The 56,032-nt window shown below is 63.6% G+C and carries 54 protein-coding genes (1 of these 54 cut by a window edge); 28 read left to right on the top strand and 26 right to left on the bottom strand.

Annotation, left to right across the window (positions count from 1 at the left end):
* The 4 genes from LB543_RS25595 to LB543_RS25580 all read left to right on the top strand — a co-directional run.
* Positions 1-383, top strand: partial view of a PQQ-dependent sugar dehydrogenase gene (locus tag LB543_RS25595; RefSeq protein WP_224616141.1) — the 3' end only. It extends 964 nt beyond the left edge of the window; 383 of the gene's 1,347 nt are visible here — the last part of the coding sequence; its start codon lies off the left edge, out of view; its stop codon occupies positions 381-383.
* Between the two features lie 128 nt (positions 384-511).
* Positions 512-1,129: a LysE family translocator gene (locus LB543_RS25590; protein ID WP_224616140.1), complete on the top strand. Its 618-nt coding sequence runs from the start codon at positions 512-514 to the stop codon at positions 1,127-1,129.
* A gap of 176 nt (positions 1,130-1,305) precedes the next feature.
* The gene (gene cysK / locus LB543_RS25585) at positions 1,306-2,286 is read left to right on the top strand and encodes a cysteine synthase A (RefSeq protein WP_140765034.1); all 981 of its coding nucleotides are present in this window, start codon (positions 1,306-1,308) and stop codon (positions 2,284-2,286) included.
* Positions 2,287-2,627: 341 nt separating this feature from the next.
* On the top strand, positions 2,628-3,254 hold the full coding sequence (locus tag LB543_RS25580) for a glutathione S-transferase family protein (RefSeq protein ID WP_224616139.1): 627 nt from the start codon (positions 2,628-2,630) through the stop codon (positions 3,252-3,254).
* Between the two features lie 36 nt (positions 3,255-3,290).
* Here LB543_RS25580 and LB543_RS25575 read toward each other — a convergent pair whose 3' ends face one another.
* Together LB543_RS25575 and LB543_RS25570 are read right to left on the bottom strand one after the other, a co-directional pair.
* Positions 3,291-4,535 carry an RNA polymerase sigma factor gene (locus LB543_RS25575; protein ID WP_224616138.1) on the bottom strand — a complete coding sequence of 415 codons (1,245 nt, stop codon included), beginning with the start codon at positions 4,533-4,535 and terminating at the stop codon, positions 3,291-3,293.
* Between the two features lie 7 nt (positions 4,536-4,542).
* Positions 4,543-4,911, bottom strand: a complete 369-nt coding sequence (locus tag LB543_RS25570; RefSeq protein ID WP_027142565.1) for a YciI family protein — start codon at positions 4,909-4,911, stop codon at positions 4,543-4,545.
* 255 nt (positions 4,912-5,166) lie between these two features.
* Here LB543_RS25570 and LB543_RS25565 point away from each other — a divergent pair, with 255 nt between their 5' ends.
* The 3 genes from LB543_RS25565 (at position 5,167) to LB543_RS25555 (ending at position 8,758) form a co-directional block, all read left to right on the top strand.
* Positions 5,167-6,123: a TAXI family TRAP transporter solute-binding subunit gene (locus tag LB543_RS25565; RefSeq protein WP_224616137.1), complete on the top strand. Its 957-nt coding sequence runs from the start codon at positions 5,167-5,169 to the stop codon at positions 6,121-6,123.
* Positions 6,124-6,206: 83 nt separating this feature from the next.
* The gene (locus LB543_RS25560) at positions 6,207-8,378 is read left to right on the top strand and encodes a TRAP transporter permease (protein ID WP_224616136.1); all 2,172 of its coding nucleotides are present in this window, start codon (positions 6,207-6,209) and stop codon (positions 8,376-8,378) included.
* The gene (locus tag LB543_RS25555; RefSeq protein WP_224616135.1) at positions 8,375-8,758 is read left to right on the top strand and encodes a DUF1850 domain-containing protein; all 384 of its coding nucleotides are present in this window, start codon (positions 8,375-8,377) and stop codon (positions 8,756-8,758) included. The genes LB543_RS25560 and LB543_RS25555 overlap by 4 nt, the downstream gene beginning before the upstream one ends.
* A gap of 116 nt (positions 8,759-8,874) precedes the next feature.
* Here the strand turns inward: LB543_RS25555 and LB543_RS25550 are convergent, their stop codons facing one another.
* On the bottom strand, positions 8,875-9,363 hold the full coding sequence (locus tag LB543_RS25550) for a thiol-disulfide oxidoreductase DCC family protein (protein WP_224616134.1): 489 nt from the start codon (positions 9,361-9,363) through the stop codon (positions 8,875-8,877).
* Positions 9,364-9,543: 180 nt separating this feature from the next.
* Entirely contained in the window at positions 9,544-9,684 is a 141-nt protein-coding gene (locus LB543_RS25545) for a hypothetical protein (RefSeq protein ID WP_013892047.1), read from the bottom strand.
* Positions 9,685-10,063: 379 nt separating this feature from the next.
* Here LB543_RS25545 and LB543_RS25540 point away from each other — a divergent pair, with 379 nt between their 5' ends.
* The 3 genes from LB543_RS25540 (at position 10,064) to ligD (ending at position 14,077) form a co-directional block, all read left to right on the top strand.
* Positions 10,064-10,570, top strand: a complete 507-nt coding sequence (locus LB543_RS25540; protein WP_140765055.1) for a ferritin-like domain-containing protein — start codon at positions 10,064-10,066, stop codon at positions 10,568-10,570.
* A 105-nt stretch (positions 10,571-10,675) separates the two neighbouring features.
* On the top strand, positions 10,676-11,548 hold the full coding sequence (locus LB543_RS25535) for a Ku protein (protein WP_140812193.1): 873 nt from the start codon (positions 10,676-10,678) through the stop codon (positions 11,546-11,548).
* Between the two features lie 9 nt (positions 11,549-11,557).
* Positions 11,558-14,077, top strand: coding sequence for a DNA ligase D (gene ligD / locus LB543_RS25530; protein ID WP_224616133.1), 2,520 nt, complete (start codon positions 11,558-11,560; stop codon positions 14,075-14,077).
* Positions 14,078-14,298: 221 nt separating this feature from the next.
* On the opposite strand, the gene LB543_RS25525 is transcribed toward ligD, so the two are convergent.
* On the bottom strand, positions 14,299-14,973 hold the full coding sequence (locus tag LB543_RS25525; protein ID WP_224616132.1) for an ArsR/SmtB family transcription factor: 675 nt from the start codon (positions 14,971-14,973) through the stop codon (positions 14,299-14,301).
* 68 nt (positions 14,974-15,041) lie between these two features.
* On the opposite strand from LB543_RS25525, the gene LB543_RS25520 reads away from it, so the two are divergent.
* The 3 genes from LB543_RS25520 to LB543_RS25510 all read left to right on the top strand — a co-directional run bounded on the left by LB543_RS25520 (position 15,042) and on the right by LB543_RS25510 (position 16,024).
* Positions 15,042-15,257, top strand: coding sequence for a DUF1127 domain-containing protein (locus LB543_RS25520; RefSeq protein ID WP_140765063.1), 216 nt, complete (start codon positions 15,042-15,044; stop codon positions 15,255-15,257).
* A gap of 93 nt (positions 15,258-15,350) precedes the next feature.
* On the top strand, positions 15,351-15,683 hold the full coding sequence (locus LB543_RS25515) for an NIPSNAP family protein (RefSeq protein ID WP_140749876.1): 333 nt from the start codon (positions 15,351-15,353) through the stop codon (positions 15,681-15,683).
* The gene (locus LB543_RS25510) at positions 15,680-16,024 is read left to right on the top strand and encodes an antibiotic biosynthesis monooxygenase family protein (RefSeq protein ID WP_224616131.1); all 345 of its coding nucleotides are present in this window, start codon (positions 15,680-15,682) and stop codon (positions 16,022-16,024) included. Before LB543_RS25515 ends, LB543_RS25510 begins: the two co-directional genes overlap by 4 nt.
* Positions 16,025-16,243: 219 nt before the next feature.
* On the opposite strand, the gene mbfA is transcribed toward LB543_RS25510, so the two are convergent.
* Entirely contained in the window at positions 16,244-17,227 is a 984-nt protein-coding gene (gene mbfA / locus LB543_RS25505) for an iron exporter MbfA (protein ID WP_140812190.1), read from the bottom strand.
* Between the two features lie 172 nt (positions 17,228-17,399).
* Between mbfA and LB543_RS25500 the strand changes: the two genes are divergently transcribed.
* Both LB543_RS25500 and LB543_RS25495 read left to right on the top strand, forming a co-directional pair.
* A complete protein-coding gene (locus LB543_RS25500; protein ID WP_140812189.1) occupies positions 17,400-17,723 on the top strand; it encodes a hypothetical protein in 324 nt (107 codons plus the stop codon).
* 309 nt (positions 17,724-18,032) lie between these two features.
* Positions 18,033-19,007, top strand: coding sequence for a threonine/serine dehydratase (locus tag LB543_RS25495; protein WP_224616130.1), 975 nt, complete (start codon positions 18,033-18,035; stop codon positions 19,005-19,007).
* Positions 19,008-19,105: 98 nt separating this feature from the next.
* Here the strand turns inward: LB543_RS25495 and LB543_RS25490 are convergent, their stop codons facing one another.
* From LB543_RS25490 to LB543_RS25475, 4 genes are read right to left on the bottom strand one after another with little or no spacing between them, the layout of a single operon-like run.
* Positions 19,106-20,242: an ABC transporter permease gene (locus LB543_RS25490; protein WP_149908249.1), complete on the bottom strand. Its 1,137-nt coding sequence runs from the start codon at positions 20,240-20,242 to the stop codon at positions 19,106-19,108.
* Positions 20,239-21,159, bottom strand: a complete 921-nt coding sequence (locus LB543_RS25485) for an ABC transporter ATP-binding protein (protein ID WP_224595915.1) — start codon at positions 21,157-21,159, stop codon at positions 20,239-20,241. The genes LB543_RS25490 and LB543_RS25485 overlap by 4 nt, the downstream gene beginning before the upstream one ends.
* Complete coding sequence (locus tag LB543_RS25480; RefSeq protein WP_224616129.1) at positions 21,156-22,109, bottom strand: HlyD family secretion protein; 954 nt, start codon at positions 22,107-22,109, stop codon at positions 21,156-21,158. The genes LB543_RS25485 and LB543_RS25480 overlap by 4 nt, the downstream gene beginning before the upstream one ends.
* A complete protein-coding gene (locus LB543_RS25475; RefSeq protein ID WP_224616128.1) occupies positions 22,106-22,810 on the bottom strand; it encodes a CerR family C-terminal domain-containing protein in 705 nt (234 codons plus the stop codon). Before LB543_RS25475 ends, LB543_RS25480 begins: the two co-directional genes overlap by 4 nt.
* Positions 22,811-22,901: 91 nt before the next feature.
* Between LB543_RS25475 and LB543_RS25470 the strand changes: the two genes are divergently transcribed.
* The 3 genes from LB543_RS25470 to LB543_RS25460 all read left to right on the top strand — a co-directional run bounded on the left by LB543_RS25470 (position 22,902) and on the right by LB543_RS25460 (position 25,238).
* Positions 22,902-23,375 (top strand): CYTH domain-containing protein, encoded by a 474-nt coding sequence (locus LB543_RS25470; protein ID WP_224616127.1) that lies wholly within the window; start codon positions 22,902-22,904, stop codon positions 23,373-23,375.
* Complete coding sequence (locus LB543_RS25465; protein WP_224616126.1) at positions 23,372-24,313, top strand: CHAD domain-containing protein; 942 nt, start codon at positions 23,372-23,374, stop codon at positions 24,311-24,313. Before LB543_RS25470 ends, LB543_RS25465 begins: the two co-directional genes overlap by 4 nt.
* A gap of 97 nt (positions 24,314-24,410) precedes the next feature.
* Positions 24,411-25,238, top strand: coding sequence for a YiiX/YebB-like N1pC/P60 family cysteine hydrolase (locus tag LB543_RS25460; protein ID WP_224616125.1), 828 nt, complete (start codon positions 24,411-24,413; stop codon positions 25,236-25,238).
* Positions 25,239-25,315: 77 nt separating this feature from the next.
* Here the strand turns inward: LB543_RS25460 and LB543_RS25455 are convergent, their stop codons facing one another.
* Together LB543_RS25455 and LB543_RS25450 are read right to left on the bottom strand one after the other, a co-directional pair.
* Positions 25,316-26,692, bottom strand: coding sequence for an adenylate/guanylate cyclase domain-containing protein (locus LB543_RS25455; protein ID WP_224616124.1), 1,377 nt, complete (start codon positions 26,690-26,692; stop codon positions 25,316-25,318).
* Positions 26,693-26,803: 111 nt separating this feature from the next.
* Positions 26,804-27,604, bottom strand: a complete 801-nt coding sequence (locus tag LB543_RS25450) for a helix-turn-helix domain-containing protein (protein WP_224616123.1) — start codon at positions 27,602-27,604, stop codon at positions 26,804-26,806.
* Between the two features lie 113 nt (positions 27,605-27,717).
* On the opposite strand from LB543_RS25450, the gene LB543_RS25445 reads away from it, so the two are divergent.
* Both LB543_RS25445 and LB543_RS25440 read left to right on the top strand, forming a co-directional pair.
* Complete coding sequence (locus tag LB543_RS25445; protein ID WP_224616122.1) at positions 27,718-28,572, top strand: SMP-30/gluconolactonase/LRE family protein; 855 nt, start codon at positions 27,718-27,720, stop codon at positions 28,570-28,572.
* A gap of 129 nt (positions 28,573-28,701) precedes the next feature.
* On the top strand, positions 28,702-29,319 hold the full coding sequence (locus tag LB543_RS25440) for a DNA-3-methyladenine glycosylase (protein ID WP_140765207.1): 618 nt from the start codon (positions 28,702-28,704) through the stop codon (positions 29,317-29,319).
* Here the strand turns inward: LB543_RS25440 and LB543_RS25435 are convergent.
* From LB543_RS25435 to LB543_RS25420, 4 genes are all read right to left on the bottom strand, one after another.
* Positions 29,309-31,045, bottom strand: a complete 1,737-nt coding sequence (locus LB543_RS25435) for a SulP family inorganic anion transporter (protein ID WP_224616121.1) — start codon at positions 31,043-31,045, stop codon at positions 29,309-29,311. The genes LB543_RS25440 and LB543_RS25435 overlap by 11 nt on opposite strands.
* Positions 31,046-31,113: 68 nt before the next feature.
* Positions 31,114-31,392, bottom strand: coding sequence for a helix-turn-helix domain-containing protein (locus LB543_RS25430; protein WP_140765203.1), 279 nt, complete (start codon positions 31,390-31,392; stop codon positions 31,114-31,116).
* A gap of 284 nt (positions 31,393-31,676) precedes the next feature.
* On the bottom strand, positions 31,677-32,378 hold the full coding sequence (locus LB543_RS25425; RefSeq protein ID WP_140765201.1) for a phosphatase PAP2 family protein: 702 nt from the start codon (positions 32,376-32,378) through the stop codon (positions 31,677-31,679).
* Between the two features lie 24 nt (positions 32,379-32,402).
* Positions 32,403-32,741 (bottom strand): hypothetical protein, encoded by a 339-nt coding sequence (locus LB543_RS25420; protein ID WP_140765229.1) that lies wholly within the window; start codon positions 32,739-32,741, stop codon positions 32,403-32,405.
* Between the two features lie 168 nt (positions 32,742-32,909).
* Between LB543_RS25420 and LB543_RS25415 the strand changes: the two genes are divergently transcribed.
* Complete coding sequence (locus tag LB543_RS25415) at positions 32,910-34,301, top strand: sensor histidine kinase (protein WP_224616120.1); 1,392 nt, start codon at positions 32,910-32,912, stop codon at positions 34,299-34,301.
* Complete coding sequence (locus LB543_RS25410) at positions 34,298-34,960, top strand: response regulator (RefSeq protein ID WP_140765197.1); 663 nt, start codon at positions 34,298-34,300, stop codon at positions 34,958-34,960. The genes LB543_RS25415 and LB543_RS25410 overlap by 4 nt, the downstream gene beginning before the upstream one ends.
* A gap of 179 nt (positions 34,961-35,139) precedes the next feature.
* Here LB543_RS25410 and LB543_RS25405 read toward each other — a convergent pair whose 3' ends face one another.
* Positions 35,140-35,652 carry a hypothetical protein gene (locus LB543_RS25405; RefSeq protein WP_224616119.1) on the bottom strand — a complete coding sequence of 171 codons (513 nt, stop codon included), beginning with the start codon at positions 35,650-35,652 and terminating at the stop codon, positions 35,140-35,142.
* Positions 35,653-35,927: 275 nt separating this feature from the next.
* On the opposite strand from LB543_RS25405, the gene LB543_RS25400 reads away from it, so the two are divergent.
* Entirely contained in the window at positions 35,928-37,931 is a 2,004-nt protein-coding gene (locus tag LB543_RS25400) for a PhoX family protein (RefSeq protein ID WP_224616118.1), read from the top strand.
* 191 nt (positions 37,932-38,122) lie between these two features.
* On the opposite strand, the gene LB543_RS25395 is transcribed toward LB543_RS25400, so the two are convergent.
* Positions 38,123-39,307 carry a flavin-containing monooxygenase gene (locus LB543_RS25395; protein WP_224616117.1) on the bottom strand — a complete coding sequence of 395 codons (1,185 nt, stop codon included), beginning with the start codon at positions 39,305-39,307 and terminating at the stop codon, positions 38,123-38,125.
* A 435-nt stretch (positions 39,308-39,742) separates the two neighbouring features.
* On the opposite strand from LB543_RS25395, the gene LB543_RS25390 reads away from it, so the two are divergent.
* A complete protein-coding gene (locus LB543_RS25390) occupies positions 39,743-40,780 on the top strand; it encodes a phosphatidylglycerol lysyltransferase domain-containing protein (protein WP_224616116.1) in 1,038 nt (345 codons plus the stop codon).
* Between the two features lie 56 nt (positions 40,781-40,836).
* Here the strand turns inward: LB543_RS25390 and LB543_RS25385 are convergent, their stop codons facing one another.
* Entirely contained in the window at positions 40,837-41,598 is a 762-nt protein-coding gene (locus LB543_RS25385) for an ABC transporter permease (RefSeq protein WP_224595953.1), read from the bottom strand.
* 14 nt (positions 41,599-41,612) lie between these two features.
* The gene (locus LB543_RS25380; RefSeq protein WP_224616115.1) at positions 41,613-42,539 is read right to left on the bottom strand and encodes an ABC transporter ATP-binding protein; all 927 of its coding nucleotides are present in this window, start codon (positions 42,537-42,539) and stop codon (positions 41,613-41,615) included.
* 316 nt (positions 42,540-42,855) lie between these two features.
* Between LB543_RS25380 and LB543_RS25375 the strand changes: the two genes are divergently transcribed.
* Together LB543_RS25375 and LB543_RS25370 are read left to right on the top strand one after the other, a co-directional pair.
* The gene (locus LB543_RS25375; protein WP_224616114.1) at positions 42,856-44,217 is read left to right on the top strand and encodes a cytochrome ubiquinol oxidase subunit I; all 1,362 of its coding nucleotides are present in this window, start codon (positions 42,856-42,858) and stop codon (positions 44,215-44,217) included.
* Between the two features lie 283 nt (positions 44,218-44,500).
* Positions 44,501-45,505: a cytochrome d ubiquinol oxidase subunit II gene (locus tag LB543_RS25370; protein WP_140765183.1), complete on the top strand. Its 1,005-nt coding sequence runs from the start codon at positions 44,501-44,503 to the stop codon at positions 45,503-45,505.
* A gap of 226 nt (positions 45,506-45,731) precedes the next feature.
* Here LB543_RS25370 and msrA read toward each other — a convergent pair whose 3' ends face one another.
* The 5 genes from msrA to LB543_RS25345 form a co-directional block, all read right to left on the bottom strand.
* A complete protein-coding gene (gene msrA / locus LB543_RS25365) occupies positions 45,732-46,457 on the bottom strand; it encodes a peptide-methionine (S)-S-oxide reductase MsrA (RefSeq protein ID WP_224616113.1) in 726 nt (241 codons plus the stop codon).
* Between the two features lie 186 nt (positions 46,458-46,643).
* The gene (locus LB543_RS25360; protein WP_140813214.1) at positions 46,644-46,937 is read right to left on the bottom strand and encodes a hypothetical protein; all 294 of its coding nucleotides are present in this window, start codon (positions 46,935-46,937) and stop codon (positions 46,644-46,646) included.
* Positions 46,938-47,105: 168 nt separating this feature from the next.
* On the bottom strand, positions 47,106-47,810 hold the full coding sequence (locus LB543_RS25355; protein ID WP_224616112.1) for a DUF1223 domain-containing protein: 705 nt from the start codon (positions 47,808-47,810) through the stop codon (positions 47,106-47,108).
* Positions 47,811-48,084: 274 nt separating this feature from the next.
* On the bottom strand, positions 48,085-48,456 hold the full coding sequence (locus LB543_RS25350) for an endonuclease domain-containing protein (RefSeq protein WP_140765597.1): 372 nt from the start codon (positions 48,454-48,456) through the stop codon (positions 48,085-48,087).
* A 257-nt stretch (positions 48,457-48,713) separates the two neighbouring features.
* Positions 48,714-49,778 (bottom strand): TadE/TadG family type IV pilus assembly protein, encoded by a 1,065-nt coding sequence (locus tag LB543_RS25345; RefSeq protein ID WP_140813217.1) that lies wholly within the window; start codon positions 49,776-49,778, stop codon positions 48,714-48,716.
* 208 nt (positions 49,779-49,986) lie between these two features.
* On the opposite strand from LB543_RS25345, the gene lepA reads away from it, so the two are divergent.
* On the top strand, positions 49,987-51,792 hold the full coding sequence (gene lepA / locus LB543_RS25340) for a translation elongation factor 4 (protein WP_224616111.1): 1,806 nt from the start codon (positions 49,987-49,989) through the stop codon (positions 51,790-51,792).
* 76 nt (positions 51,793-51,868) lie between these two features.
* On the opposite strand, the gene LB543_RS33950 is transcribed toward lepA, so the two are convergent.
* Positions 51,869-54,652 (bottom strand): pentapeptide repeat-containing protein, encoded by a 2,784-nt coding sequence (locus LB543_RS33950; protein ID WP_263498827.1) that lies wholly within the window; start codon positions 54,650-54,652, stop codon positions 51,869-51,871.
* Positions 54,653-55,185: 533 nt separating this feature from the next.
* Between LB543_RS33950 and LB543_RS25325 the strand changes: the two genes are divergently transcribed.
* Positions 55,186-55,701 (top strand): hypothetical protein, encoded by a 516-nt coding sequence (locus LB543_RS25325; RefSeq protein WP_224616110.1) that lies wholly within the window; start codon positions 55,186-55,188, stop codon positions 55,699-55,701.
* Positions 55,702-56,032 lie beyond the last annotated feature (331 nt).

Raw genomic sequence — 56,032 nt, 5'->3', positions numbered from 1 at the left:
CGCGCCACAAGGGCGCGCGTCCCGACCTCGCCGGCAAGGCGACGACTCCAGACGTGCTGATGCAGGCGCATTCGGCGCCGCTCAACATCGCTTTCTACGACGGCAAAAGTTTTCCCGCCGAGTATCAAGGCGATGCCTTCGTGGCCCTGCACGGCTCGTGGAATCGCGGCAACAGGACCGGTTACAAGGTCGTTCGCCTTCTATTCAAGGACGGCAAGCCGACCGGCGAATACGAGGATTTCATGACCGGCTTCGTCGTCTCAAATGGCGAGGTCTGGGGCCGGCCGGTTGGCGTGGCGGTGGCCAAGGACGGGGCGCTGATCGTCACCGAGGACGGCAACGGCACGATCTGGCGCGTGACTTATAGTGACGGATGGTCCTGATCCGTCTATTGGCAGCCCTGGCCCCCCATCAGGTCTCACAGAGGTCTGGTGCAATCGAATCCAGTCCTCAGTAGATTCAATTCCATTTGAATATATGCGATGAAGCGCCCTCGTCCGAGACCACATCCATGACCCTCACCGGCTTTCTCGCGTACAGCGCCGCGCTCGGCGTCGCCGCCGCCATCCCGGGCCCCGGCATCACCGCGCTCGTCGCACGCGCGCTCGGCTCCGGCTTTCGCTCGTCGCTCGCCATGTCCTTCGGCCTGATGCTTGGCGATCTCATCTATCTGACCGCCGTGGTGCTGGGCCTGGCCTTCGTCGCGCAGGAGTTCGGCATGGTTTTCCTGGCGATCAAATGGGCCGGCGTCGCCTATCTCGCTTTCCTCGGCTGGCGCTTCTGGACCGCCGGCATCACGCCCGAAACCATCGAAGCCAGGAAGGGCAAGGGCGGCTTGCTGTCGAGCTTCATCGCCGGGTTGACCGTGACGCTCGGCAATCCAAAGACGATGATCTTCTACCTCGCCATCACGCCCACCATCGTCGACCTGAAGACGATCACGCTCGCCGACTACGGCATTCTCGTCGCGCTGACGGTCGTCGTGCTGTTCGTCGTGCTGGTGCCCTACCTGGCGCTGGCGGCCAAGGCGCGCTGGTTCCTGAAGTCGCCGCGCGCGCTCAAGGTGCTGAACCGCACTGCTGGTACCTTCATGGTTGGCGCCGCGGCGGCGATCGCTGCTCGTCAGTAGGCCTTTTGGCCAAACCATTCCCTGGCCCGGCTGTTTCGAGAAATGCTTTTCCGGGGGCCAGGCGTTTTCGGCACACGCCCCACTCGGATATTTTCGAGCCGCAGCCTATCTTGCGCGGCTGAAAGCCCTATTCTGTCGGCTACTGCCAATTGCCTGAAATCCAGGGAGCGAAACCAATGAACAAACCCGTCACTTCAGCCCGCGTGCCCGGCCGCGGCCGTATCTACGATTCCGTCACCGACACGATCGGCGATACGCCCCTGGTACGGCTCGACAAATTCGCCAAGGAGAAGGGCGTCGTCGCCAATCTGGTCGCCAAGCTCGAATTCTTCAATCCGATCGCCTCGGTCAAGGACCGCATCGGCGTGGCGATGATCGAGGCGCTGGAGGCAGCCGGCAAGATTACCCCCGGCAAGACCACGCTGATCGAACCGACATCCGGCAACACCGGCATCGCGCTTGCCTTCGCCGCCGCCGCCAAGGGCTACAAGCTGATCCTGACCATGCCGGAGACGATGTCGGTCGAGCGCCGCAAGATGCTGGCGCTGCTCGGCGCCGAGCTGGTGCTGACCGAAGGCCCGAAAGGCATGAAGGGCGCCATCGCCAAGGCCGACGAACTGGCCGCGACGATCCCCAACGCCATCATTCCGCAGCAGTTCGAAAACCCGGCCAATCCGGAAATCCACCGCAAGACGACAGCGGAGGAAATCTGGAACGATACGCAGGGCGAGATCGACATCTTCGTCGCCGGCATCGGCACTGGCGGCACCATCACCGGCGTCGGCCAGGTCTTGAAGAAGCGCAAGCCCGCGCTGCATGTCGTCGCCGTCGAGCCGGATGCCTCGCCGGTGCTGTCGGGCGGCCAGCCCGGCCCGCACAAGATCCAGGGCATCGGCGCCGGCTTCGCGCCAAAAATCCTCGACACCACGATCTATGACGAGATCGTCAAGGTCTCGAACGAGGATTCCGTCGCCAATGCGCGCCTCATCGCCCGCCTCGAAGGCGTGCCGGTCGGCATCTCGTCGGGCGCGGCCCTGCAGGCGGCAATCGTCGTCGGCTCGCGGCCCGAGAACAAAGGCAAGACCCTGGTGGTGGTGATCCCCGACTTCGCCGAGCGGTATTTGTCGACGATCCTGTTCGAGGGGCTGGGGGCTTAGGTTTTCGATACCCAGGAATAGCATGCGCCGGCGGGCCAGCGCCCCCCTCTGCCCTGCCGGGCATCTCCCCCTCGAGGGGGGAGATTGGCAATTTCAGCCCCGCGCCCGTTCTTCAGCGTCGAAAATTGGCGAAAGCATTCATGACATCCGATCTCCCCACAAGTGGGGGAGATGTCCGGCAGGACAGAGGGGGGCGCTGGCCCGCCAGCCTCACTGGTCCTGCACCGTGAGCCTGGCCCGCTGAAAAACTCCCCGTGGCCGCCGGCGCGCCGCTTGAGCCGACCCCTGCTTCCGGTTCATATCACCTCCGGTCCGCGAGAAGACGGCCGGAGGAGGATTCCATGTACAAGCTCTATACGCGTCCCGGCAGCGGCGGCTTCGTCGTCGAGGCGGCGCTGGCGCTGATCGATGTGTCTTTCGAACAGATCGACGTGCCGAAGAGCGAGGCGCCCGATCCGGCCTTTCTCGCCATCAGCCCGTTGAACCAGGTGCCGGTGCTGACCTTGCCGGACGGATGCTCGATCACCGAATCGGCGGCGATCTGCATCCTGCTCGCCGAACGCCACCCGCAGGCCGGCCTGGCGCCGGCGGTCGATGCGCCGGCCCGCGCGGAGTTCCTGCGCTGGATGGCTTTCATGTCCTCGGTGCTCTACCCGGCGGTGCTGCGGTTCTACTATGCCCATCGCTACACGGCGGATGCGGACGGTACGAAGGCGGTGAAACAGGCGGCGGTCGCCGAAATGGACCGCGGTTTTGCCGTCGTCGATGACGCCTTACATGGCCGCGACTGGCTTGTCGGCGATAAGATGTCGGTGGCCGACATCTATCTCGTCATGCTGGTGGCCTGGCATCCCGACATCGACAGAGCGCGGGCAGCCTGGCCCGATATCGAACGCCTGTGGGCGCGGTTGCGGGAGCATCCGCTCATGAAGACGCTCAACACGGCGCACGAGATGTGGCCGGCCTGAACGGACGGACCGAAAGGCCACCCGCGCTCCGGCACCTCACTGCACGAGCGCGGCGCGTTTTTCCTGCAGGAAGCGGCGCACCGCCGGATCGCGCTCGAGGCCGATCGCGCGGTCATAGGCTTCGACCGCCTGCGGTCCCTGGCCGAGCCTAGCCAGCAGGCCGGCACGCGCGGCCCAGTAGGGCTGGTAGTCATCGAGCCGCTTGTTGTCACCCAGCACGTAAAGAGCCGCCAACCCCGCCACCGCGCCCTCGGTCTCGGCGATAGCCACCGCGCGGTTGATCGCCACGACCGGCGACCCCGCGATCGAGAACAGCGCGTCGTAGAGCTCGCGGATCGCCATCCAGTCGGTGCGGCCGGTCAGCCGCCGAGCCGCATGGACGGACTGCACCGCCGCCTCCAGCTGGTAGCGGCCGATGACGCCCTTGGTCGCGGCGCCGCGAAGACATGCTTCGGCCTCGTCGACCAGGGCATGATCCCAGAGTGCATGATCCTGCTCGGCAAGCGGCACATAATCTCCGGCCGGGTCGCGCCGCGCCGCTCGCCGCGCCTCGGCGAACAGCATCAGCGACAGCAGGCCCAGTGCCTCCGGCTCGTCCGGCAGCAGCGAGGCCACCAGCCGGCCGAGCCAGATAGCTTCGGTGGCGAGGTTACGGCGCCGCGTCTCTGTACCGGCCGGGTCGGACCAGCCCTCGGCGAAAGCGGCGTAGATCGCCTCCAGCACCGCGTCCAGCCTTTCACCGAGTTCGGTCCGCTCCGGCACGCGGAACGGAATGCCGGTCTCGCGGATGCGGCTCTTGGCGCGCACCAGGCGCTGGCCCATCGTGGCCGGAGAGAGCAGGAAGGCGGAAGCGATCGTCGCGGCATCGAATCCAAGGATGGTCTGCAGGATCAGCGGCGCCCGCACGCCGGGTTCGATCGCCGGATGGGCGCAGGCGAACATCAGCCGCAATCGTTCGTCGGGCAGGTCCTCGTCGGTCATGCGCGCTTCCGCCTCCTCGGCAATCAGCTTGAGGTGGTCACGGCCGGCTTCGCTGGTCAGCCGCCGCCGCACCGCATCGACACGCCGCCGCCTGGCCACGGCGAGCAACCAGGCTTCCGGCTTTTCCGGCACGCCAGTGCGCGGCCAGCGTTCGAGCGCCGCCGCAAAGGCGTCGGCCAGCGCGTCCTCGGCGGCGGCCACGTCGCGCGTGCGCGCGGCGAGCCAGGCGACCAGCTTGCCATAGCTCTGCCGGGCGGCGGCCTCGGCGGCCGCCCGGGCGATCTCCGGGCGAGTGTCCATCACGCCGTCACTTCTTGGGCATATAGTCGGCCATTTCCCAGATCGGCCGCAGCTCGACCGTGCCGGTGCTGGCCGCCGGACAGCGCGCCGCCCAGTCGATGGCGGTGTCGATGTCGGCCGCCTCGATCATGTAGAAGCCGGCAAGCTGCTCCTTGGTGTCGGCATAGGGACCGTCGATCACGTTGGTCTTGCCGTCGGCGATCCGCACCGAGGTCGTCGCTTGGGTCGGACGCAGCCTTTCGCCGGCCAGCCACGCGCCGGACTTCTTCAACGCTTCGGTATAGGCGGCATAGGCCGCGCTCATCTGCTGGGCTTTCTCGACCGGCGTGTTCGCCAGCGCGGCTTCGTCGTTGTTGATCAAAAGCATGTATCGCATGGGTCTTCTCCCGTGGTTTGGAAGGCCGCTTCGTTGCGGGCCGAACGTATGTCGCGCGTCGGCGACCGATTTCGACAGCTTGCGGAAAAACTTTCGTCTCCGGCCGCGCCTTGTGCAAGCGGGCATGTGCTTCGCGACCTCTCAACCATTTGTCTAAAGCGTGGAATTGCGCGTTGGCATTTCTCTTCCGCTGTCTAAACTCGCCTCTGTTCGTGTCAGGGAGGTGATGCGGCCACCATTCAGGGAGGAGACCAGATGTTGAATTTCAGAACGAAAATCGTTGCTGCCGGCGCGATGGCGCTTTCACTTGGCCTTGGTGCGGCCTCAGCCAAGGCGCAGGAATTCATCAATGTGCTGACCGGCGGCACTTCGGGCGTCTACTATCCGCTCGGCGTGGCGCTGTCGGAAATCTATGGCAAGAATATCCCAGGCGTGCGCACCCAGGTGCAGGCGACCAAGGCCTCGGTCGAGAATTTGAACCTGCTGCAGCAGGGCAAGGGCGAGATCGCCTTTGCCCTCGGCGACTCTGTCAAGGCGGCGGCCGAGGGCGACAAGGAAGCGGGCTTCCCCAACAAGCTCGACAAATTGCGCGCGATCGCGGCCATCTATCCCAACTATGTGCAGATCGTCGCCAGCCAGGAGGCCGGCATCAAGTCCTTCGCCGACATCAAGGGCAAGAGCCTGTCGGTTGGCGCGCCGAAATCAGGAACCGAACTCAACGCCCGCGCCATCTTCGGCGCGCTCGGCATGAGCTACCAGGATCTGTCGCGAACGGAATACCTGCCGTTCGGCGAATCGGTCGAGTTGATGAAGAACCGGCAGCTCGATGCCACGCTGCAGTCGGCCGGCCTCGGCGTCGCCTCGATCAAGGACCTCGCCTCCTCGGTGCCGATCACCGTGGTGGCGGTGCCGGCAGAAGTCGCGCAGAAGCTCGGCGCGCCGTTCCAGGCGGCGACCATCCCAGCCGGAACCTATCAGGGCCAGACGGAAGACGTGCCGACGCTGGCCATCACCAACATCCTGGTCACGCGTTCCGACCTGTCGGACGACGAGGCCTATCAGATGACCAAGCAGCTGTTCGAGCATCTCGACCAGATGGTCGCCGCGCACAGCGCGGCCAAGTCGATCAAGCTGGAAGACGCGATCAAGGGACTGCCGATTCCACTGCATCCGGGGGCCGAGCGCTACTACAAGGAAAAGGGCCTGCTGTAGCAGCGCGAATTGCGCTGCGAACGGCAAGGGCCGGCCGCCGGCCGGCCCCTTCCCGTTGATGGAACTCTCTTTTCGAGGCGCCGATGACCGACAGCCATAACGAGCAGGCCGTCACGGACGATTTCCACGATCCGACCGGACGCGGTTTCGCCGACACGCTCGAGGGCCGCCTGCTGTTCTGGATCGCGGTTGCCTTCTCGCTGTTCCAGATCGCAACGGCCGCCCATGTCCTGACCGTGCCTAGCCAGGTGCTGCGCGCTGTCCATGTCGGCTTCCTGATGCTTCTGGCCTTCCCGCTCGTCGCTTCGGCGCGCGGCCTGCCCGCCGCCGGCAAGGCATTTGCCTGGGCATTGGCACTCGCGGGGGTGGCGGTCGCGGCCTATCAATACATCGAATACCAGCCGCTGATTTTCCGCGCCGGCGACCTCAACACGCTCGATCTCGTCTTCGGCGTCGTGGCGCTGGTCACCATCTTCGCCGCCGCCTATGCCATGATGGGGCCGGCCTTGCCGATCATATCGGGCTGTTTCCTGCTCTACGCGCTGTTCGGCCAATATCTGCCGTGGCCGCTCAACCATCGCGGCTATGATTTTTCGCAGGTCATCGACCAGATGGCCTACGGTACGGAAGGCATCTACGGCATTCCGATCTACGTGTCGGCCACCTATATCTTCCTGTTCATCCTGTTCGGCTCGTTCCTGGAACGCGCCGGCATGATCAAGCTGTTCACCGACGTCTCGCTCGGCTTCGTCGGCCATGCACGCGGCGGCGCCGCCAAGGTGGCGGTCATCGCCTCTGGCCTGATGGGCACGATTTCGGGATCGGGCGTCGCCAATGTCGTCACCACCGGCCAGTTCACCATTCCGCTGATGAAGCGCTTCGGCTACCGCGCCGCCTTCGCCGGCGGCGTCGAGGCGACCGCGTCCATGGGCGGCCAGATCATGCCGCCGGTGATGGGCGCCGTCGCCTTCATCATGGCCGAGACGCTCAGCGTCCAATATTACGAGGTCGTCAAGGCGGCGATCATCCCGGCCCTGCTCTATTTCGCCTCGGCCTTCTGGATGGTGCATCTGGAAGCCGGCAAACATGGCCTGCTCGGCCTGCCGCGTGCCGACCTGCCGTCGCCGCTGAAGGCATTTCGCGAGCGCTGGTACCTGATCCTGCCGCTCGGCGTCCTCATCTATCTCCTGTTCTCGGGCTACACGCCGCTCTATGCCGGCACCATCGGTCTCGCCATGACGGTGCTGTTGATCCTGGGCGGCTCGGTGGCGCTGGGGTTTTCGTCGATGGCGTTGCGCGTCATCTTCTGGATCGGCCTCGGCCTGGTCGCCGCCAGCTTCTTCAAGATCGGCATCAACGCCATCCTGGTCGCGGCGCTGGTGCTGATCGTCGCCAATCTGTTCGTCGCGGGCGGGCGCGATACGCTGGCCGCCTGCCGCGATTCGCTGGCCGAGGGTGCCCGCACCGCGCTTCCAGTCGGCATTGCCTGCGCCGTCGTCGGCGTCATCGTCGGCACCATGACCTTGACTGGCGCGGCGACCACCTTCGGCGCCTTCATCGTCTCGATCGGCCATTCGAGCCTGTTCCTGTCGCTGATCCTGACCATGATCACCTGCATCGTGCTGGGCATGGGTATTCCGACCATCCCCAACTACATCATCACGGCATCGATTGCCGGGCCGGCGCTGCTCCAGCTTGGGGTGCCGCTTCTGGTCGGCCACATGTTCGTCTTCTACTTCGGCATATTGGCCGACCTGACCCCACCGGTGGCGCTGGCCTGTTTCGCGGCCGCCCCGATCGCGCGCGAAAGCGGGCTGAAGATCGCGTTCGAGGCGATAAAGGTCGCCGCCGCCGGCTTCGTCGTGCCGTTCATGGCGGTGTACACGCCGGCGTTGATGCTGCAGGACGGCGGCGTTCTGGCAACCGAAATCGGCTACTGGCCGGCGGTAGCCTATATCGTCGTCAAGACGGTGCTGGCTATCGGCCTGTGGGGCGCGGCGGTGATCGGCTTCCTGCGCACGCGGCTGCTGACCTGGGAACGGCTGCTGGCAGCGCTGGCCGCCTTCATGCTGGTCGCCGCGCTGCCGATGACCGATGAAGCGGGCTTTGCGCTTTCCCTCTTGATGATCGCGGCGCATTGGTATCGCAGCCGTGGCATGGCAGATGCCAGCCGTGGCACGGCAAGCGCCAGCCGGGGCATGGCAGATGCCAGCCGTGGAACGACGGATGTCCGGCCTGGATCGCCGCCGCCATGAGCCTGTGCATCCTCGCCGCCGGCAAGACGGTGACGTTGACGGTCGCAGCTTTCACACTGTCCTGGATCCATTCGGTGGAACGGACGCGCTGGGAGGAGGACTGGAAGGTGACGCCGTCCGGCCTGCAAGTGGTCGAGGCCCGCATCGAGGGCTCGGGGGCCGGCATGGAGCCGCAGGAAGGCGCCGTGCTGCACGACGGCTGGTGGGTCTATGCGCCCAGGGTGGGCGCCCAGCGGCGCGTCATGCTCGCCGCCTCCGGCGCGACCGGCGGCGGCTGGACGCTGTGCACGGTTCAGGGCTGCCTGGAACTCGGCAAGACGGCGGGCGAGACGATCTCGCTCGAGCCGTGCGAAGCCACAGGCTCCAGCCAGCCGCGATAGCGCACGATCAGGCTGGTGAGCGGATCCGAAATCTCGACATGCATTACAGCAATTCCAGGAAAAGTGTGTAACGGTTTTCCCGGGAAAAGCGCTAGCGCTTTCCCTAGGGAATTGCGTTAAAACAAAGAGTTAGAGCGGTTCGGCGATTCTATCAAACGCTGAACCGCTCTAGCCATCAGCCGCCCGCGCAGCTCGGCCGACGGGACGTCGCAACTGTCCTTCCTGCCGAACAGGGCATAACGATTCCTGGCGATGCGATCGTAGAGCCAGTCGCGCAGCGGGCGCGGCAAAAGCAACAGCACCCTGGCCGCGCGCCAAGGCCAGCCAAGCTCGGCCATCACGGCGACAAAACTGTCGAGACGGGTGAAGGGGACGCCGCCGACAAGGGCGAGATTGGTTTCGTAGCTGTTGGTCGGCAGGTGGTATTTGCGGAACAGTGCCTCGCCGAGCGGTGATTGCGCGGTGGCGAAGCGGAAGCGCGTTTTGCGGTCGAGGCGGACCACCATGTGCACGAAGCCCGAGCAGAACACGCAAACGCCGTCGAAGACGATCAGCGGATGGCTTGCATCAAAGGGTAGGGAAGGCGGCTTGGGATGGTCGGTCACGCTGGCCTCGGCTGCTCATGTCCCTGGGACACTAAGCCAGCCGATGGCGACGTCAAAGACGCGGCGATGTCGCACGCCGCCCGTCAGTGAGGACCGGGCGTTCGGCGCGATAGGCAGTGGCTCGGGTCTCGACGCCCGGCCTGCAGATGCGGCTGTTGTGGCGGCTCTCGAAGGTCATGGTCAGTGCGCGCCCAGTGACGTGCCGCGACGGGCGCAGGCCGGACCGGGGCCGCGCATGTAATAGCGCTCGGGCCGATAGGTCGGCGCGACGAACTCGCGGATGGCGGCGGCATAGCCGATGAGGTGCGTGAGGAAGTTCATTTTACCTGTCCCTGTCCCGATTTTCGGATGTCCCTTCCGAATTGCGAGAACGATAGCATCGAGGCGTGAATACTCGGTGAACGTGATGTTAATTTCTGGTCGAAACCCCGTCGCTTCGTGGCCGGATTGCGGCTGATTCGGGGTGTTTCGGTGCCTTTTGTCGCCATTTCGTCTGGTGTGACTTTTGCATCACATATGTTTCGTTTGAATGTCGCCTTGGCGCGCTTGTGTTTCAACTTTCGTGCCGCCCTGGGAATTTCCTTGCCGGATGAGCGGTAAAGCCCGGAACCGCCCCGCGCAGCGGACGTTGGGATCCCAGGACCGGCATTGCCGGCTCGGAATCTCCGACACAAGCAAGAGCAATGGAAAGGCTGAAATCATGGGCTTCTTTTCGAAGGACATCAAAACGCTGGACGATCTCTTCGTGCACACGCTGCGCGACATCTATTATGCCGAGAAGCAGATCGAGAAGGCGCTGCCGAAGATGATCGACAAGGCAACAGACCCGCAGCTGCAGGCCGGCTTCGAAAAACACCTCGAACAGACCAGGGGCCATGTCGAACGCGTGGAAGAGGTGTTCGAGCTGTTTGGCGTGAAGGCCAAGCAGGTGAATTGCCCGGCCATCGACGGCATTCTCGAGGAAGCCGACGACGTCAGCGGCGACGTCGACGACAAGGATGTTCTCGACGCCGCGCTGATCGCCTCCGCCCAAGCCGTCGAACACTACGAAATGACCCGCTACGGCACCTTGATCGCCTGGGCCAAGCAGCTCGGCCGCAGCGACTGCGCCAATGTGCTGGCCAAGAACCTCAAAGAAGAGCAAGCGACAGATCGCAAGCTGACCGAAATGGCGGAAAGCAAGATCAACCTGCACGCCGCCGAATAGGGGCTGAAAGCCGGGCCGGCGGCAGAGCGCCGGCCCGGCCGGACGGGGTTGGAACCCATCGGGGTGGTCGTCCGTTCCAGCTGATCTTCTCAAGAGGAACCCATCATGGCGCCGCGTCCGGCCTGGAAAGGCTATCTGAAGCTCTCGCTGGTCACTTGCGCCATCGAACTGACCAATGTCGTCACCCATGCCGAGAAGGTCTCGTTCCGCATCCTCAACCGCAAGACCGGCAATACGGTGAAGCGGATCTACGTCGATGCCGAGACCGGCAAGCCGATCGAGGACGGCGACGAGATCAAGGGCTACGAGATCGACAAGGGCGATTTCGTCCATATAGAGGAGGAAGAGATCGAAGCGGTGCAGATCGAATCCTCGCACACGATGAGCCTCGACGGCTTCGTCGACAAAGCCTCGATCGAGCAGATCTATCTCGACACGCCCTACTATGTCGCGCCTGCCGACAAGGTTTCGGAAGAGGCCTTCGCCGTCATCCGCGACGCCATGGCGGGCAAGAAGATGGCGGGGCTTGCCCGCATCGTGCTCTATCAACGCGAACGGCCTGTCGTCATCGAGCCGCTCGGCAAGGGCATGGTGCTGACGACGCTGCGCTACGACAACACGGTGCGCCAGCCGGAGACCGTCTTTGGCGACATCAAGGCGGTGAAGACCGATCAGGACATGACCGATCTGGCCGAGCTCATCATCGACAAGAAGAAGGCGAAGTTCGATCCCTCGAAATTCGAGGACAAATATGAGGATGCCCTGCTCGAACTGATCCGCGCCAAGAAGGCGGGGCACAAGGCGCCGAAGGCCAAGGCGGCCCCAAAACCATCCAACGTGGTCAACCTGTTCGACGCGCTGAAGAAAAGCCTGTCGTCGGATTCAGGCTCGTCGAAAGCGTCATCCTCGGCGAAAGCCAAGCCTGCCGCCAAACGCGCCAAGGCGAAAAGCGTTGCGCCGAAGCGCAAATCGGCCTGAGGATACGAGATGGCCAGCCTCGAACAGTATCATTCGAAGCGAGACTTCAAGAAGACCGCCGAGCCGACCGGCAAGGTTGCGCGCGGGAAGAAGGCCGGCGGTATCTTCGTCATCCAGAAGCACGCCGCCACAAGGCTGCATTACGATTTTCGCCTCGAGCATGACGGCGTGCTGTGGAGCTGGGCGGTGACGCGCGGTCCTAGCCTCGACCCGCACGAAAAGCGGCTCGCCGTGCATGTCGAGGATCATCCCATCGACTATGCCGGTTTCGAAGGCACCATCCCCAAGGGCGAATATGGCGGAGGCTCGGTGCTCGTCTGGGACGAAGGCACCTGGGCGCCCGAAGGCGATCCCGCGAAGATGATGAAGAAGGGCCATATCAATTTCGAGCTCGAGGGCCACAAGCTGCATGGCAAATGGCATCTGGTACGGTTGCGGCCGCGCCCGGGCGAAAAGCGCGACAACTGGCTGCTGATCAAGTCCGACGATGCCGCCGCACGCCCCGGCGAGGATGTTCTGGAGGACGAGCCGAAGTCGGTGAAATCAGGCCTGACGATCGAGGAGGTCGGCGAAGGCAAGGCGGCCAAGGGCGAGAAACCCAAAGTCTGGCACTCCAACAAGCCGGCCGCCGGCAAGGCGAAGGCTGGGGCCAGGAAACTCGACTTCATCGAGCCGCAGCTCGCCACGCTGGAGCGGGATGCACCGTCGGGCCAGGACTGGCTGCATGAGGTGAAGTTCGACGGCTATCGCATGCAGGCGCAGATCGCCGGCACCGACGTTCGGCTCCTGACCCGCACCGGTCTCGACTGGACGGAAAAATTCGGCGACGAGATCGCGGCCGAACTCGCTGGGCTGAAATGCAGCGATGCCATCATCGACGGCGAGATCGTCGTGCTGGCCGATAGCGGCGTGTCGTCCTTCGCGCTGTTGCAGCAGGATTTGTCGGCGAAGCGGACGAACCGCTTCCTCTACTATGTCTTCGACCTGATGCGGCTCGACGGCAAGGATTTGCGCCGCGAACCGCTTGTCGAGCGCAAACAGGCCTTGCAGGACCTGCTCGGCGAGAGGGCCGACACCGCGGCGCTGCGTTTCTCCGACCATTTTGCCGAACCCGGCAAGATCATACTGGAACATGCCTGCCGCATGGGGCTGGAAGGCGTCGTCTCGAAACGCGCCGATGCGCCCTACCGCAGCGGCCGCGGTCCGGCATGGGTCAAATCGAAATGCACGGCACGACAGGAATTCGTCATCGGCGGCTATCTGCCGTCGGACAAGACCGGACGCGGCCTGCGCTCCCTGCTGGTCGGCTATTTCGAAGACGGCAGCCTGCACTATGCCGGCCGGGTCGGCACCGGCTTCTCCACCAAGGGCGCCAACGACCTGAAGAAGAGGCTCGATGCGCTGAAGGCCGACGCCTCGCCCTTCGATGCCGCCGTGCCGAAGGGCAAGGGCCTGGTCTGGGTCAAGCCGGAACTGGTCGGCGAAGTGGAGTTTCGCAGCTGGACGTCGGACCGTATAATACGCCATGCCTCGTTCCAGGGGCTGCGCGAGGACAAGCCGGCGGAGGAAGTCGTGCAGGAAAAGCCCAAGGCGGCGACAGGCAAGGGAGCGACAGACAAGAGCCCGGCCAAGGCCAGGCCGGCGGCAAGCAGCGCCGATACGGCAGGAACGGCGAAAACCACGGTGAAATTATCCCATCCGGACAAGCTTCTGTGGCCAGACGAAAAGATCTCGAAACAGGCCCTGCTCGATCATTACGCGCTGGTATGGCCACGCATGAAGCAATTCGTGGTCGATCGTCCGCTCAGCCTGGTCAGGGCGCCGGATGGCGTCGGCGGCCAGCGCTTCTTCCAGAAGCATGCCTCGGCCGGTATGCATGCGAAGATCGAGAAGACCAAGGATCCGACCGATGGCGAGGAAATCCTGTTCATCCGCGATTTCGATGGCATCGCGGCGCTGGTCCAGCTCGGCGTGGTCGAGATCCACATCTGGGGTTGCACGATCGACAGGCTTGAACAGCCGGACCAGATCGTCTTCGACCTCGACCCCGACGAAGGCGTCGATGTGAAGGCTGTCCGCGAGGCGGCGCTCGACATCAGGGCCAAGCTCGACGAGCTGTCGCTGCCCAATTTCGTCAAGACATCCGGCGGCAAGGGCTTTCATGTCATGGTGCCGCTGAAACCATCGGCGGATTGGGCCGAGGTCAAAGCTTTCGCCCATGATTTCGCCGGGGCGCTGGAGCAAGGCGCGCCGGACCGCTACACGGCGACGCTGTCGAAGAAGGCGCGCACCGGAAAAATTTTCGTCGACTATCTGCGCAATGGCAGCGGCGCCACCACCGTCGCACCGTACTCGTCGCGGGCCAAGAAGGGCGCGACGGTGTCGATGCCGGTGACCTGGGCCGAGATCGAGGCCGGCCTGCCGCCAAACGCCTTTCCGATCGGCGACAAGACGACGCTGAAGCGGCTCTCGGAAGCCGATCCGTGGGTGGATTTCTTCAAGAAGGGCAAGGTGTTGAAGCGGGGCTAACTCGACTTCAACGCCGTGGGGCACCACCCCCCTCTGGCCTGCCGGACATCTCCCCCTCAAGGGGGGAGATTGGCGGTTTCGATGCCGGAACTTTCTTTCCGATGTTGGAAATTGGCGAAAGCTGTCGTCACATGCGATCTCCCCCCTTGAGGGGGAGATGCCCGGCAGGGCAGAGGGGGGCGCTGTCCCGCCGGCATCGCTAAAGGAGCGCCGCCGACCTCTCAGGCCAAAAACACCCTCTCGAACGCCTGCTTGCCCGGCGGCGAAAACAGCACGGCGCGGCTGTCCTTCTCGCGGCGCGCCCATTTCTCGGCAAGGATCTTGTCGAGGATGGCGGCGCCCAGCGTTCCCGCGAGGTGCGAGCGCCGCACGCTCCAGTCGAGGCAGGCGCGGCACACCGGCCGCCGCGGCTTGGTGTGGACGTCGATGCCGATCGCGGCGAAGTGCGAGGCCGCGGAGGGCCCGAGCCTGATCTCCTTGTCGTCGCGGACCAGTATGCTTCTATCGACAAGGCGATCCAGCATCGCAACGGCCTGCTCGCCGGCAAGGTGATCGTAGCAGACGCGCGCGATGCGCATCGCGCCGTCGCGGGGGCCCGGCCGCACGCGCCTGGGACCAACGGCTTCAGCCACACCGGTGATGGCTTCGATCATGCCGGCCACTTGCGGGCCGGCCAGCCCGTAATAACGATGCCGGCCCTGGCTGGCCAAGGTCAGCAACCCACCCTCCATCAGTTTGGACAGATGCGAGGACGCGGTCGGCAACGACACGCCGGCCTCCAGCGCCAGTTCGCTCGCGGTCAATGCCGTGCCGCCCATCAGGGCGTTCAGCATGTTGGCGCGGGCGGGATCGCCGACCAGGCTGGCGATGCGGGCAATGTCGGGTCCTTCACGCATAGTTCGTTCCCCATCGAAGCATTCTTGTCAGATAACCACTATTCTCCGACCAGATCAAGGAGATGACGATGACCGCACGAACCGCTTCCGCCCCTGCGCCGTTGCCCCGCCGCCAATCGTTCCCGTTCATCATCTGGGTCCGCTCGCGGCTGCTGGCCCGCTGGTATGACCGCCATTTGCAGCGCCGCGACCTCTGCGAGATCGACGACCATCTGCTGCGCGACCTCGGCCTGACACGGCAGGACGTGCGCCGCGAATGCGCGAAATCCTTCTGGCAGGCGTGACATCGGGTCATTTGCCTTAGCAGATCGGACGGCACGACGTTTCGACGCCGCTCGAACCATCGACGCGAAAACACTCTTCAAGGAGAGACCGAGATGACCATCACCTGCTTCATCCGCTATGAGATCGACCCGTTCGGCAAGGCCGCCTTCGAGGAGTATGCCCGGAACTGGGGCCAGGCCATTCCGCGCTGTGGCGCCGACCTGATCGGCTATTTCGCGCCGCATGAGGGCTCGGCCACGACGGCCTATGCCGCCTACAACATCGAAAACCTTGCCGCCTACGAGGCCTATCGCGCCCGGCTTGCCGCCGACCCCGCCGGCAAGGCAAACTACGAGTTCGCCCGCCGTGAACGCTTCATCCTCAGGGAGGACCGCATGTTCCTGAAACTGGCTTCCGGTCCGCATGCGCCGCTGGTGAAGCTATGATCGCCGTCATCTTCGAGGTGCAGCCCGCACAGGGCCGGCGCGAGGCCTATCTGAGCATCGCCGCCGAGTTGCGGCCGCTGCTCGACGGCGTCGATGGGTTCATCTCCATCGAGCGCTTCCAGAGCCTAGCCGACCCGAACCGCGTCCTGTCGCTGTCATTCTGGCGTGACGAGGAGGCGGTCAAGGCCTGGCGCAATACGGAGGAACACCGGCGGGCGCAGAAGGGAGGGCGCGGCGGTATCTTTGCCGGCTATAGATTGCGGATCGCCCACGTGGTGCGGGATTATGGGCTGACCGAGAGGGACGAGGCGCCGGCGGACAGCCGGGCGGTGAATGGGTGAGGGCTATTGGGGTTGATGTTGGCGCCGCCCCTCACCTGCCTGCCGGCATCCTCTCCCCGTATAGTGACGGGGAGAGGGGCGCTGTCATCGATGGTTTCGCCAGTCACCAGCGCGGCCGGAAAGAGCGCCCGCGCTGAAGCTGCCATTTCTCCCCGTCTCTATACGGGGAGAAATGTCCGGCAGGACAATGAGGGGCAGCGCTGTCCTTCGCCACTTTGTCTAAGCATTCCCGATCAGCACGCCCGCCGCGAACACCAGGGCTCCGCCCAGAACCACCTGGAAGGCGGCGCGCAGGAACGGGGTCTGCATGTAGCGGTTCTGGACGAAGGCGATGGCCCACAATTCGAAGAACACCACCACGGCGGCGACGCCGGTCGCCGTCCAGAAATGCGGGATGAGATAGGGCAATGCGTGGCCAAGCCCACCCGACGCCGTCATGACCCCGGTGGTGATGCCGCGCTTTATCGGAGAGCCTCGGCCCGATAGCTTGCCGTCGTCGGAGGCGACCTCGGTGAAGCCCATCGAAATGCCGGCGCCAATCGAGGCGGCGAGGCCGACCAGAAAAGTCTGCCACGTGTCATGCGTGGCAAAGGCGGCGGCAAAGATCGGTGCCAGTGTCGATACCGATCCGTCCATCAATCCGGCCAAGCCCGGCTGCACATAGGTCAGGATGAACTGGCGCTGCTCGGCGGCGGCCTCTTCATCCTTCACGTCACCCGGCACATGCTTGTGCTCGAGGCGCTGCGCAAGGGTCTCGTGGCCTTGTTCGACCAACGCCAGATCATTAAGCAGTTTTCGTGTCGAGGCATCCGTGGTGCGCTTGGCGGCCTCGACATAGAACAGGTAGGCCTGCCGCTCCATCGCCTCGGCTTGGCCGCGCACGGCCTCGATGCCGAGCGGCCGCACCAGCCAGTCCGGCTTGCGCTCATAATAGCCCTTCACATGTTCACGGCGGATCAACGGAATGCGCTCGCCGAAGCGCTTGCGAAAGAGTTCGATCAGTGAGTCGCGATGGCCGTCTTCCTCCTCGGCCATGGCCTCGAACAGTTTGGCCGATTGCGGGAAACTCTCGGCCAGTCCGTCCGCGTAGGCCCGGTAGATGCGCCCATCATCTTCCTCCGACGATATGGCCAGCGCCAGGATCTCCTTTTCGGAAAGCGATTCGAAGGGGCGGCGGCCGAAGCCGAAAACACGGGAAAGCATGAGGAAATCACCCTAGTTTAGAATTGTTCTAAACTAGGGTTTACGGCGTGCATGGTCAATCGCCAGCTTGGCCGTGGTCAAGAATAGTTGAAGCCCCGGTTCAGGGCATCGCTCTTCATTAGCAGTGAATGTTCACCTATATATCGGACCAAGCCATGAAAGGAACGAGCTGATGACGGCCAAGAAGCCTCCGCACGCCTATGACCCGAAACCGGTCCTCGATCTCATCGCCAGCATCGAGGCCGACATGCAACGCCTGAAAGGCCTGGTCGAGCAACAGGTCGAGAAATTCGACCCCGCCAACCCGCACAACAAGGCGCCGGACGGCAAGCTGACCGAGGAAGGCGTCGAGTGCTGCTACCGCATGTTCGACGAAGGCAAGTCGCGCTATTCGGTGGCCCAGCAGATGAAGATCTCGTTCGCCGCCGCCACGCATCGGTTCAACAGCTGGCGCAAGCTGGGCGGGACAAAAAGGCAGCGGACGCTGCTGGGTTGAATTGCGATACGCTGGCGGGACAGCGCCCCCCTCTGGCCTGCCGGCCATCTTCCCCTCAAAGGGGGAGATCGGATGTCACGACGGCTTTCGCCAATTTTCAACGCCGGAAAAAAGTGCCGCGATCGGAGCTGCCAATCTCCCCCCTCGAGGGGGAGATGCCCGGCAGGGCAGAGGGGGGCTCCGCCGGCATCGCTGGCTACATTTGTATCTTGATCACAATCGCTAAATTTGTCCCGGTCACATCTTTTCGTTGGCATCGCGCGAGCCTTTCCGTGCACCATGGCCGGATCGCATCGCCACAGGATCGCCATGACCACCCCTCCCGGCATCGCCGACATCCACGCCGCCGCCGCGCGCCTTTCGGGCCTGATCGTCGAGACGCCGCTGATCGAATCGCAGGAGCTGAACCGGCGCTTCGGCGGCCGCATCCTGTTCAAGCCGGAGACGCTGCAGCGCACCGGCTCGTTCAAGTTCCGCGGCGCCTACAACAAGCTGTCCTCGCTGAGCGAGGCGGAGCGCTCCCGTGGCGTCGTCGCCTTTTCCTCGGGCAACCATGCGCAAGGCGTGGCGGCTTCCGCCGCCATGTTCGGCGTCAAGGCGGTCATCGCCATGCCGGCGGATGCGCCTGACATGAAGATCGCCAATGTCCGCAAGATGGGCGCCGAGGTGGTGCCCTTCGACCGTTTCAAGGACGACCGCATGACGGTGGTTCGCCCCTATCTCGACAACGGCATGGCGCTGGTGCCGCCCTTCGACGATCCGGCCATCATCGCCGGACAGGGCACGATCGGACTGGAGCTGGTCAAGCAGGCGCGGGCGCTGGGTGTATCGCTCAACGCGGTCGTCGTCCCCTGTGGCGGCGGCGGCCTGACCAGCGGCATTTCCGTCGCGGTCAAGGATGCCTCGCCCGGCACCGCGATCTGGGCGGTCGAGCCCGAGCATTTCGACGACACGCGCCGCTCGCTGGCGGCGGGCGCCAGGGTTTCGAACGAGCCGGGCCACAGTTCGATCTGCGACGCGATCCTGACCGCCGAGCCGGGCGTCATCACCTTCGAGATCAACCGCCGCAACCTTGCCGGCGCCATCGCGGTCTCCGACAAGGCGACCGCGCGGGCGATGCGCGACGCCATGGCCTACCTGAAGCTGGTGGTCGAGCCCGGCGGCTGCGTCGCGCTGGCGGCGCTTTCATCGGGCGAGATCGAGCTGTCGGGTAAATGCGTTGCCGTGGTGCTGTCCGGCGGCAATGTCGATTTCGGCACCTATGCCGGGATCATGGCGGGATAGAGCAATTCTAGGAAAAGCGCGTAGCGCTTTCCCTAGGGAATTGCGTGAAAACAAAGAGTTAGAGCGGCGCAGTTCAGCAGGGCTTGGCGAGGCTCTCGTCAGTCCAGCGTGCGCCTAAAGCGCACCAATGCCACGCCGGCGAACAGCGCGACGAAGACCACCAGCCAGCCGATCTCGGTCGCCACCGCCGGCAGCTGGGCGCCCTTCAGCATCACCGCGCGGGTGATACGCAGGAAATGCGTCAGCGGGAAAATCTCGCCGAAGGTCTGTGCCCAGTCCGGCATGCCGCGATAGGGGAACATGAAGCCCGACAGCATGATCGACGGCAGGAAGAAGAAGAAGGTGAGCTGAAGCGCCTGCATCTGCGTGCGCGCGATGGTCGAGATCGTGTAGCCGAGCAACACCAGGGACAGCACGAACACCAGCACCGCCGACAGGAGCAGCGTCATCGAGCCGGTGAACGGTATGGCGAACAGAAGCTTCGACGCCGCCAGCACCACCACGACCTGCACCGCCCCGACCGCCAGATAGGGCAGCACCTTGCCCATCATGATCTCCAGCGGGCTCGACGGCATCGCCAGGAGGTTCTCCATCGTGCCGCGCTCGGTCTCGCGCGTCAGCGCGATCGAGGTCATCATCACCATGGTCATCTGCAGGATGACGCCGAGCAGGCCGGGCACGATGTTGTATTGCGAGATGCCTTCGGGATTGTAGCGCCGGTGGACGACGACATCGAGCTGTCCCCTGGCGGCCTCGGCGGCGGCTTCCTGCATGCCCTGCGCTCTCAGCAGCGCCTGGCCGGCGATGGTGCCGAGCGTCGAGATGGCGCCGCTGGCGACCGCCGGATCGGTGGCGTCGGCCTCGATCAGGATCTGCGGCTTGTCGCCGCGCTCGACGCGCCGGGCGAAATCGGCTGGGATGGTGACGACGAAGGCGACGTCGCCGCGCGCCATCAGGAACTCGGCCTCCTCAGCGCTTTGCGCGACATGATCGAAGCGGTAGTAGCCGGTGGTCTGCAGCGCCGAGACCATGGCACGGGTGTAGGGATCGCTGCTGGTCGCCACCAGCGCCGCCGGCAGGCTTTTCGGGTCGTTGTTGATGGCGTAGCCGAACAGGACGAGCTGTATCAGCGGCACGCCCAGCATCATGGCGAAGGTGATGCGGTCGCGCCGCATCTGGATGAATTCCTTGATCAGCAGGGCGCCGAGCCTCGCGAAGGAAAAGACGCTGTTCATGCCATGTTGTCCTTCGATCCCGACATGAACTGGATGAACACATCCTCCAGGCTGGTTTCGCCCGGTGTCACCGTCACGCCCTTGTGCTCTTTCTCGACATCGGCAAGGGCAGCCTCGAGCTTCTTGCGGTCGGAACCGACGACATGCAGCGTGGCGCCGAACGGAGCCACCTGGTCGACGCCGGGGCGGCCTTGCAGCGCTTGCGCCACCTCGTCGAGCCGGGGACCCTGCAGCACGAACGTGGTCAGGCCCGCATTCTTCACCACCTCGGCGACGGTGCCGGTGGCCAGCATCCTGCCATAGGAAATGTAGCTGATGCGGTGGCAGCGCTCGGCCTCGTCCATGTAATGGGTGGAGACCAGCACGGTGAGCCCGCCGCTGGCCAGGCGATGGATCTCGTCCCAGAACTCGCGCCGCGCCTTCGGGTCGACGCCGGCCGTCGGCTCGTCGAGCAGAAGCAGTTTCGGCTCGTGCATGATGCAGGCGGCCAGCGCCAGCCGCTGCTTCCAGCCGCCGGACAAGGTGCCGGCCAGCTGGTTGCGGCGCGTCGCCAGGCCGAGATCCTCCAATGTCCGGGCGACATACTCCTCGACCGGCTTCAGCCGGTAGAGCCGCGCCACGAATTCGAGATTCTCGCCGATCGTCAGATCCTCGTAGAACGAGAATTTCTGCGTCATGTAGCCGACTTCACGCTTGATCCTGAGCGCATCGGTACGGATGTTGAAACCCAGCACCGTACCTTCGCCCTCGTCCGGCGTCAGCAGGCCGCACATGATGCGGATGGTGGTGGTCTTGCCCGAGCCGTTGGGGCCGAGGAAGCCGACGATCTCGCCCTCGGCGACCGACATGGTCACGTGGTCGACGACGGTCTTGTCGCCGAAGCGCTTGACCAGGCCGTGAACGTCGATGACGTTCATTTTCCCATATCCGCGAGATCGACATCGACGATCTGGCCGGGCTGCAGCGGCCCCGCGTCGCCCTCCGGCCGCGCCTCGACGAGGTAGACCAGCTTCTGCCGATTCTCGAGCGAATAGATCACCGGCGGGGTGAATTCGGGATCGGGCGAGACGTAACTGACGCGCGCCTTCACGTCCGGGCCGCAGCCGTCGCAACGGACGCTGAGCAGGCTGCCGACCTTGACCGAGGAGAAGGCGCTTTCCGGAATATAGACACTGAGCTTCACCGCGCCGTCGGGAAGCACCGAGATGACAGGCGCGGTCGGACCCGCCGTGTCGCCCGGATTGCGGATGACGTCGTTGACACGGCCGGGCGAAGGGGCGGCGAGGGTGCGCTTGGACAGGCGCCATTGCGCCTGTTCCAGCTCCGCCCGCGCCTGCTTGACCTGGTTGTCGGCGGCCTTGATCGTCTCGGTCCGCGCCGGCAGGCCGCCGACGGCGAGATTGGCCTGCGCCTGGCCGACCTGGGCATTGGCGGTTTCCAGCGTCGCCGAGGCGGTGTCATAGTCCGCTTGGGTGCCGGTACCGCGCTTGAACAGATCGGCGGCGCGGTCGTATTTGCGCTTGGCGTCGTCGGCCTGCGCCTTGGCCATGTCGACCTGGGCTCTGAGCGCTGCGATTTCTTCCGGCCGCTTGCCGACCTGCAGGTCGGCAAGTTGCGCCTGCGCCTGGGCGAGGGCCGCCTGCGCTTGCGCCACCGCGATCTTGGCGTCGGCGTTTTCGAGTGTCACCACAATGGCTCCCGGCGTGACGCGGTCGCCGCGCTTCACCATCACCGTCTCGACCTGCGCCACCTCGATCGGCGCAAGGAGCACGTAATCGCCCTCGACATAACCGACGGCGAGCGGTGCCGCCGGCGCGCAGGCACCAAACAGTTGGGCGGCGAGCGGCAGCGAACACAGAAAGCTCATTGTCCCGATCCCTTCATCCCTGCCGCCTTTCGGGCGGCCAGTATGGCGCCGAGGTTGTCCGTGGCGACCGCCACCACCTTGGCGGCCTCTGCGGCACCGATGTCGTGCCAGCCCATGCGGCGCATCACCGCCTCGCGGCCGATGCGGAAATAGATGACCTGGCCGATCAGCGTGAACACAGTGAGCCGGGTCCGTTCGCTCTCGGCCGGCTCGCCGGTGGCTTGCTCCCAGATCAGGCACAGCCGGCGATGCGTCGGCTCGAAGACGCCTTCATAGATGCGGTCGAGCGCCGCCGTCGGATGCGACAGCTCACGCAGCACGAACTGCACGATCTCTCCGGCCTGCGGGCTGGCAACGACAAAGCCGACCATCCGCTCCAGGGCCGCGAAGAGCTGCGCCCGCGCCGCCTCCGGGTCGCTTGCCGACGCCGCCTGTCCATTGCCAAGCGCCTGGCCGGCGACGGCCTGAATGGTCTCGACGATAAAGTCGGCGGCAGCGGTGCGAAGACCTTCCTTGCCGCCGAAATGATAGGCGATCGAGCCGATATTGGCCCCCGCCTCGGCCGCAATCTCTCGCGTCGAGGTGCCGTCGAATCCTTGCCGCCCGAACAGTTTCAGCGCCGCCCGGACGAGCGCGGCACGCGTCAGCTCAGCCGGCGATGTCGCGCGGCGGGGCGTCTTGGCGTTCGGCAATTTGGTCATGGGCAAGACTTTAATCAATCGATTGATTAAAGTCAACTTGTGCGCGGCGCCGTCTTGCCATCGCGCGCGGCAACCGCTTTAGTGCGTGGCCATGGGCAAGGAAATCGAGCGCAAGTTCCTGGTCTCCAGCACCGCATGGCGAGATCTGGTGGAAGCGGATATCCGCATTCTCCAGTTCTATCTCGCCATGGCACCCGGACGAACCGTCCGCATCCGCATCAGTGACGGAGCCTCGGCCAAACTGACGCTCAAATTCGGCAGCAGCGCGCGCGAGCGCGACGAATTCGAATATCCGATCCCGCTTGAGGAGGCGGTGGAAATGCTGGACTTCGCCATCGGACGTGTCATCGACAAGACACGTCACCATGTTAGGCATCGCGGCTATCTCTATGAAGTCGACGTTTTTGGCGGCGCACTGGCGGGACTTGTGGTGGCCGAACTCGAGACTCCGGAAGACGTTCCGGGTGAAATGCTGCCGGACTGGCTCGGCCGTGAAGTCACCGGCGATCAGAAGTTCTACAACGCGTCGCTCGCCCTCGGGGGGATACCGGAGATCGCCGCATGAGCTTTCGCATAGACCCGCGCATGCCGCTGACCGGGGAGGTCAGACGCATCCTTGCCGAGGAAATCGGCAAGGCCCTGCTGCATCTGGATGCGGCGCGCACCCGGCCGGAACAGGGGCTGCACAAATGCCGGAAGCGGCTGAAGAGCGCGCGTGCCCTGCTGCGGCTCGTTCGTTCCGGAGACGAAACATTCTGCGCCACGGAAAACCAATGCTATCGCAATGTGGCGGCGCTGCTTGCCGGCCCGCGTGAGGCGACGGCGCTGATCGAAACCATCGACCGGCTGGCTGCGAGTTTCGCGAAGGAAAGCGCCGATGGCGGGCTCGATGCCGTGCGCGACAGGCTCATCGCCCGCCAGCACGATTTGCATGAGGGCGCCGGGCTGCAGGCCGCGATCGGAGCGGCCACCGCGGCCTGCGAAGACGGCATGAAGCGCATCGAATCCCTTGTCCTGCCCGACCAGCCGGAACAGGCCGCCGACGTGCTCGCCGAAGGCGCGCGCGCCACCTTGCGCCGTGCCAGGAAGGCGCTCGACAAGGCCGGCGCGCACGGCGAGGCCAACGACTTCCACGACCTGCGCAAGGCGGCCAAGACGCATGGCATGCACCTGTCGCTGCTTGGCAGGCTGTGGCCGACGCCGATCAAGGCGCGGCGCAAGGCCGTCGATGAACTGGGCGAACGGCTCGGCGAACTGCATGACGTGTTCGTCATGCGTGCGCTGCTCGAGGCCGATAGCGAGCCGCTTGGGCCGCCCGAGGATACGAAACTTCTCGGCAAGCTGCTCAAGCGCTCGGAAAAGGGCCTGAAGAAGGCGTGCCTTGCCGAGGCGGCCGAACTGTTCGGCGACAGCCCGAAGCGCTCGACGAAGATGCTTGCCCGCAAGGCCCGCGACGATCTTGCCGGCGCGGCGCAGGAAGACGGGAACGCGACGGTGGGCTGATGCGCCAGTGCCTCCCCTTCTCACCCTTGTGGGAGAAGGGAGAACGCGCCGGGCGCGCTGGCACGTTCCCGCCACCTCATGCTAGTCACGCGTAGTCATGACCCAGCCCGCCGACACGCTCCTAGACCGCATAGGCCGCTGGCTTGCCGGCCGGCTGCAGGAAGAATCCTCGGGTTACGAGCCCTACACGCCTTCCGACGCCGAAACACTGCGCCGCACGCTGGAGCCGGGCGACATCCTGCTGATCGAGGGCAACCAGAAAATCTCGGCGGCGATCAAATACCTGACCCAGTCGACGTGGTCGCACGCGGCCTTCTATGTCGGCGACGCATTGGCCGAACCGGACGACGGCTCGGAACGGCGGCGCCTGATCGAGGTTACGCTCGGCGGAGGCTGTGTCGCCGTGCCGCTGTCGCGGTACCGGAGCTACAACACCCGCATCTGCCGGGCGAGCGGCCTGACACCCGAAGACCGTGACAAGGTCGTTGCCTTCATGATCGGCAAGCTCGGCCTGAAATACGATCTCAAGAACATCTTCGACATGCTGCGCTATTTCCTGCCGGCGCCGCCGGTACCGGTGCGCTGGCGCCGCCGCATGCTGGCTTTCGGCTCCGGCAACCCGACCCGGGCGATCTGCTCGACGCTGATCGCCGAGGCTTACGGCCAGATCCGCTATCCGATCCTGCCCGAGATAACCCGCGCGCCCGGCCGCGCCTCCGCACAGTCGACCTATATGCGCAAGGAAATCCTGCACATTCGTCACCACTCGCTCTACACGCCGCGCGATTTCGACCTGTCGCCGTTTTTCCGCATCGTCAAGCCGACGCTGGAATATGGTTTCGACTACCGGCAAATGGTCTGGGACGACAAGGCAAGCACAGACGCCGCAGCCGCAAAGGCTGGCGCAACCGCGACGGACACGTGATGGCTTTCGGCCTAGGTCAGGACACGCGGCCTACCGCTATCCCGCCGAGGTGCAGGCGTTTCACATGGCGGCCTATGTCACGCCGGAACCGCAATAGAACCCTGGTTTTCGGCTCTGTGTTCGACCCAGACATGGACCGGTTCGTCCCGGCCGCGGATGCTCATCGGTCCATGATCGCGCGCATTCAACGGTGTCGTGGGCGATTCCGCCTTCGCGGCCTCAATCAGTCGTGACCCAAAGCAAATATTCACCTGAAGCTCACGGCAGAGCGACTGCAAACGGCTGGCGACGTTGACGGTGTCGCCCACCACCGCGAAGGACAGATTGCGCTCGCTGCCGACCGCGCCGATGACCACTGCGCCATATTGTGCACCGATCCGAACGTCCAGCGGCGGGTATCCCCTGGACACCCGCTGTACATTCCAGTCTTCGAGAGCGGCGACCATCGCTTCAGCGCATTGGATGGCCCGAGTCGCGTCGTCATGGTTGGCTTGCGGAACCCCGAATGTCGCCATGATGCAATCGCCGATATAGTTATCGACGGTGCCATGGTGGTCGAAAACGACTTGTTCCATGCGACGGTGGAACTGACGCAGAAGTTCGAACACTGCTTCGGCCGGATGATCCTCGGAATAGTGTGTGAAGCCGACGATGTCGGCAAACAGCACCGCGATATCCTGCCGGCGGACCGGGCCGAAGGGCTCGTCATCGGTGGCGAGCTGGTCGACGACATTGGGCGAAAAATGCCGGGCGAGATTGGCGCGGGCGCGCTCTGCCTTGACGTAGTCCTCCGAGAGATGTCGGGAACGAAAGACGACCAGCGCCATGATCGCGCCGATAATCAGCACAACCAACACGTTGGTCGCCTGCGCAAATGTATCGACGAAATTGGGGTTGAGATAGAGGTTCAGTCGCTCTGTCATTGGCAGCGAATAGAGGTTCGTCGCCGGAATTACGGTTCCCGGATGGGAAATCACCCATCCCACCCCGATCGCCCATGTCAGGGCCGCGAGCGCGCCGAGATAGAGTGCCAATCGTGTCGAAAGGGTCAGAGCGCCAAGGCATACGAAAATCAGCAGGTATTTAAAGCTGCCCTCGCGCAGTTGCATCGCGGCCGGCGCGACCTCCAGGGAAAACGGGTTGGGCGTTATCAGCAGAACGGTCAACAGAATGATGTCCAGCGTACCGGCGAGGTAACCGATCCACCATCGCGCCGTGCGACGGCGAGCAAAGAGAAACTGGATCAGGCCGATGAGCTGGAACAGCACGAGGCCCGCCAGCACGAAGAGCAGCGAAGCATCCCAGCGGCTGGTCAATGAAAAGAAGCAGGAGATCACGGCGAGCGATGCCGTACGCGCCCAGAACTGTAATGCAGCACCCTGGCGTTCTGCACGCGCCCGCAAATTTTTCAGGCGCGAATAGCGGCGAAGTTCAAGTGTTGGCGCGGTCGACATAGGATCACTTCGATTTCACGGGGACGTGTCACGCATTCGGCAAACCCGCCTTCTACAATCTGACAAATCAGTGCGCGAACTATATCATGAATGTGATTTCGTTTTTCTGTATCAGGCCGGTAACGGGCGGCGTCCCTTTGCTGGAGCGGCGGGCCGATCGAACGCCCCGGCGTCGCGCGGATGCGGGCCGATCGGCATGATCGCCTCGAACGGCGTGGCGCCGAAGGCGAACGTCCATTTGTAGCCGACCAACCCGTCCTCGGGCGTGGTGTGCTGGTCGTGATGGGCCAGCAGCTTCGCGCGGTCGGCCAGCTCCTCGGCCTCGCGCCGCACCATCTCCGCCGTCTCCGGCCGCATCCGCCTGGAGAAGCTGACGAAGGTCGCCTCCCGCTCGATATGGGTGATCGCCCAACCGATGAAATTCTTGTTGGTCATCTCGAACAGCGGCCTGAGCGGCCCCTCGAAATTCCACTGGATCGGCGTTTCGACCAGCAATTTCGCCGACAGGCCACGGCCGAGCGCGATCAGCCCGAGTTCCTCGAGGTCGCGCAGATAGAGGAACATCGAGGCTTCGCTCAGGCCCTGCGAGCGCATGATGCCTTCCGGCGTGAACTTTTCCGACAGCATGACGAAGACGAACAGCAGCGCCGGCCGGCCGGCAAGCCGGCGTTCGATCTCGGGCGCGATGTGGTTGACCGGCCCCGGCCCCCTGCTCATCGAGCCGAGCACGTTTTCCAGCTCGACGCCGGCGGCGGCGCAGATCTCCACCAGGCGGTCGAGCTTGCAGTTCTTCTCATGGAAGATGCGCTTCACCGTCGGCTCGGAAACGCCCATGCGCTCGGCGAGGCCGCGATAGGTGACGCCCTTCGCCTTTAGCGTCCGCTTCAGCGCCTCGAAGATCAAACCATTCATGGGATGCACCTCTTGCGGTCGGTTTCGTATCGACATTCGATACTAACTCCAAATACTCTTTCCGAAAAGTATCGAGAACCCTAGGTCTTCGCCATCATCAAAGGAGACCGGACATGAAACGCCTCATCACCTCCGCCTTCATCGCCGCCATCGGCATCGCCGCTCCCGCCCAGGCCGGCGAGCTCTGGCGCGCAACGGGCCTCGAACAGCCCGAATCGGCGCTGTTCGACGCCGCCAACGACCGCATCATCGTTTCCAACATCGTCGGCAACCCAGGCGATGCCGACGGCAATGGCTATCTCAGCGTGCTGTCCCTCGACGGCAAGATCGTAACCCAGCACTGGGCCGACGGCATGGATGCGCCCAAGGGCATGGCGATATCGGGCGGCAAGCTCTATGTCGCCGACATCACCAAGGTCCGCGTCGTCGACCTCGCCAGCGGCAAGCTCGTCGCCAGCATCGTTGTGCCGAACGCGGTCTTCCTGAACGACATGACATCGGACCGGTCCGGCAAGGTCTATGTCACTGACATGCTGGCCGACACGATCTACCGCATCGACGGCGAAAGGCCGGATCTGTTCGTCAAGGACCCGCTGCTTGCCTCGCCGAACGGCGTCTTCGCCGATGGCGGCAGGCTGATCGTGGCCTCATGGGGCAAGGGCATCAAGGCCGATTTCAGCACCGCCGAGCCCGGCGGGCTGCTGTCGGTAGACCTCGCCAGCAAGACGGTAACGCCGCTGGCGGGCGCCCAAAGGTTCGCCGACCTCGACGGCATCGTCGCCATTGGCGACACCATCTATGCCACCGCCTACATGACCGGCACGCTCTACCGATACAGGACCGGCGGCACGCCGGAAGCGGTGGCGCATTTCAAGCCGGGCAGCGCCGACATCGGCACCGACGGCAAGTCGATCCTCTATGTACCACTGATGAACGAGGGCGAGGTGGCGGCGCTGAAGATCGATTGAGAACCGCCGCCGCGGGGCCGACCCGTGCGACCTTCGCTGACAGCCGTGGATGGACCGTGGTAGGACGGTCCATCCACGGTGATGGTCAGGGAGGTGTGCCATGGACGACCGCGAGATCAGAGCGGCCCCATGGATGCCGTGAGCCACAGCGACAATCATCCGCCGCTCGCGCGGGACGACCTGCCGGACGATACGGCCGCCCTCGCCCGCGATCTCATCGGCAAGCTGGTGGTGCGCGACTTGCCCGAAGGCAGGGTCAGCGGCCGCATCGTCGAGACCGAGGCCTATGTCGTCGGCGATGCCGCCGGGCACGGCTTTCGGGGAATGACGCCGCGCAACCGGTCGTTGTTTCTCGAGCGCGGGCACGCCTATGTCTATCTCGCCTACGGCATCTCGTTCATGCTGAACGTTTCGAGCGAGACGCAAGGCAGGGGAACCGGCGTGCTGATCCGGGCGCTGGAGCCGCTGGAAGGCATCGCTATCATGCGGCTGAACCGTGGCGTCGAGCGCCTGCGCGACCTGGCGCGCGGGCCGGGAAGGCTGGCCGCGGCATTGCGGATCGATCGATCGCTCGACGGGATCGACCTTTGCCGGGAAGGCCCGCTATGGCTCGCACACGAAGACCACGTCCCCGCTGAAATCGGGCAGAGCATCAGGATCGGCATTTCGAAGGATGCCGAACGCCTGCTGCGATTTTACCTGAAGGCAAGTCCTTTCGTCAGCGGCCCGGGATCGCTCAACCGTTGAGGGACGGCTGCTCCGCCTCCTGTTCTCCCGCCAGCTGCGCGCGCGCATCGCGGATCGAAGCGGCATAGGTCACCAGCGGCCGCTTGACGCCGTGGTTGATCAGCATGCGCCGTGTCCGTGGCGAGGCGCCCGAAATGATGAAGCGCACGCCGGCGCGCCTCGCCTTGCGGGCCGCGCTTTCGATGACATTGGCCGCCGTCGAATCAAAAAGCGGCACGGCCGAACAGTCGAGGATGAAGTTGCGGCGCTGGTCGGCGATGCGGTCGAGCACGCTGCCGACGGTGGAGGCGGCACCGAAGAAGAAGGCGCCCGAGATGCGATAGACGACGGTGTCGGCGTCAGCGGCCTCGCTGGAATCGTAGCCGCCGGAGCCGCTGTCGGCGACATCGTCCTGCGCCAGATCCGCCTCGACGGCGACGGACTTCGCCATGCGATCGATGAACAGGATCGAGCCGAGCGCGAAGCCGACGACGATGCCTTCGGTCAGGTCGCGGAAGACGACGATCAGGAAGGTCGCCAGCAGCACCAGCGCATCGCCGCGCGATGCCCTGAGCAGCGTGACGAAAGCCTGTTTCTCGAACATGTTCCAGCAGACCACCGCCAGCACGCCGGCAAGGGCCGAGAGCGGGATGTAGCTGGCGAGTGGCGCCGCCACCAGCATCAGCACCAGCAGGATGGCCGAATGGACGATGCCCGAAACCGGGCCGTGTGCGCCGGCCCGCACATTGGTGGCGGTGCGGGCGATGGTGCCGGTGGCGCAGACGCCGCCGAACAGGGCGGACGCGATGTTGGCGAAGCCTTGCGCCACCAGCTCGCAATTCGAGCGGTGCCGCCGGCCCGTCATGCCGTCGGCTACAACGGCCGACAGCAGCGATTCGATGGCGCCGAGCAGCGCGAAGGCGATGGCGTCGGGCAGGACGTCGAGCATCCTGCCGAAGCTGACCGGGGGCAGGCCAGGCCATTGCAGGCTGCGCGGGATGCCGCCATAGCGCGTGCCGATCGTCTCGGCCGGCAGTGCAAACAGCGCCACGACGAGCGAGGCAAGCCCGATGGCGATCAACATGGAAGGCCATTTCGGCCGCCACCGCTTCAGGAAAACGATGGTTGCGATGGTCAGCACCGCCACCAGGGTTGCGGCGGGGTTGATCGTGCCGGTCGCTTCGCCAAGCGCGATCAGCTTGGGCACGAACGGTCCGGGCTCCTTGCCCGGCAGGGTCAGCCCGAACAGTTCGACGATCTGGCCGGAGAAGATGATGACGGCAATGCCGGCGGTGAAGCCGACGGTGACCGGATAGGGAATGAATTTGATGTAGGTGCCGAGGCGGAGGTACCCGATCGCAAGCAGGAAGACGCCCGCCATCATCGTCGCCAGCAGCAGGCCGTCGACGCCAACCCGCGCAACCGTTGCCGCCACCAGCACGATGAAGGCGCCGGCCGGGCCGCCGATCTGGAAGCGGCTGCCGCCCAAGGCCGAGATGATGAAGCCGCCGACGATGGAGGTGTAGAGGCCGCGTTCCGGCGTCACGCCCGACGCGATCGCGATTGCCATCGACAGCGGCAGCGCGACGATGGCTACGGTCAGGCCGGACATGAAGTCCGCCTTGAATTGCGGCAGGTGGTAACCCTCCCGCCAGACTGTCACCAGCTTCGGCGTGAACAGTTCGGAAAATGTCGGCTTCACCGGCTGGTGGGCCGCTTGATGCACTGTCTGACGCGCTTGATCCATGGACTGCCTTCCGCACCTGCAAAGGCGGCGGGATCGTCGGCAGGACTGTCGGCGGTCGCCGTCGCGACTTATGCCGGCTCAGCCCTGGGATCCGGCGACACGGCGGGCTTGAGGCGCACGCCCCTGCCGCCTCGCTCGCTGGCCTGGTTCTCGCCGATCAGTTCCACCCCTGCCTCGTCGAGAGCCTGGATGACCTTCATCAGCGTATCGACCACGCCCCGGACCACGCCATCGCTCGCTTCCATGCGCTGGATGGTTGGAAGCGAAACGCCGGCGCGCTCGGCGAGCGTCTTCTGGTCGATGCCGGCCAAGGCCCTTGCGGCACGCATCTGCGCGGCAGTGATCATCGGCCGGAACCCATGTCTGAGTCTGCTGATATAACGTATAATACCTTCATTATGATGTTTCAAGCATCATTATAAGGGTTTCAGACGTAAGCGTCTTCGCCAGATTGTCCATTTTCTTCGATACTTCCCGAGGATTTCAAGCTAGGGTGCTGCCCATCCGGGGCAGGGGTAACGCGGTTGAACGTTTTCAAGACCTTGATGACATCGGCAGGCTTGCTGTCGATGGTTTTGGCGCTGGCGGGCTGTGGCGGGCATCTCATCAACAGATTGATCTGACGGCGGGGTCAGGCGTCGTCGCTCACCGCCTGGCGCCGTTGCAGAAGCCGCGCCACCAACCAGCATAGCATCGCCCAGGCGAAACCGGCACACCAGCCCGCCAGCACATCGGACGGCCAGTGGACGCCGAGATAGATGCGGCTGACCCCGACCAGCACCGTCGTGAGCACCGCCAGGAACAAGACGTAGACCTTGGTCGTCCGGCCCGGCAGGAAGCGCGCCGCCAGCGAACCGAGCGTGAGATAGGTCACCGCCGACAGCATGGCATGGCCGCTCGGGAAGGAAAGCGAGGTCGCGTTGACCAGATGCGAAACCAGTTCCGGGCGCGGCCGGTCGACGCCGACTTTCAGCAGGCTCGACAGCACCTCGCCACCAGCCACGGCGACGAGGATGAGAAGCGCGGTTCCACGCCTGCGGATCAAGAGCAGATAGATGATCGTCGCCGTGGTGACCAGCGCCAGCACGCTGGTACTGCCAAGGCTGGTGATGTCGCGCATCGCCCCTTCCAGCCATGATGGGCCGATGGGAACGCCGGGCTGGCCCGGCTGGCGGAAGGCGAGAAGTATCTCGGTGTCGAAACCATGCGGGGCGGTGGCGCGTGCTACCTCCATGAGTTCCACGAAGCCCCACAGCCCGCCGGCGATGACCAGGCCGGCGAGCAGCACCGGGAATTCGATCCGGTTGAACAGAGTGCCTGCGTTGTCTTTCATCGGGCCGGTACCTCGGTCGTCATATCATCGCCCTTGCAGATAGGGCCCGAGCGTGATCAGCGCCACGGCGGCGATCGCCAGTGCGATGCCGGCCGCCTGCAGCGCGTTGACGCGCTCGCCGAAGAACACCAGCGCCACCACGTTGACCGAGACCAGCTGGATCACCGCCGAGAGGCTGAACGACACCGACATGCCGAACTCGCGGATCAGCCGCAGCATGATCAAATTGCCCAGCGAATAGAGCGCCAGCGTCAGCAGGATCTTGCCCAGGCTCGGCGCCAGGCCCCATTGCTTGGCGGCGGTCGCTGCCAGCAGGAAGATCACCGTCGAAAAGCCAAGCTGCAGCAATCCCGAAAAACTCAATGTCTCGTCCCCCTCGAAGCGGCTTTCGCCTGATATCGCGGACCTTGTTTCCGAAGCGCGCCGAGACGTCAAGCAACGTCGCTCCAAGGAGGGTCTTGGCAAGGGCGAGACTGAAGCTCAATGTGCTGGAATCGCCCGGCATGTCGATAGAAGGGCGGTCAGGGGTCCATGATTCGTATTCTTCAGAACTTGGCGCGGCGCTGGAGCGAGCTTTCCCTTGCCCTGCAATTCGTCGTTGCCGGCGGCTTTGGGCTGCTTGTCGTCATGCTGGTCGTAGGGACTTGGGTGACGACGCAGATCCGGGACGGCGTCACCCGCAATTCGGCTGCCACGACGGCGCTTTATGTCGACAGCGTGATTGCGCCGCTGCTGCCCGACCTGCGCAAGAACGAGGAGCTCAGCGAATCCGTCAAACAGGCGCTCGACGAGACGCTCGGCCAGGGCGCGCTCGGCAAACGCCTGGCATCGTTCAGGCTCTGGCGCCGCGACGGCACGGTGCTCTACGCGAAGGACACGGAATTGATCGGCCGCCGCTTCGACCTGAACAAAAATCTGCGTTCCGCCTTCCAGGGCAGTGTCGTTGCCCAATTCGATACGTTCGACGAAAACGAAGACAAGGTGCGGGGCTCGGGCGTGCCGTTGCTCGAGATTTACAATCCGGTGCGCGAACCCTGGTCCGGCGACGTGGTCGCCGTCACCGAATTCTATGAGGTCGCGACCGATTTCAAAGCCACGCTGGCTTCCGCCCTGCGGTCGAGCTGGCTGGTCGTGGCCGGCACCACCTTGACCGCATTCCTGCTTCTGTCGGGCATCGTCCTGCGCGCCAGCCGCACCATCGACGACCAGCGCGGGGCGCTGCGCCGGCAGGTGTCGGAGCTGCAAGGCCTGGTGACGCAGAACAGCGCCTTGCGGCAACGCGTGCAGCGGGCGTCGCGGCGCGCCACCGCACTCAACGAAAGATACCTGCGGCGGATCGGCGCCGACCTGCATGACGGCCCTGCCCAGCTCGTGGCCCTGGCGGCGCTGCGCATGGACAGTCCTGTGTTTACCGGCGACGGCCATGGCAGCGAAGGTCGCTCGACCGAGGTCGCGATGATCCGCAAGACGCTGGAGGACGCGATGCGCGAGATACGCGGCATCTGCAACGGCCTGGTGCTGCCGCAGATAGAAACGGCGGCGGCGGCGGATGTGTTGCGGCTGGCCATCGAGGAACATGAGCACCGTACCGGCACGTCGGTGAAGCTGACGCTGCCCGGACATTTGCCCGAGCCCGGCGCTTCTGAGAAGATCAGCATCTATCGCTTCGTGCAGGAGGGGCTGAACAATGCCTACCGCCACGGGCGGGGGAAGGATCAGGCGGTGCGTGCAGGAATGAAAGATGGCAGGCTTTTCGTTGAAGTGTCGGATGGCGGGCCGGGCTTCGATCCGGCGCGGGCCGAGGGGTTGGGGTTGGCCGGCCTCAGGGAGCGGGTCGAAAGCATCGGCGGACAGTTCGAAACCCTGAGCGGGCCGAAAGGCACGAAGCTGGTGATCCGTCTTTCGGTTGAGGAGCAAGCATGATGGGCGCAATCCGCATCGCCATTGTCGACGACCATCCGCTGTTCCGCGAAGGCGTGACGCGCAGCCTGTCGGAGATCGGAGGCTTCGAGATGGCCGGGGAAGGTGCGACCGCGCAGGACGCGGAACGCATCGCCTCGACCGTGCAGCCCGACATCTTGCTGCTCGACATTTCGATGCCAGGCGGCGGCCTGGCCGCGGTTGCAAACATCCTTGCCGACCATCCCGCCCAGAAGATCGTCCTGTTGACTGTTTCAGAGGCCAATGCCGATGTGACCAAGGCCCTGAACGCGGGGGTGCGCGGCTATGTCCTCAAAGGCGTCGGGTCGCGCTCGCTCGCCGATATCCTGCGCAACGTGGCGGCTGGCGAAAGCTATCTTTCGCCGATGCTGTCGGCCCGGCTGCTTTCCGATGTGCAGTCCCTGCAGCCTGCCAACGGCGTGGCGGACCGGCTGCGGCAACTCACCGGCCGGCAGACCGAAATCCTGCGGCTGGTGGCGGAGGGGCTGAGCAACAAGGAAGTCGCCTTGCGCCTGGAGCTGCAGGAGAAGACCGTCAAGCACCACATGACGGGGGTGCTGTCGAAACTCAACGTGCGAAACCGCACTGAAGCAGCCCTCATGATGCGCGAGTTTCGCGACCGCGAGCGGGACTTCTCATAGGGCGGTTCAGCGTTTGATCGCCGAGTCGCTCCAGCTCTTGTTTTTACGCATTCCGCCAGGAAAAGCGCTACGCCACGCAAAAGGAGGTCACCTCCGCCGGGGGGCGGCGGAGGTGACGTGTGAAACCGGTCGTTGCCTGTTGACCAGCTTCACAAGGGCGAAATTCACAGGGCCGAAATTCACAGGCCCTTGAGACGGCTGACATCGGCCGGTGTGGCCCGGCGGTCGATGATCGTGCGGCCGAGCGCATCCTTCATCCTGAAACGGCCGTTCTCGATGGTTTCCGTCATGCCGTCGGGGTGCTGAACTGAAATCTTGCTGCCGTCCACGTCGACCTTGTCGCCGGTCGTGGCGTTGACATGGCTGGAGTTGTTGTCGCCCTGCCCCTTGCCTTTTCCGTTGTTGCCGCCGCCGCTATTCCCGTTATTCCCGTTACTGTTCCCGCTATTCCCACTGTTGCCGTTGCCACTGCTGCCGCCGCTGTTACCGCCGTTTCCGCTGTTACCGCCGCCGTTGCCATTGCCGCTGCTACCGCCGCCGCTGTTGCCACCCCTGTCGGCATGTGCGGTTGCGGCATGGATTCCAGGCACGAAGCCATGGAGGGTAATTCCATAGGGGGCGACGGTCAGCGCCAGAAGGGCCGCCGATCCGAGAACCAGACGGCAACAACGGGCCGTGATCGATCCGTGCATACTGATCTCCGTCGATTGAGCCGGCGCGCTCACCCCAACGTTGCAGTGCAACCAACATCGCCGAAAGACGTGGTGACCGGAAGCGACCTCCGACCGTTGCGTTTCTCTCTCAGGACCTTTGCAGGCGCAAGGTTGGACCAAAGTCCCAGACCCGGCATGAAAAACGGTAGCGTGAGGGAGCGGCAGGGCCGATATCCTGTCACGAAAATGTGATCCGCCGACTGTAAGGCGTCGAACAGGCAACAAGCTCCAGCCAATCCAAGCCAGAGGCTCCCATGACCGAACATCGCACCCCCGACGCCCGATTCCGCACCAGCCTGCTCGAGGAAAACGAAGGCCCGGCCAACAATCCCAGCGAAAACCGCACGATGGGCGAGATCATCGCCGCACGTTTTTCGCGCCGTGGCTTCCTCAAAGGTTCGCTTGCCGTCTCGGCGATCGCCGCCACCGTCAGCCCGCTGGCCATGATCGCCGCCGGCGATGCCCGCGCCGCGGACGGCTCGGCCTTCAAATTCGACGAGCTGGAGGCCGGTATCGACGACAAGCACCATGTCGCGCCGGGCTACGACGCCGACGTGCTGTTGCGCTGGGGGGATCCGCTGTTTGCCGATTCGCCGGAATTCGACCCAACCAAGCAGTCGGCGCAAGCCCAGGCAAGGCAGTTCGGCTACAACAACGACTATGTCGGCTATATCGCGATCGACGGCTCGGCGGACCATGGCCTGCTGGTGGTCAACCACGAATACACCAACCCGCATCTGATGTTCCCGGGCCTCGTCAAGATCGTCGAGAAGGACGGCAAGAAGTCGGCCGAGGTGGCGCCGCTCTCGAAGGAGCAGGTCGATGTCGAGATGGCCGCCCATGGCGGCACCATCGTCGAGATCCGCAAGGACGGCGGCAAATGGCAGGTGGTGCGCGACGGCAAGCTCAACCGCCGCATCACCTCCAGCACCGAGATGGCGCTGTCCGGCCCGGTCGCCGGCCATGACCGCGTCAAGACCAATGCCGATCCGTCCGGAATGAAAGTCTTCGGCACGATCAACAACTGCGCCGGCGGCGTCACGCCCTGGGGCACCTATGTGATGGCCGAGGAGAACATCCATGGCTATTTTTCCGGCGAGCTGCCGGAAGGCCACAAGGAAGCCGCCAACTACAAGCGCCTCGGCATCCCGGAAGGCGCCTATGAATGGGGCGGGCATTACGACCGCTTCAACCTCGCCAAGGAACCGAACGAGCCCAACCGCTTCGGCTGGATCGTCGAGGTCGACGTCAACGACCCGAATTCGGTGCCGCGCAAGCGCACCGCCATGGGTCGCTTCAAGCATGAGGGCGCCGAATCGATCGTCGCCAAGGACGGCCGCGTCGTCTTCTATCTCGGCGACGACGAGCGCTTCGACTATGTCTACAAATTCGTCACCAAGGGCATGTTCAACGCCGGCGACCGCGCGGCCAACAAGGACCTGCTCGACGACGGCACGCTGCATGTCGCCAAATTCGCCGAGGACGGCTCGGTCGAATGGATGCCGATCGTGTTCGGCCAGGGTCCGCTGACGGCGGAAAACGGTTTTGCCGGCCAGGCCGACGTGCTGATCGAGACGCGCCGCGCCGCCGACCTGCTTGGCGCCACCAAGATGGACCGGCCAGAAGACATCCAGCCCAATGCCGGCAACGGCAAGGTCTATGTCATGCTGACCAACAATTCCAAGCGCAAGGCCGATCAGGTCGAGGCCGCCAACCCTCGCGCCGGGAATGCCTTCGGCCATATCATCGAGATCGTCGAGGACGGCGGCGATTTCGCCGCCACCAAGGGCAAGTGGGAAGTGCTGCTGAAATGCGGCGACCCGTCGGTGGCCGATGTCGGGGCCACCTTCTCCACCGCGACGACGGCCAATGGCTGGTTCGGCATGCCCGACAATTGCGCGGTCGATTCGGCCGGGCGCCTGTGGGTCGCCACCGACGGCCAGGGCCCGAAAGCCACCGGCCGCACCGACGGCCTGTGGGCGGTGGACACGGAAGGATCGGCGCGGGCGACCTCGAAACTGTTCTTCCGGGTGCCGATCGGCGCCGAGATGTGCGGGCCGCTGTTTACGCCGGACGATCAGACCGCCTTCGTCGCCGTCCAGCATCCGGGCGACGGTGGCGAGGACTGGGAAGCGTTTGGCCGGCCCTCCTATTATGAGGACCCGTCGACCCGCTGGCCCGACTTCAAGCCCGACATGCCGGTGCGGCCGGCGGTCGTGGCGATCACCAAACAGGGCGGCGGCAAGATCGCCGTCTGACGTCGGGCGAGACAAAGCGGGAGGGGCTTCGGGGATCCGAGGCCCCTCTTTTTATGTGCGGTGTTGTATTCAAGCCTCGGGAAAGATTGGCGCGTGAATTGGCTCTCACCCTCGCTTGCCCTCAACAATGCCGGCAAGGCCGACGAGGAGATGCCGACCGAGGCTGTCGGTTCCGACTACTGGAGCCGAAATCAGCGTGAGGTGCCCGGATGGCCGGGACCGGCGATCCGCCCAGCTATCGCCCTGGCCAAAATGGCGGCATTGGCGAAGCAGCCGCGGATGCTCGGCCGCATGCCGGTGAACCACAGGCCGGGCAGTTTCGGATCGGCCTGGCCGCCGTTGAAGAGCGGAACGCCCTTCTCGTCGAGGACGCCGAGATCGCCGACCATGCGCTCCAGCCCGGTGCGGTAGCCCGTCGCGGCAATGACGATGTCGGGAGCGATCAGGCTGCCATTGGCCAGGATGACGCCATCGCGGGTGAACTCCCGTATCCCCGGCACCACCACGATCCTGCCCGATTTGATGGCGTCGACGGCGCCATCGTCTGCGGCGATCGCGGTATAGTCCGAGGTCAGGCGGCTGGCGCCGCCGGCGGGCGCGGGCGGCAGGCCGAATTTGGTCAGATCCCCGAAAACCAGGCGCTGCGTCACCGCCATGACCGCGTCGGCGACGCGCAGCGGCAGGCGCGCCATGAGCGGCGAGAGGCGGTGCACGGCGATCTTGCCGACGCGTTTGGGCAAAAGAGCGGGGCCGTTGCGGGCCGACAGCCAGACAGCGGCGGTATCGACGCCCGCCAGATGATTGAGGGCGTCGAAGCCCGAATTGCCGGCGCCGACCACCAGCACCTTCTTGCCCGCATAGGCCTGGGCGTCGCCAAAATCCGCCGAATGGACGATCCGGCCCGCGAACGCCTGCATGCCCTTCCATTGCGGCGTGAAGGGTTCCCTGTCGCGGCCGGTGGCGACAACGACATGACGCGCCAGGCGCAAGCCGGCGCTGGTGCGCACGATCCAGTGGTCGCCCCCGGACGTGATGGCCTCGACGGAGACGCCAAACTCCACCGGCAAACGGTTCGCCTCATGGAAATCGCTCATATGGCGGATGACAACATCCCGGTGCGGAAAGGCGGGGGTACCCTTGGGATAGGCAAGGCCGGGCAGCGCCGAGAGATCGCGGTGGGTGTTGAGGTGCAGCTGTTCGTGGCGCCGGCGCCAGGGCTCGGCCAGCCGGCTTTCCTTCTCCAGGATCGCCGTCGCCACGCCGGCCTTCATCAAGGCCTGCGCGACAGCCAGCCCGGCGACGCCGGCGCCAATGACGATCGCCGGCTCGACCGCCACCAGCTGCTCCATCATCGTCCCAGGTGTTGTATCAGCCATTCAATCTCAAATCCCATTCGCCCTTACCGCAACCCCGAAGGCTCGCAGGCCGCTGTAACCGTTTGATCGCGCCAAACGGCAAATCGATGCCGATCTTCGATGACCCGCGCCGAGGCGCGGTCTCGCTTCCAGAGCATTGCGCCACCCGGTGGAAACAGCCGGTCGCGGCGCCGCGGCCAAAACAACGACATGGAGCGGATTACCCGCTTCTGTCCGAATACATCCAGCCCTATATGGCATATCGGCGGCATCGGCGATAATCAGGTCGCGGCAAAGTGATTGATTCGAGGTCCGGGGGCTGGCGGATCTCGTCACGGACGCAGGCATTCGAAACCGGCAACCGATTTCGGCTACCCGCGAAAAATCAAGACGCCGTGGCGCGTCTTGCGTGTCGGCGGACACGTCGCGCCACAAACGGCACGCGGAATCTCGACCATGCCCTCCTTGCGGATCTATTTCGACAACATCCTCGAGGGTGCCTCGCCCAAGGTCGAGCGCCGGGCGCTGACGCATGTCGAACGGCTGGCGCTGGTGCGCCGCCATGGCGACTTCTCGCTCGCCTATTCCACCGCCGTGCAGCCCAAGCTTTCCTATTTTGGCGACGCCGACGGCTACATCGCCTTCGGCACCAAGATGAAGCATCATTTCGCGCTCGGCGATCCGGTGGCGGCGCCGGCGCAGCGGCCCGATTATATCAGACGCTTCGTCGAGAGCGCCGGCGGCCCATGGTTCGTGCAGATCGGCGAACAGACCGCCCAGGTCCTTGCCGGCCTCGGCTACAAGGTGAACCGGCTGGGCATCGACACCCGCCTGCCGCTGCCCGAGCATGATTTTTCCGGCAAGCGCAACGAAACGGTGCGTTATTCCGAGCGCTGGCTGCTGAAGAAAGGCTTTTCGTTCGAGGAGGACAAACGCACGATCCACCTCGACGAGATCTCCCGGCTCTCCCAAAACTGGCGCGGCGACCGCATCGTCAAGCGATGGGAGATGGGTTTCCTCAACCGTCCGTTTTACGATCAGCTCGGCAGCGACATGCGCCGTTTCGTGCTGCACGGTCCCGATGGCGACCTGGTCGCCCTGCTCGACTTCGATCCGTTGTTCGCCGGCGGCAAGGTGATCGGCTACACCACCGCCTTCAAGCGCAAGCATATCGATGCCTCGCCGCATGCCGAGATCGGCCTGACCAAATTCGCCGTCGACCGCTTTCGCGAGGAAGGCGTTTCGGTGGTGACGCTCGGCCTGTCGCCGCTCGTCGATGTCGGCCCGAGCGGATTTGCCGAAAGCGACTTCTGGCGCAATACCTTCCAGCGCGCCTACGATTCGCCCTGGGTCAACCGCCGCAGGTTCAACCTGCAGGGCCAGGCGGCATTCAAGCGCCGTTTCCACGGCGTCGAGGAGCCGGTCTACATCGCCTTTCGCGAGGGGACTTATATCGAGATGCTGGGGTTGCTGCGGCTGGTCAAGGCAATTTGAGATTTGCCCTTTCCTCGCCCCCGCGGAGCGGGGGAGAGGAACCAAGTCCCAGCCGATCAGTTGCGCAGCCGGTAGCCGGTCCGGAAGATCCACGCCACGATCGCGATGCAGACCGCCAGGAACACCAGCGTCATGCCGAGACTGACGACGACCGAGACGTCGGCCTTGCCGTAGAAACTCCAGCGGAATCCGCTGATCAGGTAGACCACCGGGTTGAACAGCGTGATCGTCTTCCAGATGCCGGGCAGCATGTGGATCGAATAGAAGCTGCCGCCGAGGAAGGTCAGCGGGGTGACGATCAGCAGCGGCACCAGCTGCAGCTGCTCGAAGCTTTTCGCCCAGATGCCGATGATGAAGCCGAACAGGCTGAAGGTCACCGCCGTCAGGATCAGGAAAGCGAGCATCCAGAACGGATGCTCGATGTGCAGCGGCACGAACAACGAGGCCGTCGCCAGGATGATCAGGCCGAGGATGATCGACTTGGTGGCCGCACCCCCGACATAGGCGATGACGATCTCCAGATAGGAGACCGGCGCCGACAGGAGCTCGTAGATCGAGCCGACGAATTTCGGGAAGTAGATGGCGAAGGAGGCGTTGGAGATCGACTGCGTCAACAGCGACAGCATGATCAGTCCCGGCACGATGAAGGCGCCGTAGCTGATGCCGTCGATCTCGGTGATGCGCGAGCCGATGGCCGAGCCGAAGACGACGAAATAGAGCGATGTCGAGATGACCGGCGAGATGATGCTCTGCAGCACGGTGCGGAACGCACGCGCCATCTCGACCCGATAGATCGCCCACACTGCACGTAGATTCATGGCAGCGCGCGGGTTCATGGCTCTTGCCTCAGGAGATTGACGAAGATCTCTTCGAGCGAGCTGTTCTTGGTGTCAAGATCGCGAAACTGGATGCCGGCCGCCTCGAGATCGCGGATCAGCGAGGCGACGCCCGGCCGGTCGCTCTGGTTGTCATAGGTGTAGGTGAGCTGGTTGCCGTCCGGCGACAGTTCGAGCGCGTAGTTCGAGAGCCCGTCGGGCACGCTGCCGAGCGGGGCGCGCAGCTCCAGCGACATCTGCTTGCGGCCGAGCTTGAGCATCAGTTCGGCCTTGCCTTCGACCAGGATGATCTCGCCGCGATTGATGACGCCGACGCGGTCGGCCATCGCCTCGGCTTCCTCGATGTAGTGCGTGGTGAGGATGATGGTGACGCCGTCCTCGCGCAGCCGGCGCACCATCGCCCACATGTCCTGGCGCAGTTCGACGTCGACGCCGGCGGTCGGCTCGTCGAGGAACAGGACGCGCGGCTCATGCGACAGCGCCTTGGCGATCATCAGCCGCCGCTTCATGCCGCCCGACAGCGTGATCGCCTTGGAGTCCTTCTTGTCCCACAGCGACAGATCGCGCAGCACCTTCTCGACAAAGGCCGGATTGGCCGGCCTGCCGAACAGGCCGCGGCTGTAGTTGACGGTTGCCCACACGGTCTCGAAGGCATCGATGGTGAGTTCCTGTGGCACCAGCCCGATCAGGCTACGCGCGGCACGATAGTCCTTGTTGATGTCGTGGCCGTCGACGGTGACGGTGCCCGACGAGCGGTTGACGATGCCGCAGACGATCGAGATCAGCGTCGTCTTGCCAGCGCCGTTGGGACCGAGCAGGGCGAAGATCTCGCCGCGCTCTATGTCGAGACTGACTTCCTTGAGCGCGGTGAAGCCGGTGGCGTAGGTCTTGGAGACCCCGGAAATGGACAGAATGGACGGCATGGTTGAAAACGGCTGCCTGAAAGAGGTGACTTGATATAGGCCTGTTGTCGCCCAGTGCAACCGCAAGTCAATGCCTTGCTGCCAGTTCTGGACATCGAAGCCCGGGGACTGGCCGGAAATGCGTCGCTTGCAACCGGCAAAATTGTCCTGTGGCGTTCAGCCTCGCGGCGGGACGCCGCTTTGACCTGATCCCGCTTCGGGCCTATCCTTCGCCAGTATTGGAGCAATTCCAGGAAAAAGCGCGTTGCCCGGGAAAAGCGCACAACGCTTTCCCTAGGGAATTGCGTCGAATAGTAATAAGCAGCCGGAGCCCGCCATGGACCCGCTCATTCTCTCGCGCATGCAGTTCGGCGCGAATATCTCGTTTCATATCCTGTTTCCGACGATCACCATTGCCCTTGGCTGGGTGCTGCTGTTCTTCAAGCTGCGCTACAATGCGACCAATGATTCCGCCTGGATGCGCGCCTATTTCACCTGGGTGAAGGTGTTCGCGCTGTCCTTCGCCATGGGCGTCGTGTCGGGCGTCACCATGAGCTTCCAGTTCGGCACCAACTGGCCGGGCTACATGCAGCATGTCGGCAACATCGCGGGGCCGCTGCTCGCCTACGAGATCCTCACCGCCTTCTTCCTCGAGGCGGCCTTCCTCGGCATCATGCTGTTCGGCTTCCGCCGCGTCTCCAACCGCGTCCACACGCTGGCGACGGTGCTGGTCGCCGGCGGCACCACCCTGTCGGCGTTCTGGATCATCGCGCTCAATTCCTGGATGCAGACGCCGGCCGGCTTCGAGATGCGCGACGGCGTGGCACACGCCGTCGACTGGTGGGCCATCGTCTTCAACCCCTCCATGCCCTACCGGCTGGTGCACATGCTGCTCGCCTCGGGGCTCACCGTGTCGTTCCTGATCGCCGGCCTGTCGGCGCTGCGCTACCTCAAGGGCGACCGTTCGGAATCGATGTGGAAGGCGCTGCGCACCGGCGTCTTCACGGCCGCCATCCTGATCCCGATCCAGATCCTGGCCGGCGACCAGCATGGGCTGAACACGCTGGAACACCAGCCGCAGAAGATCGCCGCCATGGAGGCCAACTGGAACACCGGCCCCAACGTGCCGCTGGTGCTGTTCGCGCTGCCCGACGAGGCGGCCAAGGAAAACAGATTCGAGGTCACGATTCCGGACGGCGCCAGCGTTATCCTGCGGCACAGCGCCGACGGCGTCGTGCCGGGGCTGAACGATTTCCCGGGCAACCATCCGCCGGTCTTTCCACTCTTCTGGAGCTTCCGCATCATGGTCGGCACCGGGCTTTTGATGCTCGCCGTCTCGTGGTCGGCCGCCTTCTTCCTCAAGCGCCGGCATTCGCTGCCCAGGCCGCTCGCGCTGCTGATGGTGCCGATGGCGCTGTCGGGCTGGCTGGCGACGCTGGCCGGCTGGTACACGACCGAGATCGGCCGCCAGCCCTGGCTGGTGACCGGCGTGTTGAAGACCGCCGACGCCGTCGGGCCGGTGGCCGGCAGCCATGTCGCGCTGACGCTCGTCATCTATCTCCTCCTCTATGTGCTTTTGCTGATCGCCTATCTCGGCGTGCTGGTGCATCTGGCGCTGAAGGCGGCCAAGGATGGCGACACCTCGCCGCTGCCGGGTGTGATGAAGACGGCCATGTCGCAACCGGCGGCGGGGGAGTGAGCATGTTTTCACCGCAGGTCCGCGCCGCCCCTCACCTGCCTGCCGGCATCCTCTCCCCGTATAGTGACGGGGAGAGGGGCGCTATGTCTTATGGTTTCGCCAATCGCCAACGTTGCATGGATGGCGCCGGCGTTGCGGCCAGCCCCCTTCTCCCCGTCACTATACGGGGAGAAGTGCCCGGCAGGGCGATGAGGGGCGGCGCCAACTCCGACAATCGATCTGAAACGATCGCTTCAAGCGGTAAGGCCGTGCACCCGACACATCGCGGCTGGGAGATATACCCATGACCTACGACTGGCCGACCCTGCTCCCGCTCATCTTCGCCGGCCTGATGGGCCTCGCCATCCTGATCTATGTCATTCTCGACGGGTTCGACCTCGGCATCGGCATCCTGTTCGCCGCCGCCGAGGACACCGAGCAGGACACGATGATCGCGGCGATCGGCCCATTCTGGGACGCCAACGAGACCTGGCTGGTGCTGGCCGTCGGCCTGCTCCTGGTCGCCTTTCCGCTGGCGCATGGCGTCATCCTGACCGCGCTCTACATTCCGGTGTTCGTGCTGCTGGTCGGGCTGATCCTGCGCGGCGTCGCCTTCGATTTCCGCGCCAAGGTGCCGGCCGGCCGCAAGCACCGCTGGAACCGCATCTTCTTCCTCGGCTCGGTCATCGCCTCGCTGGCGCAGGGTTACATGCTGGGCGTCTACGTGCTCGGCCTCGATATCGGGCCGGGCGGCATGGCGTTCGGCGTGCTGGTGGCGTTCTGCCTGGCGGCGGCCTACGCCGCGATGGGCGCGGCCTGGGTGATCTACAAGACCGAGGGCGAGTTGCAGAAGAAGGCGGTGCTCTGGCTGCGCACGGCGCTGGTGCTGACCGCGCTCGGCATGGCCGCGGTGTCGCTGGCGACGCCCTTCGCCAGCCCGCGCATCTTCGCCAAATGGTTCGGCTGGCCGCAGATGCTCTATCTGTCGCCGCTGCCGATCCTGTCGGCGCTGCTGTTTCTCTGGCTGTGGCGGCAGACCTTCCATCTGCCGCGGCCCGACGACCGCCATTCGCTGACGCCGTTCCTGACGCTGGCCGCCATCTTCGCGCTCGGCTTTGCCGGGCTTGCCTGGTCGTTCTATCCCTATGTGGTGCCCGATCGACTGACCATCTGGCAAGCGGCGTCGGCGACCGAAAGCCTGGCCATCATCCTGGCCGGCACCGTGGTGGTGCTGCCGATCATCATCTTCTATTCGTTCTATGCCTACCGCGTGTTCGGCGGCAAGGCGACGGATCTGACTTACGATTGAGGGTGGGTAGAGCGGTGGCTTTCGAGGTCACAGCGAGGCGCCCCCCTCTGGCCTGCCGGCCATCTCCCCCTCAAGGGGGGAGATCGGATGTCATGACTGCTTTCGCCAACTTTCGATGTGGAAAAGGCGCGGGGTCGACGCTGCCAATCTCCCCCCTTGAGGGGGAGATGTCCGGCAGGACAGAGGGGGGCGCTGTCCCGCCGACGTCACCTTCTAGGCGCCCATCTCAATTGCTCGCCGACAGCACCAGCACCGGCTTTTCGCTGTACAGCGACGGGAACAGCGCCTTCAAATTCGCCACCTTGGGCAGGTCGTTGTAGACGATGTAGGGGTAGGTCGGGTTCAGCGTCAGGAAATCCTGGTGGTAGTTCTCGGCCGGGTAGAAGGTCTTGCCGGTCTCCAGCGTGGTGACGATGGGCTCGGAAAACACCTTGGCCTTGTCGAGTTGGGCGATGTAGCTCTGCGCGATCTTCTTTTGCGCGTCGTTCTCGACAAAGATCGTCGAGCGGTACTGGGTGCCCGAGTCCGGGCCCTGGTAGTTGAGCTGGGTCGGGTTGTGGGCGACCGAGAAATAGACCTGCAGCAGCTGGCCATAGGTCACCTTGGACGGATCATAGGTGATCTCGACGGATTCGGCATGGCCGGTGCGGCCGGTGCCGACCGTCTCGTAGACGGCGTTCTCCTTTGACCCGCCGGTGTAGCCGGACACCGCCTTGCTGACGCCCTTGACGTGCTGGAACACGCCCTGCACGCCCCAGAAGCAGCCGCCGGCGAAGATCGCCTTTTCGCTGCCTGGGGCCGCCTTTTCGTCGATCGCCGGCGGCGGGATCTTCACCGCATCCTCGGCGGAGATGGCGGGCGTGAGCCAGAAGGCGGCGCCCGCGACGGCAAGGGCGAGTGCGGCGAGCCCGCCCCGGACAAAGCCCATCGGACGATTGTCGATATTGGTCATGGTTGCACTCCTCATGGGTTGCACAGGGATCAGTCTATTGGATCAGCTACCGTGGCGCGATGCGCGAGTTGCGGCGGAGGCTCACATTCGCGTGCTCCGGGACCTCACGCCTTTCCCGGGATTGCTCCGGCAACTGTCCCCGGCTGGACAGGGAGCCCGCCAGGGACAGAAGGCCACGGACCAGTCTCAATTGGCCGTGGCATCCGTTGCCGGCTTCATCGCGTCGGTCGCCGGTTTCATCGCGTCCGCCGGCTTCATGGCATCGGCGGCGGGCTTCATGGAGTTGGTGGCCATCGGATCGGCGGGCTTCATCGCATCGGTTGCCGGTTTCATGGCGTCCGCGGCCGGCGCCATGGCGTTGGCAGCGGGCTTCATCGCATTGGTGGCGTCGTCGGCGCGCGCGATGCCGCCGGCAAACAGCGCCGTCGAGCAGAGAGCAAGCGCGAGCGCCGGCAGCGTCAGGCGTGAGAAATTGGTCATGGTCGGTTTCCTTGTGGGGTTGGTGGCACGCCCTTTGGGCGGCCGGGCTGTTGCGCCGCCGCCCATGCGGCGGCGCAAATCTCTGCTCGGCAAGTCTTTGCCTGAACGTGATTGTTGCTTGATGCATGTCGTCGTCGCAAAACCGAGGTCACTTTTGCGCGACATGCATTAGTTGGCGGCGGCGGCCAGGATCGGCCCGCCGCCGGGCGACTGCAGCAGCACGGCGGTGCTGAGGCCGCCCGAGGCTGCCGGCAGATCGAGCGTCTTGGCCTCGCCGCTCCAGCTGCCGAGTCTTGTCAGTGCGTGCACGACATTGGCGTGCGGCAAGGTGCGGCCGGTGTTTTCGCCGCGCGCCACCGGCACCTCGACGACACCCTTGGTGTAGCGCACCAGCCAGACATCGGCCTTGCCGCCAGGCGCCGAGCCGGCGCCGATCGCGACCTTGCCGCCGGCGAGCGACAGCGAGGGGCCGCCGGTCTTGCCCGTGGCGGCGATCAGATGTTCGATCTGGCCGGGCGCGGCGCCGACGACATCGGCATGGCCGTTGACCACCACTTGCGGCGTGAACGGCCCGTCATGGCCGAGCGGGCGCTCGTAGGAAACCTGGCGCTGGGTGAATTCCTGCTTGCCGAACGTGTCCTTCCAGCCGAGATAGTCCCAGTAGGTGACATTGAACGACAGCGCCAGCACGCCGGGCCGGTCCTTCACCTTGATGAGGTTGGCATTTGCCGGCGGGCAGGACGAACAGCCCTGGCTGGTGAACAGCTCGACCACGGTGAGCGGCTGGGCGACGGCGCCGGCGAGCGAGGCGGCGAGCGCCATCCCGGCGAGGCCGGACAGTGCGAGGAACCTGCTTGATATGACTGGCGACATCGGCGTGCTCCGTGGGGACGGCGCCACGATGCGCCCGTCATGTCCCCACTTCGCCGCCACGATGAGCTTCGTTACAACGCTCACCGGTTTGTGATTGAAGGCGCCTGCGCTTTCTTCCCTTCTCCCCTTGTGGGAGAAGGTGGCCTCGCGAAGCGAGGTCGGATGAGGGGTGTTCCAGCTTGGCAAGGACGGCACTCTGTGGCGCACCCCTCAACCGTCTCGGCGCTACGCGCCGATCCACCTTCTCCCACAAGGGGAGAAGGAAAAATCGACGCTAACGCCAAGGCTGCAGACTCGTGTCCCTGATATAGGCGATGATCGTGTCGCAGACGGCGTTCATGTCTCTCAGGACGTCGTCATTCCAGAAGCGCAGGATGCGAAAGCCTCTCGCCTTCAGGTCGGCGTCACGGCTGCGGTCCGAATCCGAATCCGCGTGCTGGCTGCCATCTATCTCGATGATAAGGCTGGCTTCGATGCAGACGAAATCCGCGACGTATTTTCCAAACGGCATCTGGCGCCGGAATTTTATCCCGTCGAGCCTGCGGTCGCGCAGCTCCTGCCAAAGCCTGCCTTCAGCCTCCGTCATGGCACGACGAAGCGAGCGGGCAAAATTGCGTTTGGCGGGAGGGACGGGTTGATGCGGCATGACGTGAGATTAGTCGAACGCTGCGGTCCGTCTACAGCCCCGGTGGCAAAGGCACGCGTTCCCTTCTCCCCTTGTGGGGCCCGAAGGGCGGGCGAGGCCCGTGACTCGTCCAGGGCGGTGTATCGGCGCGCAGCGCCGAGACGGTTGAGGGGTGTTCCAGCGGAATGAGGCGTCGGTGTTCCCTGGAACACCCCTCATCCGACCTCGCTTCGCGAGGCCACCTTCTCCCACAAGGGGAGAAGGAAGAAGCGTCTACGTCACTGCGTCAGCGCGGTGTCCGAGGGCCGCTTGTTGAAGTCGCATTTGCCGGTGACGTTGTAGAAGAAGTCGGCGTTGGTGACAGGCGCCGGGACCGCGTTGCCGCCGTCTTCCCAGGCCTGATAGGCTGTCGCGCCGCAAGGGACGACGCCGAAGATGTCGACGGGCTGGCCGGTGGCGGTCTCGGTCAGGTTGGTCGCGCTCAACCCGCTATAGAGCCGGTTGGACGTGGCCGGGTCGTTCGAGATCAGCTTTTTCGGGTTGCCCGACGGCACATCCATCTGCAAATAGAGGCCGCCCATCGCGCTGACGTCGATCGACGCGCCGGCGCTGTTGGCCGGGTACATCGTGTCGACACAGTAATATTTCGTGCCGCTCGCATCGGTCTTGAGGGTCACGCCGCTTGGCGGATTGCTGCCGACGGTGCAGACCTGCTTCTGGACCAGCGTGGTGACGGTGTTGCCGGCTGAATCGGTGGTGAGGACGTTGACATTGGTGGTGCCATAGCCCTTCGGGTCCCTGGTGTTGCCATAGGTATAGTCGATCGTCATCAGCGGTTTGGCCACCGCCGCGCCGAATTGCGTACCGTAGAGCGTCATCGTCTTGTTCCAGTAACCCGACACGCCGGTGACCTTGAACGTCGCCGCAACCAGTGCCGGCGGCTTGGTTACCGCCGCACCCACGGCGATCGGCACGGTGTTGATCCTGGCGATGCTCATGAAAACGGTCGGCATGGCGAAACTTGCCGTGGCCTGGGCGGTGGTGGCGGTGGCGGTGGTGCCAGCCACGAAGTTGGTCAGCGTCGCGGTGCCCTGTCCACCGTTGGCGATGAAGGAATTCTGCAGCATCGTCTGGCGCTGCGGCAGCGTCGACGTGGTATCCATGGTGGTGATCGCCAGGATGGCGGCATCCAGCGCCTGCTGCTGGTTGGACCTGGTCTCGACCGCGCTGGTATAGTCGACTGACATGCCGACAGCCACGATCAGCGGCATCAGCATCACCAGGAAGAGCGGCATCATCGACCCGCTGCGGGAACGGGCAAAGCCGCGCAAAACCCTGAACATTTCCAACCCCCGACAGACATTAGCGACCGTGCAATTACCACGCAGCCGGCAAACCAAGGTCTAATGCGATCGATCAAATTTTATGCATTCTTGGCGCGAAGGCCGATTTTCTCGGTTTTTTGGCTGATGTCACCGCTTTGTGAGCGGCAAGGCAGCCCTTGCGCCGCAAGCCTTGCCGCCGGTTGCCGCCCCTGCTAAAGCGCGCGGCATGAGCACGCCCCTCGACCACATCAGAAATTTTTCCATCGTCGCCCATATCGACCATGGCAAATCCACGCTTGCCGACCGCCTGATCCAGTCGACCGGCGGGCTGGAGCTGCGCGACATGAAGGAGCAGGTGCTGGACTCGATGGACATCGAGCGCGAGCGCGGCATCACCATCAAGGCGCAGACGGTGCGGCTGAAATACCGCGCCGACAATGGCGAGGACTATATCCTCAACCTCATCGACACGCCCGGCCATGTCGACTTCGCCTATGAAGTCTCGCGGTCGCTCGCCGCCTGCGAGGGCTCGCTGCTGGTCGTCGACGCGAGCCAAGGCGTCGAGGCGCAGACGCTGGCCAATGTCTACCAGGCGATCGACAACAACCACGAGATCGTCGTGGTGCTGAACAAGGTCGACCTGCCGGCCGCCGAGCCCGAGCGCATCCGCGAGCAGGTCGAGGAGGTGATCGGCATCGACGCTTCCAACGCCGTGCTGATCTCGGCCAAGACCGGCCTTGGCATTCCCGACGTGCTGGAAGCCATCGTCCACCAATTGCCGCCGCCGCGCGAGGGCGATGCCACGGCACCCCTGAAGGCGATGCTGGTCGACAGCTGGTACGACGCCTATCTCGGCGTCATCGTGCTGGTGCGCGTCATCGACGGCGTGCTGAAGAAGGGCCAGACCATCCGCATGATGGGCACGGGCGCCAAATACCTGGTCGAGCGCACCGGCGTGTTCACGCCGGCCCGCATCAATGTCGAGGAGCTCGGCCCCGGCGAGTTCGGTTTCTTCACCGGCTCGATCAAGGAAGTGGCCGACACCCGCGTCGGCGACACCATCACCGAGGACAAGCGCCAGACCGCGCACGCCCTGCCCGGCTTCAAGCCGGCGCAGCCGGTGGTGTTCTGCGGCCTGTTCCCGGTCGACGCCGCCGATTTCGAGGACCTGCGCGCCGCCGTCGGCAAGCTGCGCCTCAACGACGCTTCTTTTTCTTATGAGATGGAAACAAGTGCGGCGCTCGGCTTCGGCTATCGCTGCGGCTTTCTGGGCCTCTTGCATCTCGAAATCATCCAGGAGCGGCTGGAGCGCGAGTTCAATCTCGACCTGATCGCCACGGCGCCGTCCGTCGTCTACCGGCTGCTGCTCAATGACGGCTCGGTGAAGGAACTGCACAACCCGGCCGACATGCCCGACGTGGTGAAGATCTCGGCCATCGAGGAGCCATGGATCCGCGCCACGATCCTGACCCCCGACGACTATCTCGGCGGCATTTTGAAACTCTGCCAGGACCGGCGCGGCATCCAGGCCGACCTCTCCTATGTCGGCAAGCGCGCCATGCTGACCTACGATTTGCCGCTCAACGAAGTCGTCTTCGATTTCTACGACCGGCTGAAGTCGATCTCGAAGGGCTATGCCTCGTTCGATTATCACCTGACCGATTACCGCGAGGGCGATTTGGTGAAGATGTCGATCCTGGTCAACGAGGAGCCGGTCGACGCGCTGTCGATGCTGGTCCACCGCACGGCGGCGGAAAAGCGCGGACGGCAGATGTGCGAGAAGCTCAAGGAGCTGATCCCGCACCATTTGTTCAAGATCCCGATCCAGGCCGCCATCGGCGGCAAGGTCATCGCCCGCGAAACCATCTCGGCGCTGCGCAAGGACGTGACGGCAAAGTGCTACGGCGGCGACGTGTCGCGCAAGCGCAAGCTGCTGGACAAGCAGAAAGAGGGCAAGAAGCGGATGCGGCAATTTGGGAAGGTGGATATCCCGCAGGAGGCGTTTATCCAGGCGCTGAAGATGGGGGATTGAGGGGCTATTCTGTCTACTCCCTTTTTTGTTTCAGTTCTGAGAGAAGATTTTTGGACACCGTGCTAAAAGGTAATCGTTACCTCTCAAAAAAATTGTCGACGTTTATCATCATGGTGCTTCGTGTGGTGCTAGATATAACGTTCTTTATTGCTCGCTTGTTTTTAAAGCGAGAAGAATCTATCTGATCTTGCGTCATCTCTACAGTATTTAGCTTCGTCTCTCGAAAATCTGCCTGGTTCATCGATGCCGATTCGAAAGTGCAGTGAGCAATTTGCGCCCCAACAAACACGGCTCTATCTAATTTTGCGTGGGCGAAACTTGAAATAAAGACATTTGTCCCTAAGAATCTTGTGTCCGTGAGGTCCGCCCCTCGTAAATCACACCCGGACAGCCTAGAAATACTGATAACCGACCCCTTATAGTCGATACGTGAAATCATCTTCCCCATAGGATTGACTTCACCTGCAGCAAAAAACGTGTCCGGATGGACGTAAAAACCCGCAGCGTCCCCAATCAAGTCATGGCGATGAAGCAATCTAGCTAAACCGTGAGGGTCGTCTGATAGACCGGGTATAAAAATCGGCCCTGGCAGCCAACCGTCAATCTCCCCCGCCTGCCCGATAGGAAACGCAACTCGTCCGATGGAATCGAGCATAGCCCAAAGGGCAAGCTCGGCGTTCAACTGCTCTCGCTCCAATTCTCGCCACGACTTTGAAGCCTTTGGGAGAGGGAACCCGTACGTCAACGACGAAGATAGCGGCCCCTTTGCTATCTCAATCCACGTTCTCGCTTGGAGTGCGGCCTCGGCGATTTGCCCCGACGACTTCAGGCGAACCTCATTTCGCAAGAACGAGTGGACCTCATGGCTGATCGCCGTCGCACCCGTCAGCGCTAGCCACCGCTCAAGAAAGTTTGTCTCGACGAAATCACTATCTTCATCGCGTGTTTGCTTACCCCAACGTAGGAACGCATCGAATAGACCGCAGGCTGTGAGATACTCACCAAAGCTCTTGTGTATGAACTCGTAGCCTCCGCCACGCTCTTCATCTTTCCTCGTATAAAAAAGCAACGCGACATTGGCAAGGTTCGCCGATTTTTCCTTCTCTATTTTTCTTATGGTGGAGGTAGGCAGTAGTATGTCACGAATCTCTTTGAAAGTTTCCTCATCTCCGGTTCGCCCACCGCCGCGCCAAGCTGCAATACCGAGGCACTGTAAAAGGGAATAAAATGTTACTTCACCAAGATCGTTGAGACCCTGTCGGGTCTCCTTCGTGCTCTCCCTTGTCCAGATTTTTCTAAAGATCGCCTCATATATCCTATTGCGGTTATCGGCAGCCTCTTTCCATCTGTCTTCGACATACCCAGAGATGATAAGGAGGTGTGCAAGCAAAGGCTCCTTTGTCAAATCCGTTAACTCTTCGGCCGTAATTGCGGCCGGTGGTGTTATATTCTTGCCCTTCGCCACCGCCCATCGCGCCCAAAACTCTGGACGTTGGTCTGCCGACAAAATTGCCGAATTTCCGACGACCTTGCACCCGCGCAAAGAGGTCGTTTGTCGTTCGGGTTGAAACGGTAGCATATCCGTAACATTGAGCGTTTTCTCAAGCATCAAGCCAAGACGACGTCTGGCCTCCTGCATAGAGGGTGCTCGGCCTAGGACCAGAAATCTCGCGTGTATCGACGCTCCAAGCCTAGCCTGAAAGTCAGAAAGCGAAGTGGCGAAGTCTTGTGCGGCGCTCTCGGAGCCTTCTCCTTCCTTGGCCAATTCATCTAGACCGTCGAAGATAAAAAGCCAGTCTTTGTGACCTCCCGCTACCAGCCCGTTAAGCGCCTGGTTATTATAATCGAAAGGCTCCTCATACTCATAGGAGAAATAGCTATTTATCCTCTCCTCTAGTGGCCCCATTCCGTGCAAGCGCTGTAGAGGAATGAAGATCACATTCCATTTTGGTTGTGGCGCGATGACGGCTGCCAACCTTTTCGCAAAAGTTGATTTACCAGAGCCGGGCCCGCCCGAAATAAGGCGAATCCGATCCGATGCATCGAACCCGGATAGCCAGGTTAGTAGCGTCTCTTCAAGCATGTCGACACGAATGGTCTTGACCTTGCGATCTATCTCAACATCGCTGTCGATCGACACTTGGTCGAAATGCTTGTGATCTACTTCATCCCACCAGCATCGAAGCGGTTGATAGACCTGAGACACAGATGTAGCATGCTCAGGATCGTCACCAAAGATCGGCTGATCTTCGAAGCGCCTTATCAGGAGCGACCTGTATTTCTCCCATGCCAACGCTAGTTCTCCGGCTTTGCTTGCTGCACCATCAAGCACATCAAACATTTGACGGAAATAATCCGGTCTTTTACTCGATACCCTAAGGATTGCTTCGGCAACGTATGTAAAGAAGCGAGCAATATTATTTTCGCTTGATCCGTGTAGCCCAGACCGGAAGCGATAAACGGTGTCGTCTGCGGCAATTTTGAATGGTAAGAAAGTGTTAGGAGAGGAAATTGCGCTAACGGAGAATGTAAGCTCCTTCTGCTCACATATCAGACGGATTTTGTTTAAAGTTTGCGAAACGAATTCGTGAATCTCAGGTTTTTCGAACTTCCCGTGGCTGGAGCTACTTCCGAGTAGAAATGCAATTGAATAGGCTATTGATTCTTCAACCAGCGCTGTCGCCCGTGCTTCAACGGTGTCAGTCCCCCGACTTGCTTCGAATGAGCGAAAGAGGGCCGACAGCGCGTTTGAAATTCCAATCGGACCTAATAGGTAGGTTTGAAATATTGCTTCCGTGACACCGGTGGCTAAAAGCTGTACGTCCCTCGTCTTCTGCTTAGTTCCGAGCCGAATTCCCATATCAAGTCCCCCCTGAATACCATACCGACTTACCTCGAGGAAATTCAAGGCGTTTGGGCTCAGAAATCTGTGTTGGAGCAGAAATATTGTCAGTTGTGGATTTTGTGAGGTCCAAACGATTGCCAATTGGGTTATTGAACTGAGCGGCCGCCCGGATAAAAATCGCTATAAGGGTGTAAATTTTCAAAGCTTGTAGATCTCCACTTCAAAGATGCTCGCTTTTCGACCTCCTTATCTGGTGCTGGCGAGTGTCATTTAGTGTTTCCATCACGGTTGTACTGTCAGTACGGTCGGATTTCCTGACAAGTCAAATACATCCGCGGGTCGTCCCCCTGTGCCTCTCTACTTATGTTGGCCTCCAGCGAAGACCGCAGCGGCGCGGGCCGCCACCATGTTTTCAGCGATCGGACCATTCATCGGCGCGGCGGACGCCAATATCGGGTCGACCGGCGCCATCGCCACCAAACACTAGTTGCGCCGGCTCTTTGAGATCATCCCGGCCAGGCGTATTCTCCCGTTTTGGGGGAATAAAGATGCTTACCAAGTCTCTAGACACCACCGCCGCTCTCGGCCTCGCCATCGGCGGCATCTTCGGGCTTGCCGGCACCTTCGTGACCAGCGATGCGCTGCGCGAGACGCTGTGGGCGATCGATGGCGTGGCGCTAGTCGTGGCCACCGCGCTGCTCACGATGAAATACCAGCGCCTCGGCAATGATTGCGTGGCCGCGGGCTTCCTGACCTTCCTTGCCGGCGAGAGCCTGCTTCTGGCCGGCAATGCGGCGGGCCTGCAGGCCAGCGTGCCTTCCTATGTCGGCGGCATCTCGCTCTGGGCGGCCGCGCTGATCATGGTCAGCGTGCCGAACACTTTTGCACTCTGGATGCGGATCACCGCGCTCGTGGCCGCCGTGCTGTTCCTGGTGTCGGTGGGCATGGTGCTGTGGGGCGCGCCGTTGCTGCCGACCTCGGCGCCGCTGCCGGCGGCCGGCTATCCCTTCCTGGTGCTGACCTTCGCCGGCTGGATCTGGACGCTGCTGAAGCCGGCGCGGTGAGCGGGCACGTCGAGGTCAATCCCCGTCCGAGACAGGAAAATGGGGCGTCGGCGCCGCCTCTCACCTGCCTGCCGGCGTTCGTCGCTCGAAAAGCCAAGCAGTTGGCTTTTCGTCCGCTATGCGGACCGCTCCTCAACTCCCCGTAAACGGGGCGAGGGACGCTTATTGCAAATGCTTTCGGCAATTGTCAGCGTTGCAAGAAAGGCGTCGGCGTTGCGCCCAGCCCCTCTCGCCCCGTTTACGGGGAGAGATGTCCGGCAGGACAGTGAGGGGCAGCGCCGACCTTGGCAATTGTAACAGTCCGCCCCGAACTACGGCCGCCCCGCATTGA

Origin of the sequence: Mesorhizobium sp. ESP7-2 (assembly GCF_020164715.1) — a bacterium.
Lineage (GTDB): Bacteria > Pseudomonadota > Alphaproteobacteria > Rhizobiales > Rhizobiaceae > Mesorhizobium.
Note: the sequence above shows the minus strand (reverse complement) of the source record. Positions and strands in the feature narration are given on the sequence as shown.

Coding starts and splice junctions, on each gene's coding strand:
- LB543_RS25580 (WP_224616139.1), top strand. CDS start 2,628: ATGTACAAGCTCTATACGCGTCCCGGCAGCGGCGGCTTCGTCGTCGAG.
- LB543_RS25500 (WP_140812189.1), top strand. CDS start 17,400: ATGACGGCCAAGAAGCCTCCGCACGCCTATGACCCGAAACCGGTCCTC.
- LB543_RS25590 (WP_224616140.1), top strand. CDS start 512: ATGACCCTCACCGGCTTTCTCGCGTACAGCGCCGCGCTCGGCGTCGCC.
- LB543_RS25380 (WP_224616115.1), bottom strand. CDS start 42,539: ATGCCGTCCATTCTGTCCATTTCCGGGGTCTCCAAGACCTACGCCACC.
- LB543_RS25490 (WP_149908249.1), bottom strand. CDS start 20,242: ATGAACAGCGTCTTTTCCTTCGCGAGGCTCGGCGCCCTGCTGATCAAG.
- LB543_RS25450 (WP_224616123.1), bottom strand. CDS start 27,604: ATGAATGGTTTGATCTTCGAGGCGCTGAAGCGGACGCTAAAGGCGAAG.
- LB543_RS25370 (WP_140765183.1), top strand. CDS start 44,501: ATGACCTACGACTGGCCGACCCTGCTCCCGCTCATCTTCGCCGGCCTG.
- LB543_RS25395 (WP_224616117.1), bottom strand. CDS start 39,307: ATGGCTGATACAACACCTGGGACGATGATGGAGCAGCTGGTGGCGGTC.
- lepA (WP_224616111.1), top strand. CDS start 49,987: ATGAGCACGCCCCTCGACCACATCAGAAATTTTTCCATCGTCGCCCAT.
- LB543_RS25350 (WP_140765597.1), bottom strand. CDS start 48,456: ATGCCGCATCAACCCGTCCCTCCCGCCAAACGCAATTTTGCCCGCTCG.
- LB543_RS25430 (WP_140765203.1), bottom strand. CDS start 31,392: ATGATCACTGCCGCGCAGATGCGTGCCGCAAGGGCCTTGGCCGGCATC.
- LB543_RS25515 (WP_140749876.1), top strand. CDS start 15,351: ATGACCATCACCTGCTTCATCCGCTATGAGATCGACCCGTTCGGCAAG.
- LB543_RS25345 (WP_140813217.1), bottom strand. CDS start 49,778: ATGTTCAGGGTTTTGCGCGGCTTTGCCCGTTCCCGCAGCGGGTCGATG.
- LB543_RS25545 (WP_013892047.1), bottom strand. CDS start 9,684: ATGAACTTCCTCACGCACCTCATCGGCTATGCCGCCGCCATCCGCGAG.
- LB543_RS25525 (WP_224616132.1), bottom strand. CDS start 14,973: ATGCGTGAAGGACCCGACATTGCCCGCATCGCCAGCCTGGTCGGCGAT.
- LB543_RS25495 (WP_224616130.1), top strand. CDS start 18,033: ATGACCACCCCTCCCGGCATCGCCGACATCCACGCCGCCGCCGCGCGC.
- LB543_RS25400 (WP_224616118.1), top strand. CDS start 35,928: ATGACCGAACATCGCACCCCCGACGCCCGATTCCGCACCAGCCTGCTC.
- LB543_RS25405 (WP_224616119.1), bottom strand. CDS start 35,652: ATGCACGGATCGATCACGGCCCGTTGTTGCCGTCTGGTTCTCGGATCG.
- LB543_RS25455 (WP_224616124.1), bottom strand. CDS start 26,692: ATGTCGACCGCGCCAACACTTGAACTTCGCCGCTATTCGCGCCTGAAA.
- LB543_RS25485 (WP_224595915.1), bottom strand. CDS start 21,159: ATGAACGTCATCGACGTTCACGGCCTGGTCAAGCGCTTCGGCGACAAG.
- LB543_RS25355 (WP_224616112.1), bottom strand. CDS start 47,810: ATGTCGCCAGTCATATCAAGCAGGTTCCTCGCACTGTCCGGCCTCGCC.
- msrA (WP_224616113.1), bottom strand. CDS start 46,457: ATGACCAATATCGACAATCGTCCGATGGGCTTTGTCCGGGGCGGGCTC.
- LB543_RS25390 (WP_224616116.1), top strand. CDS start 39,743: ATGCCCTCCTTGCGGATCTATTTCGACAACATCCTCGAGGGTGCCTCG.
- LB543_RS25435 (WP_224616121.1), bottom strand. CDS start 31,045: ATGGATCAAGCGCGTCAGACAGTGCATCAAGCGGCCCACCAGCCGGTG.
- LB543_RS25470 (WP_224616127.1), top strand. CDS start 22,902: ATGGGCAAGGAAATCGAGCGCAAGTTCCTGGTCTCCAGCACCGCATGG.
- LB543_RS25475 (WP_224616128.1), bottom strand. CDS start 22,810: ATGACCAAATTGCCGAACGCCAAGACGCCCCGCCGCGCGACATCGCCG.
- LB543_RS25570 (WP_027142565.1), bottom strand. CDS start 4,911: ATGCGATACATGCTTTTGATCAACAACGACGAAGCCGCGCTGGCGAAC.
- LB543_RS25565 (WP_224616137.1), top strand. CDS start 5,167: ATGTTGAATTTCAGAACGAAAATCGTTGCTGCCGGCGCGATGGCGCTT.
- LB543_RS25510 (WP_224616131.1), top strand. CDS start 15,680: ATGATCGCCGTCATCTTCGAGGTGCAGCCCGCACAGGGCCGGCGCGAG.
- LB543_RS25460 (WP_224616125.1), top strand. CDS start 24,411: ATGACCCAGCCCGCCGACACGCTCCTAGACCGCATAGGCCGCTGGCTT.
- LB543_RS25325 (WP_224616110.1), top strand. CDS start 55,186: ATGCTTACCAAGTCTCTAGACACCACCGCCGCTCTCGGCCTCGCCATC.
- LB543_RS25465 (WP_224616126.1), top strand. CDS start 23,372: ATGAGCTTTCGCATAGACCCGCGCATGCCGCTGACCGGGGAGGTCAGA.
- LB543_RS25375 (WP_224616114.1), top strand. CDS start 42,856: ATGGACCCGCTCATTCTCTCGCGCATGCAGTTCGGCGCGAATATCTCG.
- LB543_RS25445 (WP_224616122.1), top strand. CDS start 27,718: ATGAAACGCCTCATCACCTCCGCCTTCATCGCCGCCATCGGCATCGCC.
- LB543_RS25560 (WP_224616136.1), top strand. CDS start 6,207: ATGACCGACAGCCATAACGAGCAGGCCGTCACGGACGATTTCCACGAT.
- LB543_RS25410 (WP_140765197.1), top strand. CDS start 34,298: ATGATGGGCGCAATCCGCATCGCCATTGTCGACGACCATCCGCTGTTC.
- LB543_RS25440 (WP_140765207.1), top strand. CDS start 28,702: ATGGATGCCGTGAGCCACAGCGACAATCATCCGCCGCTCGCGCGGGAC.
- ligD (WP_224616133.1), top strand. CDS start 11,558: ATGGCCAGCCTCGAACAGTATCATTCGAAGCGAGACTTCAAGAAGACC.
- cysK (WP_140765034.1), top strand. CDS start 1,306: ATGAACAAACCCGTCACTTCAGCCCGCGTGCCCGGCCGCGGCCGTATC.
- LB543_RS25415 (WP_224616120.1), top strand. CDS start 32,910: ATGATTCGTATTCTTCAGAACTTGGCGCGGCGCTGGAGCGAGCTTTCC.
- LB543_RS25555 (WP_224616135.1), top strand. CDS start 8,375: ATGAGCCTGTGCATCCTCGCCGCCGGCAAGACGGTGACGTTGACGGTC.
- LB543_RS25385 (WP_224595953.1), bottom strand. CDS start 41,598: ATGAATCTACGTGCAGTGTGGGCGATCTATCGGGTCGAGATGGCGCGT.
- mbfA (WP_140812190.1), bottom strand. CDS start 17,227: ATGCTTTCCCGTGTTTTCGGCTTCGGCCGCCGCCCCTTCGAATCGCTT.
- LB543_RS25540 (WP_140765055.1), top strand. CDS start 10,064: ATGGGCTTCTTTTCGAAGGACATCAAAACGCTGGACGATCTCTTCGTG.
- LB543_RS25360 (WP_140813214.1), bottom strand. CDS start 46,937: ATGACCAATTTCTCACGCCTGACGCTGCCGGCGCTCGCGCTTGCTCTC.
- LB543_RS25425 (WP_140765201.1), bottom strand. CDS start 32,378: ATGAAAGACAACGCAGGCACTCTGTTCAACCGGATCGAATTCCCGGTG.
- LB543_RS25535 (WP_140812193.1), top strand. CDS start 10,676: ATGGCGCCGCGTCCGGCCTGGAAAGGCTATCTGAAGCTCTCGCTGGTC.
- LB543_RS25575 (WP_224616138.1), bottom strand. CDS start 4,535: ATGGACACTCGCCCGGAGATCGCCCGGGCGGCCGCCGAGGCCGCCGCC.
- LB543_RS25520 (WP_140765063.1), top strand. CDS start 15,042: ATGACCGCACGAACCGCTTCCGCCCCTGCGCCGTTGCCCCGCCGCCAA.
- LB543_RS25480 (WP_224616129.1), bottom strand. CDS start 22,109: ATGAGCTTTCTGTGTTCGCTGCCGCTCGCCGCCCAACTGTTTGGTGCC.
- LB543_RS33950 (WP_263498827.1), bottom strand. CDS start 54,652: ATGGGAATTCGGCTCGGAACTAAGCAGAAGACGAGGGACGTACAGCTT.